At 70.8% G+C, this 54612-nt stretch carries 58 protein-coding genes, 1 tRNA gene and 1 pseudogene; 37 read left to right on the top strand and 23 right to left on the bottom strand.

The genetic code is table 11. The features are described from left to right. Positions 1 to 93 precede the first annotated feature (93 nt). Positions 94 to 786 (bottom strand): hypothetical protein, encoded by a 693-nt coding sequence (locus ACFYOB_RS20570; RefSeq protein ID WP_388561366.1) that lies wholly within the window; start codon positions 784 to 786, stop codon positions 94 to 96. Between the two features lie 129 nt (positions 787 to 915). Here ACFYOB_RS20570 and ACFYOB_RS20565 point away from each other — a divergent pair, with 129 nt between their 5' ends. The 4 genes from ACFYOB_RS20565 to ACFYOB_RS20550 all read left to right on the top strand — a co-directional run bounded on the left by ACFYOB_RS20565 (position 916) and on the right by ACFYOB_RS20550 (position 2800). After that, positions 916 to 1350: an Hsp20/alpha crystallin family protein gene (locus ACFYOB_RS20565; protein ID WP_388561364.1), complete on the top strand. Its 435-nt coding sequence runs from the start codon at positions 916 to 918 to the stop codon at positions 1348 to 1350. Between the two features lie 135 nt (positions 1351 to 1485). Beyond that, positions 1486 to 1881 (top strand): DUF2267 domain-containing protein, encoded by a 396-nt coding sequence (locus ACFYOB_RS20560; RefSeq protein ID WP_388561362.1) that lies wholly within the window; start codon positions 1486 to 1488, stop codon positions 1879 to 1881. 90 nt (positions 1882 to 1971) lie between these two features. Beyond that, positions 1972 to 2376 carry a DUF2267 domain-containing protein gene (locus ACFYOB_RS20555; RefSeq protein ID WP_388561360.1) on the top strand — a complete coding sequence of 135 codons (405 nt, stop codon included), beginning with the start codon at positions 1972 to 1974 and terminating at the stop codon, positions 2374 to 2376. Positions 2377 to 2434: 58 nt separating this feature from the next. Beyond that, positions 2435 to 2800, top strand: a complete 366-nt coding sequence (locus ACFYOB_RS20550; protein ID WP_388561358.1) for a hypothetical protein — start codon at positions 2435 to 2437, stop codon at positions 2798 to 2800. A gap of 57 nt (positions 2801 to 2857) precedes the next feature. On the opposite strand, the gene ACFYOB_RS20545 is transcribed toward ACFYOB_RS20550, so the two are convergent. Further along, positions 2858 to 3598: a hypothetical protein gene (locus ACFYOB_RS20545; RefSeq protein WP_388561356.1), complete on the bottom strand. Its 741-nt coding sequence runs from the start codon at positions 3596 to 3598 to the stop codon at positions 2858 to 2860. Positions 3599 to 3766: 168 nt separating this feature from the next. Then, positions 3767 to 4462 (bottom strand): SDR family NAD(P)-dependent oxidoreductase, encoded by a 696-nt coding sequence (locus ACFYOB_RS20540; RefSeq protein WP_388561354.1) that lies wholly within the window; start codon positions 4460 to 4462, stop codon positions 3767 to 3769. Positions 4463 to 4564: 102 nt separating this feature from the next. Here ACFYOB_RS20540 and ACFYOB_RS20535 point away from each other — a divergent pair, with 102 nt between their 5' ends. Further along, positions 4565 to 5443 (top strand): helix-turn-helix transcriptional regulator, encoded by an 879-nt coding sequence (locus ACFYOB_RS20535; protein WP_388561352.1) that lies wholly within the window; start codon positions 4565 to 4567, stop codon positions 5441 to 5443. Between the two features lie 385 nt (positions 5444 to 5828). Continuing rightward, positions 5829 to 6449 carry a hypothetical protein gene (locus tag ACFYOB_RS20530; RefSeq protein WP_388561350.1) on the top strand — a complete coding sequence of 207 codons (621 nt, stop codon included), beginning with the start codon at positions 5829 to 5831 and terminating at the stop codon, positions 6447 to 6449. A 164-nt stretch (positions 6450 to 6613) separates the two neighbouring features. Here ACFYOB_RS20530 and ACFYOB_RS20525 read toward each other — a convergent pair whose 3' ends face one another. Continuing rightward, positions 6614 to 7210 carry a hypothetical protein gene (locus ACFYOB_RS20525; protein ID WP_388561348.1) on the bottom strand — a complete coding sequence of 199 codons (597 nt, stop codon included), beginning with the start codon at positions 7208 to 7210 and terminating at the stop codon, positions 6614 to 6616. Between the two features lie 211 nt (positions 7211 to 7421). After that, positions 7422 to 7757: an STAS domain-containing protein gene (locus ACFYOB_RS20520; RefSeq protein WP_388561346.1), complete on the bottom strand. Its 336-nt coding sequence runs from the start codon at positions 7755 to 7757 to the stop codon at positions 7422 to 7424. A gap of 546 nt (positions 7758 to 8303) precedes the next feature. On the opposite strand from ACFYOB_RS20520, the pseudogene ACFYOB_RS20515 reads away from it, so the two are divergent. Then, positions 8304 to 8612: pseudogene (locus ACFYOB_RS20515) on the top strand (SDR family oxidoreductase); the annotation flags it as partial. A 29-nt stretch (positions 8613 to 8641) separates the two neighbouring features. Continuing rightward, positions 8642 to 9079: an NUDIX domain-containing protein gene (locus tag ACFYOB_RS20510; RefSeq protein ID WP_388561344.1), complete on the top strand. Its 438-nt coding sequence runs from the start codon at positions 8642 to 8644 to the stop codon at positions 9077 to 9079. A gap of 1681 nt (positions 9080 to 10760) precedes the next feature. Here ACFYOB_RS20510 and ACFYOB_RS20505 read toward each other — a convergent pair. Together ACFYOB_RS20505 and ACFYOB_RS20500 are read right to left on the bottom strand one after the other, a co-directional pair. Beyond that, positions 10761 to 11165 carry an Hsp20/alpha crystallin family protein gene (locus ACFYOB_RS20505; RefSeq protein WP_388561342.1) on the bottom strand — a complete coding sequence of 135 codons (405 nt, stop codon included), beginning with the start codon at positions 11163 to 11165 and terminating at the stop codon, positions 10761 to 10763. A gap of 283 nt (positions 11166 to 11448) precedes the next feature. Then, positions 11449 to 12648 carry a PP2C family protein-serine/threonine phosphatase gene (locus tag ACFYOB_RS20500; protein WP_388561340.1) on the bottom strand — a complete coding sequence of 400 codons (1200 nt, stop codon included), beginning with the start codon at positions 12646 to 12648 and terminating at the stop codon, positions 11449 to 11451. A gap of 328 nt (positions 12649 to 12976) precedes the next feature. Between ACFYOB_RS20500 and ACFYOB_RS20495 the strand changes: the two genes are divergently transcribed. Then, entirely contained in the window at positions 12977 to 14245 is a 1269-nt protein-coding gene (locus tag ACFYOB_RS20495) for an ATP-binding protein (protein ID WP_388561338.1), read from the top strand. Here ACFYOB_RS20495 and ACFYOB_RS20490 read toward each other — a convergent pair. From ACFYOB_RS20490 to ACFYOB_RS20475, 4 genes are all read right to left on the bottom strand, one after another. Further along, positions 14242 to 14514 (bottom strand): hypothetical protein, encoded by a 273-nt coding sequence (locus tag ACFYOB_RS20490; protein WP_388561336.1) that lies wholly within the window; start codon positions 14512 to 14514, stop codon positions 14242 to 14244. The two genes, ACFYOB_RS20495 and ACFYOB_RS20490, sit on opposite strands and share 4 nt — an antisense overlap. A 45-nt stretch (positions 14515 to 14559) precedes the next feature. Continuing rightward, the gene (locus tag ACFYOB_RS20485; protein ID WP_388561334.1) at positions 14560 to 14826 is read right to left on the bottom strand and encodes a hypothetical protein; all 267 of its coding nucleotides are present in this window, start codon (positions 14824 to 14826) and stop codon (positions 14560 to 14562) included. Between the two features lie 94 nt (positions 14827 to 14920). Further along, positions 14921 to 15109 carry a hypothetical protein gene (locus ACFYOB_RS20480; protein WP_388561332.1) on the bottom strand — a complete coding sequence of 63 codons (189 nt, stop codon included), beginning with the start codon at positions 15107 to 15109 and terminating at the stop codon, positions 14921 to 14923. Positions 15110 to 15114: 5 nt separating this feature from the next. Then, positions 15115 to 15690, bottom strand: coding sequence for a DUF5994 family protein (locus ACFYOB_RS20475; protein ID WP_388561330.1), 576 nt, complete (start codon positions 15688 to 15690; stop codon positions 15115 to 15117). Between the two features lie 304 nt (positions 15691 to 15994). Here ACFYOB_RS20475 and ACFYOB_RS20470 point away from each other — a divergent pair, with 304 nt between their 5' ends. Next, entirely contained in the window at positions 15995 to 16480 is a 486-nt protein-coding gene (locus tag ACFYOB_RS20470) for a DUF5994 family protein (RefSeq protein WP_388561328.1), read from the top strand. A gap of 413 nt (positions 16481 to 16893) precedes the next feature. Here ACFYOB_RS20470 and ACFYOB_RS20465 read toward each other — a convergent pair whose 3' ends face one another. After that, positions 16894 to 17094, bottom strand: a complete 201-nt coding sequence (locus ACFYOB_RS20465) for a hypothetical protein (RefSeq protein ID WP_388561326.1) — start codon at positions 17092 to 17094, stop codon at positions 16894 to 16896. A gap of 693 nt (positions 17095 to 17787) precedes the next feature. Between ACFYOB_RS20465 and ACFYOB_RS20460 the strand changes: the two genes are divergently transcribed. Next, positions 17788 to 18105 (top strand): restriction endonuclease fold toxin-2 domain-containing protein, encoded by a 318-nt coding sequence (locus tag ACFYOB_RS20460; protein ID WP_388561324.1) that lies wholly within the window; start codon positions 17788 to 17790, stop codon positions 18103 to 18105. Positions 18106 to 18134: 29 nt separating this feature from the next. Next, entirely contained in the window at positions 18135 to 18572 is a 438-nt protein-coding gene (locus tag ACFYOB_RS20455) for a hypothetical protein (protein WP_388561322.1), read from the top strand. Between the two features lie 361 nt (positions 18573 to 18933). Here ACFYOB_RS20455 and ACFYOB_RS20450 read toward each other — a convergent pair. Continuing rightward, positions 18934 to 19004: transfer RNA gene (locus ACFYOB_RS20450), tRNA-Gly, on the bottom strand. A gap of 177 nt (positions 19005 to 19181) precedes the next feature. Here ACFYOB_RS20450 and ACFYOB_RS20445 point away from each other — a divergent pair. The 3 genes from ACFYOB_RS20445 (at position 19182) to ACFYOB_RS20435 (ending at position 20545) form a co-directional block, all read left to right on the top strand. Continuing rightward, positions 19182 to 19394, top strand: coding sequence for a hypothetical protein (locus ACFYOB_RS20445; protein WP_388561320.1), 213 nt, complete (start codon positions 19182 to 19184; stop codon positions 19392 to 19394). A gap of 66 nt (positions 19395 to 19460) precedes the next feature. Beyond that, positions 19461 to 20048 carry a dCTP deaminase gene (dcd, locus tag ACFYOB_RS20440; protein WP_362389302.1) on the top strand — a complete coding sequence of 196 codons (588 nt, stop codon included), beginning with the start codon at positions 19461 to 19463 and terminating at the stop codon, positions 20046 to 20048. After that, positions 20045 to 20545: a phosphoribosyltransferase gene (locus tag ACFYOB_RS20435; RefSeq protein WP_388561318.1), complete on the top strand. Its 501-nt coding sequence runs from the start codon at positions 20045 to 20047 to the stop codon at positions 20543 to 20545. The genes dcd and ACFYOB_RS20435 overlap by 4 nt, the downstream gene beginning before the upstream one ends. 63 nt (positions 20546 to 20608) lie before the next feature. Here ACFYOB_RS20435 and ACFYOB_RS20430 read toward each other — a convergent pair whose 3' ends face one another. After that, entirely contained in the window at positions 20609 to 20989 is a 381-nt protein-coding gene (locus tag ACFYOB_RS20430) for a sensor histidine kinase (protein ID WP_388561316.1), read from the bottom strand. Between the two features lie 32 nt (positions 20990 to 21021). Between ACFYOB_RS20430 and ACFYOB_RS20425 the strand changes: the two genes are divergently transcribed. After that, the gene (locus tag ACFYOB_RS20425; RefSeq protein WP_388561314.1) at positions 21022 to 21441 is read left to right on the top strand and encodes a glycoside hydrolase family 9 protein; all 420 of its coding nucleotides are present in this window, start codon (positions 21022 to 21024) and stop codon (positions 21439 to 21441) included. A gap of 61 nt (positions 21442 to 21502) precedes the next feature. Here the strand turns inward: ACFYOB_RS20425 and ACFYOB_RS20420 are convergent, their stop codons facing one another. The 3 genes from ACFYOB_RS20420 to ACFYOB_RS20410 all read right to left on the bottom strand — a co-directional run bounded on the left by ACFYOB_RS20420 (position 21503) and on the right by ACFYOB_RS20410 (position 25843). Continuing rightward, positions 21503 to 22417 (bottom strand): Yip1 family protein, encoded by a 915-nt coding sequence (locus ACFYOB_RS20420; protein ID WP_388561312.1) that lies wholly within the window; start codon positions 22415 to 22417, stop codon positions 21503 to 21505. A 253-nt stretch (positions 22418 to 22670) separates the two neighbouring features. Then, a complete protein-coding gene (locus ACFYOB_RS20415) occupies positions 22671 to 25196 on the bottom strand; it encodes a (Fe-S)-binding protein (protein ID WP_388561310.1) in 2526 nt (841 codons plus the stop codon). A gap of 110 nt (positions 25197 to 25306) precedes the next feature. After that, positions 25307 to 25843 (bottom strand): sugar transferase, encoded by a 537-nt coding sequence (locus tag ACFYOB_RS20410; RefSeq protein WP_388561309.1) that lies wholly within the window; start codon positions 25841 to 25843, stop codon positions 25307 to 25309. Between the two features lie 241 nt (positions 25844 to 26084). Between ACFYOB_RS20410 and dnaK the strand changes: the two genes are divergently transcribed. The 4 genes from dnaK to ACFYOB_RS20390 are packed head-to-tail and all read left to right on the top strand — an operon-like array spanning position 26085 to position 30278. Continuing rightward, on the top strand, positions 26085 to 27935 hold the full coding sequence (gene dnaK / locus ACFYOB_RS20405; protein ID WP_388561307.1) for a molecular chaperone DnaK: 1851 nt from the start codon (positions 26085 to 26087) through the stop codon (positions 27933 to 27935). Continuing rightward, a complete protein-coding gene (gene grpE, locus ACFYOB_RS20400; RefSeq protein ID WP_388561305.1) occupies positions 27935 to 28585 on the top strand; it encodes a nucleotide exchange factor GrpE in 651 nt (216 codons plus the stop codon). The genes dnaK and grpE overlap by 1 nt, the downstream gene beginning before the upstream one ends. Before the next feature lie 39 nt (positions 28586 to 28624). Next, positions 28625 to 29812, top strand: coding sequence for a molecular chaperone DnaJ (gene dnaJ / locus ACFYOB_RS20395; RefSeq protein ID WP_388561303.1), 1188 nt, complete (start codon positions 28625 to 28627; stop codon positions 29810 to 29812). Position 29813: 1 nt separating this feature from the next. Continuing rightward, positions 29814 to 30278 (top strand): heat shock protein transcriptional repressor HspR, encoded by a 465-nt coding sequence (locus tag ACFYOB_RS20390; RefSeq protein ID WP_376678948.1) that lies wholly within the window; start codon positions 29814 to 29816, stop codon positions 30276 to 30278. Positions 30279 to 30347: 69 nt separating this feature from the next. Here the strand turns inward: ACFYOB_RS20390 and ACFYOB_RS20385 are convergent, their stop codons facing one another. After that, positions 30348 to 31340 (bottom strand): helix-turn-helix transcriptional regulator, encoded by a 993-nt coding sequence (locus tag ACFYOB_RS20385; protein WP_388561301.1) that lies wholly within the window; start codon positions 31338 to 31340, stop codon positions 30348 to 30350. Positions 31341 to 31711: 371 nt separating this feature from the next. Here ACFYOB_RS20385 and ACFYOB_RS20380 point away from each other — a divergent pair, with 371 nt between their 5' ends. Further along, positions 31712 to 32026: a (2Fe-2S)-binding protein gene (locus ACFYOB_RS20380; protein WP_073917230.1), complete on the top strand. Its 315-nt coding sequence runs from the start codon at positions 31712 to 31714 to the stop codon at positions 32024 to 32026. Positions 32027 to 32165: 139 nt separating this feature from the next. Here ACFYOB_RS20380 and ACFYOB_RS20375 read toward each other — a convergent pair whose 3' ends face one another. After that, positions 32166 to 32579: a pyridoxamine 5'-phosphate oxidase family protein gene (locus ACFYOB_RS20375; protein WP_388561299.1), complete on the bottom strand. Its 414-nt coding sequence runs from the start codon at positions 32577 to 32579 to the stop codon at positions 32166 to 32168. A 125-nt stretch (positions 32580 to 32704) separates the two neighbouring features. On the opposite strand from ACFYOB_RS20375, the gene clpB reads away from it, so the two are divergent. After that, positions 32705 to 35296 carry an ATP-dependent chaperone ClpB gene (gene clpB / locus ACFYOB_RS20370; RefSeq protein WP_388561297.1) on the top strand — a complete coding sequence of 864 codons (2592 nt, stop codon included), beginning with the start codon at positions 32705 to 32707 and terminating at the stop codon, positions 35294 to 35296. Positions 35297 to 35338: 42 nt separating this feature from the next. On the opposite strand, the gene ACFYOB_RS20365 is transcribed toward clpB, so the two are convergent. After that, positions 35339 to 35851 carry a hypothetical protein gene (locus ACFYOB_RS20365; protein ID WP_388561295.1) on the bottom strand — a complete coding sequence of 171 codons (513 nt, stop codon included), beginning with the start codon at positions 35849 to 35851 and terminating at the stop codon, positions 35339 to 35341. Positions 35852 to 35988: 137 nt separating this feature from the next. On the opposite strand from ACFYOB_RS20365, the gene ACFYOB_RS20360 reads away from it, so the two are divergent. Beyond that, positions 35989 to 36534, top strand: coding sequence for a YbjN domain-containing protein (locus ACFYOB_RS20360; RefSeq protein ID WP_328930358.1), 546 nt, complete (start codon positions 35989 to 35991; stop codon positions 36532 to 36534). A 13-nt stretch (positions 36535 to 36547) separates the two neighbouring features. Here the strand turns inward: ACFYOB_RS20360 and ACFYOB_RS20355 are convergent, their stop codons facing one another. After that, positions 36548 to 37726: a hypothetical protein gene (locus ACFYOB_RS20355; RefSeq protein ID WP_388561293.1), complete on the bottom strand. Its 1179-nt coding sequence runs from the start codon at positions 37724 to 37726 to the stop codon at positions 36548 to 36550. Positions 37727 to 37769: 43 nt separating this feature from the next. On the opposite strand from ACFYOB_RS20355, the gene ACFYOB_RS20350 reads away from it, so the two are divergent. Then, positions 37770 to 38189, top strand: coding sequence for a DUF3224 domain-containing protein (locus ACFYOB_RS20350; protein ID WP_388561444.1), 420 nt, complete (start codon positions 37770 to 37772; stop codon positions 38187 to 38189). A gap of 18 nt (positions 38190 to 38207) precedes the next feature. Here ACFYOB_RS20350 and ACFYOB_RS20345 read toward each other — a convergent pair whose 3' ends face one another. Continuing rightward, positions 38208 to 39398 carry a pyridoxal phosphate-dependent aminotransferase gene (locus ACFYOB_RS20345; protein ID WP_388561291.1) on the bottom strand — a complete coding sequence of 397 codons (1191 nt, stop codon included), beginning with the start codon at positions 39396 to 39398 and terminating at the stop codon, positions 38208 to 38210. Between the two features lie 252 nt (positions 39399 to 39650). On the opposite strand from ACFYOB_RS20345, the gene ACFYOB_RS20340 reads away from it, so the two are divergent. The 13 genes from ACFYOB_RS20340 to ACFYOB_RS20280 all read left to right on the top strand — a co-directional run bounded on the left by ACFYOB_RS20340 (position 39651) and on the right by ACFYOB_RS20280 (position 53714). After that, the gene (locus ACFYOB_RS20340; RefSeq protein ID WP_388561289.1) at positions 39651 to 39815 is read left to right on the top strand and encodes a hypothetical protein; all 165 of its coding nucleotides are present in this window, start codon (positions 39651 to 39653) and stop codon (positions 39813 to 39815) included. 363 nt (positions 39816 to 40178) lie between these two features. Next, positions 40179 to 40727, top strand: coding sequence for a DUF2617 family protein (locus tag ACFYOB_RS20335; RefSeq protein ID WP_388561287.1), 549 nt, complete (start codon positions 40179 to 40181; stop codon positions 40725 to 40727). 144 nt (positions 40728 to 40871) lie between these two features. Next, positions 40872 to 42515 (top strand): polyamine aminopropyltransferase, encoded by a 1644-nt coding sequence (locus ACFYOB_RS20330; protein ID WP_388561285.1) that lies wholly within the window; start codon positions 40872 to 40874, stop codon positions 42513 to 42515. A gap of 33 nt (positions 42516 to 42548) precedes the next feature. Further along, complete coding sequence (locus ACFYOB_RS20325) at positions 42549 to 43451, top strand: SRPBCC domain-containing protein (RefSeq protein WP_388561283.1); 903 nt, start codon at positions 42549 to 42551, stop codon at positions 43449 to 43451. A 34-nt stretch (positions 43452 to 43485) separates the two neighbouring features. Further along, positions 43486 to 44274 carry an aldose 1-epimerase gene (locus ACFYOB_RS20320; RefSeq protein WP_388561281.1) on the top strand — a complete coding sequence of 263 codons (789 nt, stop codon included), beginning with the start codon at positions 43486 to 43488 and terminating at the stop codon, positions 44272 to 44274. Positions 44275 to 44295: 21 nt separating this feature from the next. Continuing rightward, the gene (gene pyrE, locus ACFYOB_RS20315) at positions 44296 to 44835 is read left to right on the top strand and encodes an orotate phosphoribosyltransferase (RefSeq protein WP_388561279.1); all 540 of its coding nucleotides are present in this window, start codon (positions 44296 to 44298) and stop codon (positions 44833 to 44835) included. A gap of 301 nt (positions 44836 to 45136) precedes the next feature. Further along, the gene (gene fbaA / locus ACFYOB_RS20310) at positions 45137 to 46159 is read left to right on the top strand and encodes a class II fructose-bisphosphate aldolase (protein ID WP_328926796.1); all 1023 of its coding nucleotides are present in this window, start codon (positions 45137 to 45139) and stop codon (positions 46157 to 46159) included. Between the two features lie 219 nt (positions 46160 to 46378). Further along, positions 46379 to 46792: a DUF3151 domain-containing protein gene (locus ACFYOB_RS20305; protein ID WP_328926797.1), complete on the top strand. Its 414-nt coding sequence runs from the start codon at positions 46379 to 46381 to the stop codon at positions 46790 to 46792. 217 nt (positions 46793 to 47009) lie between these two features. Further along, positions 47010 to 47855 carry a tryptophan 2,3-dioxygenase family protein gene (locus tag ACFYOB_RS20300; protein WP_388561277.1) on the top strand — a complete coding sequence of 282 codons (846 nt, stop codon included), beginning with the start codon at positions 47010 to 47012 and terminating at the stop codon, positions 47853 to 47855. After that, positions 47848 to 49074, top strand: a complete 1227-nt coding sequence (gene kynU, locus ACFYOB_RS20295; protein WP_388561275.1) for a kynureninase — start codon at positions 47848 to 47850, stop codon at positions 49072 to 49074. The genes ACFYOB_RS20300 and kynU overlap by 8 nt, the downstream gene beginning before the upstream one ends. A gap of 171 nt (positions 49075 to 49245) precedes the next feature. Beyond that, entirely contained in the window at positions 49246 to 50124 is an 879-nt protein-coding gene (locus ACFYOB_RS20290; RefSeq protein ID WP_388561273.1) for an alpha/beta hydrolase, read from the top strand. Positions 50125 to 50343: 219 nt separating this feature from the next. Then, positions 50344 to 51951 (top strand): PKD domain-containing protein, encoded by a 1608-nt coding sequence (locus tag ACFYOB_RS20285; RefSeq protein ID WP_388561271.1) that lies wholly within the window; start codon positions 50344 to 50346, stop codon positions 51949 to 51951. 98 nt (positions 51952 to 52049) lie between these two features. After that, on the top strand, positions 52050 to 53714 hold the full coding sequence (locus tag ACFYOB_RS20280) for a PKD domain-containing protein (RefSeq protein WP_388561269.1): 1665 nt from the start codon (positions 52050 to 52052) through the stop codon (positions 53712 to 53714). Positions 53715 to 53775: 61 nt separating this feature from the next. Here the strand turns inward: ACFYOB_RS20280 and ACFYOB_RS20275 are convergent, their stop codons facing one another. Further along, positions 53776 to 54273, bottom strand: coding sequence for a DUF4232 domain-containing protein (locus tag ACFYOB_RS20275; protein WP_388561267.1), 498 nt, complete (start codon positions 54271 to 54273; stop codon positions 53776 to 53778). Positions 54274 to 54612 lie beyond the last annotated feature (339 nt).

Here is a 54612-nt window from a genome sequence, read left to right as displayed (position 1 = left end):
TCGGACCCTGCGCTGGCCGTTTCAGACGCAGTGCGTTGCTCGCCACCGCCCGCCCGGAGCCCGTATGGCTGCAACGGGCAGGCCCTGGGCGGGTCAGGCTCCGCGTTGTTTGTCGCTGTCGCTGCGCAGGCGGCGGGTGTGTTCCTTCAGGGCGTCGACGCGCTGGGCGAGGTCCTCGTGGCGTGCGTGGAGGTCTGCGTGGGTGGCTGAGAGGGGTTCCACGAGGCGGGCGGCGTCCTGGTGGCCCAGGGCCGCACTGAGGTCTCCGATCCTGTCGCCGGAGGCGGACGGCAGGTCGGTGAGGCCGATGATCTGCCCGGCCAGCTGGCGGAGCTCGGCGGCGTTTTCCCTGGCCCATGTGGTGACCGTGCGGTCGGCCGCCCGCCGGTCACGCACGGCTTGCACGCGCTGCTCGCCTGTCGTTTCAGCGGCTCCGGGACGCAGGCGCAGGTAGCGGCGCTCTGCGGCCTGCCGGCTGGCCACGCCGAGGGGGCCGGCGAGGTCGGCCCAGCTGGCGCCCGCCGCGCGGGCCATCTCGATCAGACCGCTCTCCCACCCGGCGAGCTCCTCGCGCATTTCACGCAGGAGCTGCAGGGAGTCAAGGGCGCTCGCCGGGCCGTCGACGGGATCCAGGGGCCCGGTGGCGGCTTGTGTATCCGTGTTCTGCACGTCGTGCACCGCGGCGCGGATGGCTTCCAGGGCGGCCGCGGCCGCGAGAAACGAGGCCGGCCGGGGGCCGCTCGGTGCGGATTTTCTAGCGGGTGAGGGCTTTTCCGCTGCGTTCATGAACCCTCCAGGGTGGATGTCATCCATCAGGTGACGTCAGTGTTGTCATCGCTTCGATGACATGTTACAACGGGAGTGCAATGAAGCGCATTGGCAGTACTGCCCTGAACAAACTGGAGGTGTTTCGCGATGTTGATGCGCACTGACCCGTTCCGCGAGCTCGACCGGATCACCCAGCAGCTGATGGGAACGACCGGCACCTGGTCGAAGCCGTCCGTGATGCCGATGGACGCCTACCGCGAAGGCGAGGAGTACGTGATCGCCTTCGACCTGCCAGGCGTCAGCTCGGACGCGATCGACATCGACGTCGAGCGGAACATGCTCACCGTCAAGGCCGAACGCCGCCCCTCTCCCAGGGAGGGCGATGTGCAGATGGAGCTCTCCGAGCGGCCGCTCGGCGTCTTCTCCCGGCAGATCGTGCTGGCCGACACCCTCGACACCGAGAACATCGCCGCCGACTACGACGCGGGTGTCCTGACCCTGCGCATCCCGATCTCCGAGCGCGCTAAGCCCCGCAAGATCAGCATCAAGGCCGGCGGGGACCGCAAGCAGATCACCGGCTGACACGGCACCCCGGCGTGTCCGGCGAGGACCGCACGCCGACCCGCAGGACCGGCGAAGGGCGGGGAGCGCCCTCCCTCCCGCACCTGCCCTTCGCCGCCCCCTCTCACTTCGGCCCCGACCGTGGAGGTGCAGGCGATGACGCTGCGATGGGAGGCGTTCCTCGACCACGTTCAGGAACGCGGCGAATACAACACACGCGACGAGGCGGACCGCGCGGCGCGCGTCGTCCTGGGCCTGCTCGGCGCCCACGTGCTCGGCGCCGAACGGGCCGAACTCGCCGCCCGCCTGCCGGAGTCCTACGCCCTGATCCTGCTCAATCCGCTCCAGGCGGCCGAGCCGCTCAGTCCCGAGCGCTTCGTGCGGGCGACGGCGGCGTGGATCGAGGGCGCCTCCCACGCGACCGCGGCGTGGGACGTCAGCGCTGTCCTCAGTGTCGTCGCCGACGCCGCCGGGGAGGAGCTCACCCGCAGGCTTCTCCTCCAACTCCCGCCCGGCTACGACCTGCTCTTCGGCCGCCCCCAGCCCACCTGAGACGCAGCCCCCGAAACCCCAGAACCGCGATACGAGAAAGGCGCGGCACCCGTGCCCCACCAGTCAGTACTCCACACACAGACCCCCGTCATGACCTACGAGCAGATGCTGGAAAACGTCCGCTACCACGGCGCCTACCCCACCACCGGACGGGCCGCGGATGCCATTCACAAGGTCATGAGTGCTCTCGGCCGCCAGGTCACCGGCGACGAGCGCGTCGACCTCGCGCGCTGCCTGCCCGTCGAGGCGGCGCTTGTCTTCAGCGCGCAGATCCCCGACACACAGCCCCTCACCGGCTGGGGATTCGTCAAGGACCTCGCGACCCGAGCCGGCGGCACACCCGCAACCGCCCGCTGGGAAACCGGCGCCGTCCTGGCCGTCGTAGCCCACCTCGCCGGCCCGTCCCTCATCACCCGTCTCATCGACCGCCTGCCAGAAGGCTGGGCCCTCCTCTTCGGACAGGCCGAACTCCGACCACGCCAACCTGCCGCCTGAGGCATGGCAAACCATCAGCGCCGGTCTCTTCTCGGCCCGTGGGCCTACTGCTCGGGGTGTGTCCGAGGCCCTTGAAGCGGCCTACTGGGACGCCGACCGGACCGAAGTCCGCAGTTTCCAGCTCGCCAAGATGCGGGCGAGCGTCCTCAAGGGGGAACTGCTGGGACTCCTCCTCGACCGGCGCGCGCATGAGCACCGCGGCCTGACCGTCGGGGACTACGCCGAGTCGCTCGGGGTCAAGCGGCAGTATGTGTACGACCTCGGGCTGCTGCCTCCCGCGCTGAACCCTGCCCCGAAGTCAGAGCCCCCGCTGCCCCGGGCCGCCGAGGTGATGGGTCGACTGGTCCTCGAAGACGTCTACTTGGCGCTCTCACCGAAGCGGCTGGAGCCGGGGGACCGGGCCGCGGTAGCGCATCTGGAGTGAGATGGTCATGCCCGGTGCACGGCGCCCAAGCCGAGCAGGCCGCGCAGCTCGCGACGCTCATCGTCGCGGCCTCGAGGGCACGGGGGCCATGTGCCGCGCCCAGCGCAGCACCCAGCCCCTCGACCGCACCGCCGAACAGCTCGAGGCCCTCATCGCCGGCGCCACCGGGAGCTGACCGGCCGCGACGCAACCATCCGGTCTCACGCCGGGGCGGCCCGCTGCGGCAGCAGCGCTGCCACGCGCGGGAGTCCTTCTGAATGGCGGCCCGAAGGGCAGTGACCGTGCGCGGCCCTTGCCCTTTCCGGTACTGCGGCCCGCCGTGGCCGAGCACGCCGGTGGAGACCTGGACGCGGTGGCGGTGGGCACCGCTTTAGCGGCGACCGGCTGACCGTCGCACAGGCCGACGCACGCAGGTCGGCGCGACCGAGCGGCTCGCGCCCCCATCAGGCCCGCGCGTCCACCCATCCCGATGAGAGGACGGATCGCCTTGGCCTTCTCCTCGGTGAACTCGCCGCCGTCGAGGAGCGAGAGGATGGACAGCACGCCGCCGCTGGAGCCCCAGCTACCCTCGTCGATGACGCGGAAGTTGACCCACCAGGTCGGCGACGGCTGCGGCAGGCCGCAGGCGTCGGCCATCGCGGCGAGGACGCGCTCGATGACGACGGCCCTGACCTCCTGCCGCCAGTCTCCGTCCATCACCGCCACGTCGATCACCATGACGTCGGCGTCCGGACCGATGTCCGCAAGGAGCCGGCCGCCGATGGCCATCATGTCGGGCTCGCGCTCGACGAAGTGCACTGGAATCCGACCCGCGCGGGCGGGGCGAACTGCCCCACCTCGGGTACGAGGACCGCGTCCGTCAGCGTTTCGGCCAGCTTGCGGCGCTGCTCCTGCCGGCGAGATGACGGGCGGCATGAGTTCGCCGCTCTGGAACCCTCGTCCGTGCCGGGCACGTTCAGGGGTGCATCACCAGGGCATCTCGCCGTGACGGTCGCGGAAGGATCCGGTCGGTCCGTCCGCCCCGATGGTGGCGAGTTCCACGATCGCGTCGGTCCCCTCGGTCACTGTCTGCGGGCCGCTGTGCCCGTTGAAGTCGGTCGCGGTGTAGCCCGGGTCGGCCGCGTTCACCTTCACATCCGGCCAGGACTTCGCGTATTGCGTGGTCAGCATGGTCACGGCAGCCTTCGACGCGGTGTAGAGCGGCGCGGTGTACCGGCCCTCGACGCGCCCGGGGTCGTGGGTGGCCGCGAACGACCCCATGCCGCTGGAGACATTGACGATGACCGGGTTCGTGGACGTGCGCAGCAGGGGGAGGAACGCGTGCGTCACCCGGACGATCCCCACGACGTTGACGTCGAACACCTCGCTGGCGTCAGCGGCCGTGATCTGGTCGGCGGGGTTGTGTGTCCCGAGGACGCCGGCGTTGTTGATCAGGACGTCGATGTCGCCCTCGTGGGCCCGGACGTCGGCGGCGGCCGCAGCCACCGACGCGTCATCCGTCACGTCGATCTGCACGAAACGGGCACCGAGCGCGTCGGCGGCCGCCTGGCCGCGCTCTGGATCACGAGCACCGATGAGGACGGTGTGGCCGACCCCGATCAAGCGGCGGGCGGTCTCATACCCGAGGGACTTGTTGGCTCCGGTGATGAATGTTGTTGTCATGCGTTCACTCTCGGCTCGTGACGAGAGCACAACCAGTGCTCTGGGCGACGGTGGGACGGCCAGTACCAGGCACAACGGCTCTCCGGCGGACACAATGGTCAGGTGGACGAGACCCTTGGTACGGCATTGCGCCGCTGGCGCGACCGGCTTTCTCCTGTCGACGTCGGGCGGACTTCGCGGCCCGGACGCCGTGCGGTGGGATTGCGGCGCGAGGAACTGGCCGAGCTCGCAGGGCTGTCGGTCGACTATGTGATGCGGCTGGAGCAGGGGCGCGCGACGAGCCCTTCGGCGCAGGTCGTCGCGAGCCTGGCCAGGGCCCTGCAGCTGCAGCCCATGGAGCGGGATTACGCCTACCGGCTGGCCGGCCTCCTCCCTCCCCAGGAGGGAATGATCTCCACGCACGTACCGGCGGGGGTCCAACGGATGCTGGCTCGTCTCGGTGAGCTCCCCGTCGGTGTGTTCAGCGCCGACTGGACCTTGCTGTCCTGGACTCCGGCATGGGCAGTGCTGCTGGGCGACCCCAGCGCACGGACGCACGTCGAGCGGAACCTGGTGCGGGCGGTCTTCGTCGCAGGGCCCTCAGGGCTCGCGGCCTGGCCCGTGCTCCAGGACGGCGACGCCCTTGGCCCCGCCCTCGTCGCCGATCTGCGCTCGGCTCTCGTCAACTACCCCCGTGACCGTGGCCTGATCGGCCTTGTCGCGGAACTGCGGTCCACCAGTGCGGAGTTCACCCGGCTGTGGAACGAGGGCGCGGTCGGTCCGCACGTCTCGGCTCGCAAGACCATCGTGCACCCCCAGGTCGGCGAGGTGACATGCGACTGCGACGTGCTCACCGTCCCGGGCTGCGACGTCCGCCTCGTCGTTTACACAGTGGCGGCAGGTTCCGCCGATGCGGAAAAGCTGGAGTTCCTGCGGGTCACGAACGGCGTCCGCGCCGACGGCTCCTCGCCTCAGGGGCCCGGTCTGTTCTCCACGCCGTAACGATCGGGCCAGCCGGATCTCGTCCATCCACAGCCCATTTCCCCAGGTAGATGGGGTGAGCTGTGAGGGACTTATGGGCGAGCACGACCAGGACGCGGGACGTCGTCGCCGGACCGCCACAACCGCCGCTGAGCGCGGCGCAGGCCCGGGAGGTAACGGCGGGGCTGCGCGAGGCGATGGACGGAGTCCGGCGCTCCGTCGCGGTGCTCGCCGCACGGGTCCGCGAGGCGCACGCGTCCGGGTGCCGCTCGGCCACCCCTCGTGGGAGGCGTACTGCGGTGCAGAGTTCGGCACCAGTCGTGCACGGGCGTACCGGCTCCTCGAAGTTGCCCGTGCCCTGGCCACGATCCACGACGCGGTCACCGCCGGTACCGAGGTGTCTCGCGTGCGAGACACCGGCCCGGCCGCTGCGGCCACGCTCGACTACGGCCTGTCCCAACGGGCCCTGATCGCCATCTCCAGCCGCAGCGGCGACGTCGCGGAGCTGAACCCGCCGACTCGCCGCGCTCGCCCACAGCGGCCTCCAGGGCTTGATGAACCTGCGGTGCGTGCCGTGGTCCGCCAGGCCGTCCGCGACGTCCGCTCCGCCCCGCCTCCACGGCCCGCCGAGCCGCCGGCGGACCCGATCGTCGCCGAGATGCGCTCCGTCGTCGACGGCCTCGTCACCAGCACGTACGCGATCGGTGAGCTGATGCTCGATGTCGCCCCGGCCTACCTCTCCGACGAGCAGGCCGCCAACGTCCTCGCCTTGTTGTGCGACCAGATCGGCGAGCCCCCGAGCACGGCTTGGCCGCCCGGCGCTACGCGATGTCCGGCGACCGCCGCGCGCTGCACGGCAACCTCCTGTAACCGCCGTCGGTGTCAGGCAGGCATGCGTCGCTCCCGGACGGCAAGCCGGCTGAACGGGACCCGGCTGTCACCCGTTCGGATGTGGCCGGGTGCTGCCGGGGCAGGCACGGCGGAGGCTGTGCGCAGCCGCCAAGATGATCGTCTATCCGCCGGATGAACAGGGCTGGCGCCGGGTCCGCTACGACGGCGTCGCCATCGGAGTCGCCCACCGCCCGGCCGACATCCGCGTCTTCGCGGGCCGCTCGACCTGATCCGTAAGACAGGCTTTAGCCGCCCCCGCCCCCGCCCCCGCCCCCGCCCCCCGTGGCAGGGCGCACGCGTTCAGGGCCGACAGCGGCGGACGTAGTACTGCCAGGTCAGGGCGGTCAGCAACGGGCCCCACAGGACGAACAGGCCGCTGGTCACGGCGGCCAGCAGCGCCCATCCTGCGTTGGCGAACTCCGGTGCGGGCACGCCCGCGAGGCCGAACGTGCCGAGGATCCAGTCGGCGAGCAGGGCGAGAGCGCCCAGCGATGCGAGTGCCGCCGGGACGAGCACCACGGCCGGACGGATCGGTCGGCCGCCCACCAGCGGGACCTGGTCCGGCACCACTTCGCCCCAGCCGCGCACTAGGGCGAAGCAGCACAGCGCGGCGAGCTCCGACAGGATGCTGAGCCCGAAGACGTACGGAACGCTGAGCCAGAGGGAGTCCGGGAAGGGCCCCTCGTCCCGCAGCCCCATCGGGAAGTGGAAGGCGAACGGCATCCGCCACAGACACACGGGCAGCATCAGCAGCGGGATCGCACGGGCGGTCCTCTCGGCCCAGCGGGGCACCGGGCGGGCGGTGGCACGCCCGGTCGCGGCGGCCCTGGCGCCGGCCGCGCTCCTCGTGGCCGCGTCGGCCCCCCGCTCCGTCTTCGTCTTGGTCGTCTCGGTCATGGGACCAGCTTCCGCACCGAAGCGTCCCGGATCGTCGGTCCGGAGGATGCACCGGTCTCCCCCGTGTGGGGGAGGCGGGTTCCACCCACGAGGGGGGCAGGACCGGCGACCGGTCACACCGGCACGCGGGCACCGGGGGGTGTCTAGACGCTGGACAGCCATCCGGCCTCGAAATCCGAGAGGTCGCGTGTGCGCTGCGCCCGCTGCTCGATCAGCCGCCGGAAGCCCGCCGCGGCGTACCGCTCGCCGGTGGCCGAGTGGCGCCCGCGGATGCCCGCGACATCGGCCTGAGCTGCTGGGGCTGGGGCTGCCAGCCGACGACCAGGACGCGCAGACCCAGGCTCTCTGCCCGCCGGTGCAGGGCCAGGAGATGGAGCAGGCCGTCCACGTCCATGAACTCTGCGCGGTGCAGAGCAACCATGAGGTCCCGCTGGCCGACGGTGACGTCGGCCAGCGCCCGCTGGAGCCCCGGGCCCGCGCTCTCGTCCAGTGGCCCGGTGACGCTGACCAGGACGGCGTCGTGGCGCTGGACGTTCGTGGTGATCAATGCGCTCTCCTCCCGCCCAAGGGCGTCGGGGCCTCGGGGCTCCCCATCCTGGCGTGGCGCTCCCCCCGATGAGGGCGAGGCAGCGCTCGGCCGCCGAAGCACTCGCGGCCACGGTCCTTCAGAGCTGGCTGGACACGCTGCCGGGGACCGCCCCGTGAGCGCGGGCGACGGGCTTCCCCCGGCCCCGGGGCCACTTTCCACAAGGCGGCGGCAAGCCGTGAGCAGGGAGCCACCGAGGCGAAGGGCTGGGCCCAGCTCGCTCCCCGCATCGCGGTTCCGCCCTTCACGGGCAGATCCTTCTGCCGGACAGGCAGATCCTCGCCTACGAGGACTTCTCCGCCACCGGCCGGTGCGAGCTGCTGATGGGCGGCGTCATCACCCTGGCCGACCGGGACCGGGCCGTGCTGCCCCGCCTGAACCGCCTGGTGGACGGCGTCTGCGTCGACCTGCGGGCGGCGGCCTAGGAGACCGGGAAGCGTATGCCGCTGGCCGACTGCGTTCCGGACCTCTACCTCTACCGGATCCGCCCCGGCGGCCGGCCGGACCAACCTCGTCGCCTACAGCACCGCCAAGGCGGGCCTACCGGGCCTGACCCGTTCCCTGCCCCGCGAGCTCGGGCCGTACGGCATCTGCGTCAACACCGTCCTGCCCGGCGCCATCGAGGTGGAAGCGGAAACCGCCATTCCCGCTTGTCACCGCGCCCGCCCGGAAGACCAGATCAACCGCCAGTGCGTGCCACGACGCGGACGCCCCGAGGACGTGGCAGCCGTGGTGGTGGCGTTCCTCGTCGGCCCGTCCGCGTCGTTCATCACTGGGCGATGCGTCCACGTCGACGGTGGCTGGCTGCTGTACTGAGACGTCAACGACCAAGGAGACAAAGCGAAATGATAGAACGAGTCCGAGCCGTCCTCGTCACCGCGGACGACACGATGCTGGTCATCCGCCGCACCAAGCCCGGAATCCCCGTGTACTGGGTGCTGCCCGGTGGCGGGGTGGAGGAGAGCGACGAGTCCCGGGAGGCCGCTCTCCACCGGGAGATCCAGGAGGAGATCGCGGGGAAGGCCGACATCGTCCGTCTCCTGCACACGATGGAGTCCGACGACGAGCGTCAGCTCTTCTACCTCGCCCGCATCGCGACGTGGTCCTTCGAGGACCGCACAGGCCCCGAGTTCCGTGCCGAGGGCCGCGGCGAATACGCGCTGGAGGAGATCCCGCTGACCGTGGCGGGGCTCGACGGGATCGACCTCAAGCCCGAGGAGATCGCCCACGTGCTGCATGGCGCCATCAGTGACGGCACCCTCGTGGAGGGAGACGCACCCTGACCCAACGACGGAGGGGACAGCCCCCGATCGCGACGCTACGTGCGCCTACCCGGATTGGGCCGTCCCGCTCAGAGACTGAACGGGACGCACCTGTTCCTTCAGGGAACGAGCCGGGCGTTCCTTCAGGGAACACGTCCAGTGTTCCCTGAAGGAACAGGGTGATCGCCACTGATCAGTCTTCGGCCTACCGGCCGTGTCGGCTGGGCGGTTGCTGCCGTGAGGGTCCTTGGACAGCTGTGCTCGGACCCGGGCGGGTGATGTTCGCGGCGTCGGGACGAGCAGGCCTTTCACGTGCCGTGCCGATCAGCCGGTGCAGCCGCCACGTCAGGACGTCACTGATCGAGGTAGCGGTGTCGAGTTCGCGGTGCCGGGCTGCTTCGGTGAGGGCCGCCGTTGGGTAGAGGCCGGCGCTCTCCGCGTCCGTGAGCGTGGCGGCCAAGGCAGGCCAGCTGGGCTCGGCAAGGATCTGGCCGGCCAGGTCCGGGAGTGCGCGTCGGACGATGCCGCCCTGCTGCTGAACCACCGCGACGGCGAGGCGGAGACCGGGCTCGTGGACGACCGTCAGGGGTTGGACGGTGCATGCCTGGTAGGCGGCGCGCAGGTGCTCGGCTGCCTTGCGGGCGGCCCTGGGCCTGCTGGTGGTGGTGGCGGGTGTGGTGCCACTGTTGTGCTGCGACGACGGCCAGGAGGATGGCGTCGAGGAGGGGGGGGCGCGAGGAGGGCTCCGTCCTTGGGGGCGGGTTCGCGGACGATCGCCTTGACCGCTCGCCGTGTGACCTGGGCCGGCTGGTGGGGGCGCGGATGCGGGAGCGGCTGGCCCCCTCGAAGGCAGCAGATGCCTGGCCCGGCTGGTGCTTGTAGTGGGCGGGAGCGATCGGGGGGAGTGCGTCGAGGGATTCGGCGAGCACGGTGATGTGGGCCTGGGCCTCCGCGTCGTCGGCCTGGACGAGGGTGTCGGGGGTGCGGGTGGCCGCGTCGGTGATCTGCTTCCAGGCCGTGCGCCGACCGCCGGAGGGCTGATCGGCGGGGGCGCGGCCGGTGGGTGCGAGGCGTTCGCTGATCTTGGGGTAGGACAGGTCGGGGGGCGAGGTTGGACCCGGCGAACCAGATCGGCTCGCCCTTGGCGGTCGTGTCGTCGGGAAGGGCGACTCTGTAGCCGCGGATGTCGCCGGACGGGAAGTGCTGGACGTTCACCAGGACGCCCGTGCCACGGAGGATGGTGAAGAACTCCTCGGTGTCGGTGGCAGCCGCCACGGCCGTGCGGACGGTGGTGCGCAGCCTCTCCGCCGACGTGCTCGCGCGGCCGGTGCGGCGGGCCTTCTCCTGCTGCGCGCGGGTGGGACGCCGGGCTGCGGTGCGGTCACCGTGTGGGACCTGCCGCAGGCAGCACTCCTTCTCGATGGCGACGAGTTCCTTGTCGGCGCGCGGGTAGTCGTTTCCAGTGACGGGGCGAGGTGAGGTCGCCGCGGACCTTGGTGGCGACGATGTGGACGTGGCCGTCGGCGTGTGCGGTATCCGCCGCGTTCCTGGACGTGTTCCAGGAACGCCCCCCGGTGCATCGGCATCTCATCACCTCCGGGGGAGGGGAGGGGAGGGGAAGGGAAGGGCGGGCGGGCGGCGGAGGAGCGGGTGCCGGAGGGGGATCGGAGTCGCCGTCCTCCGCCGCTGGGGGCCCTGCTGGTCAGCCGGAGATCTGCTTGCGGCCGGACTCTTCGCCGATGGTGATCTTCCGGGGCTTGGCGCGTTCGGCGATCGGGATGCGCAGGGTGAGGACACCTGCTTCGTAGTCGGCTTCGATGTGCTCGGTGTCGAGGGTGTCGGCCAGCATGACCTGGCGGGAGAAGACACCCAGGGGCCGTTCGGAGAGCTCCATCTGCACGCCGTCGGACCGCTCCGCAGGCCGGCGCTCGGCCTTCACGGTGAGCATGTTCCGTTCGACGTCGATGTCGATCGCCTCGGTGCTCACGCCGGGGAGGTCGAAGGCGATCACGTACGCGTCGCCCTGGCGGTACGCGTCCATCGGCATCACGGACGGCTTCGACCACGTGCCCGACGCACCCGAGAGCTGCTGAACGATCCGGTCCATCTCGCGGAACGGGTCAGTGCGACGTCGACTCCCTCGCGGCGGGTCTTTCGCTCGAGGAGGGTCGCCATGACCACTCCCCTCCTACAGGGTCGGGGCCCGCGGCCGTCAGATCTCGTCGGCGTGGGTGCCGGTGCGACCGCGATGGTCTCCATGCCGCTCCCCTCAGGGGGCCAGGCACGGGGAAGGAGCGGCTGGCGGGAGTCCAACCCGCGCTGTTGGCTCGGGAATCACCCGGCGACCGTTGTTCACCGTCCCTGCCGGCACGTCGGGTCACGGCCTTCCGTCATCCGCGCCATTCGAACAGGACGAGCGTCGCGTCGTCCGAGGTGGTTTCGCCACGTGCCCGCATGAGGGTGTGGGACAGGTCCCGGGCCACCGCGCGGATCCCCTGGTCAGCCTGCTCCAGCTGGTTCACCCAGTCGGTCAGCTGCTCCTCGCCGAACTGTTCCTGGCCGGTTTGGTGTTCTTCGATCAAGCCGTCGGTGAAGCAGAGGACGCGGTCACCCGGCTCCAGTGCCACCGCGCTGACCTGTGGCTGGGCCCCTCCGAAGCCGACGGGGAGGGTCGTGGGGCTGTCCAGACGGCGTACGACGCGGTGCGCGCGGATCAGCATCGGCGCGGGATGCCCCGCGTTGACCCACTGGAGGCGTCCCGTGTCCGTGTCCAGGCGCATCATCTGCGCGGTCACGAAATGGTCCGGGTCGAACTGCTCGGCGACGGCCCGGTCCATGAAGAGGTAGATCTCGGACAGTTCGATGCTGATCCGGCGGGCGTGGCGGTACGCGCCGATGGCCACCGTGGCCATCGTGGCCGCGTCCAGGCCGTGCCCCATGGCGTCGACCATGGCGAGGTGCAGGACGTCGCCGTTCAGGGCGTAGTCGAAGCTGTCCCCCGCCACGGCGTAGGCGGGCTCCAGTACTCCGGCGACCGCGACGCGCGGCATCACCATCGACAGCGGGGGCAGCAGGGACCACTGGATCTCTGCGGCGACGCTCATCGGTTCGCTGCGGCGGGTCCGGAAGAAGAGGTCGGTGTAGCCGTTCTTGGTCTGCAGCAGGTCGGCCGCCAGGCCCGCGATCCTGCGCAGGAGGCGGCGGGCGTCGTCGTCGATCCCGTCCAGTGTGACGGCGAGGACCCCCACCTGGTCGCCGCCGTCCAGCAGGGGCAGGTGGACCCGTACGCCGTCGGGCGTCAGGACTTCGACGGGGCGTGACTCCAGGAAGCACCGGCCGGCTTCGGACCGGTCGATGGGCTGCGGATCACCTGCGGCCACCCCGTCGGCGGGCAGGGGGACCAGCTGTTGCTGTCCGTAGTCCTGGAGCAGGATCTGTGGTTCGCGGCCCCCCATCCGGGCCACCGTCTCGGCGACGAGCGGGCCGACCATGTGCGGCGCCAGCTCGTGCGCCCGGTCCAGGAGCACCCCGAGCAGTTCCTCCCCGAAGCTCTCCGAGCGGTCCGGGTCCCCGCGCCTTCCGACGGTCATCCTGTTGCCTCCAACCGGGCGGCGGGCCGGCGTCCGGCTGCACGGGCGGCGTGGCTCCAGGATGCTCCCCCGCCACCGGGCACGCCACACGGCTTCCGTGCCCGACGGCCTCCACCACCCGGATGCCCGGTGGGCCGGTTCGCAGGGCTTCCACGGTCGAGCCCCGGCGCGCGCCGACGGGGCCTGACCGGGTGCTACCAAGCATTTTCCGGCCCGCGGCACCGGCGTTGCCGTGGAGGTCCTGGACCACACCGTTCGCCCGGCCGATGTGCGCGTCCCGCGCACGTCGGCCGATGATGGGAGTACGGCCGAACACGCGGAGCTGGCGATGACGGGTTGGCGTGTCAGGGACTACGTCCAGGACGATCTCGAAGCGGTGATCCGCGTCGATGCGGAGAGCGGCACGGCCGAGGAGTCACCTCTCTTTCCGCTCTCGGACGCCGTGGCGGCCCTCCAGGCTCTCCACCCGGCGGTGGTGGCCACGGCGGACGAGGTGGTGGTCGGTGCCGCGGTGAGCAGGGTGGAGGGTGACAGGGCGTGGATCCTGCGCATCTGCATGGTGCCCGCCTGGCGGCACCAGGAGCTGGGCAGCGACCTGATCACGGCCCTGGAGCACCGGCTGTTCGCCGGTGGCGTCCGAACGGTGCACGCGGTCCTGCCCGAGGGCGAGCCCGGTGCCGCCGCCCTGCACAACTGCGGCTTCGGCGCCCGTCCGGGTCTGGTCTTCTTCGAGAAGCGCGGGCGAGTGACTCCTCAGGCGGTCAGCATGCTCTCCTCAATCGGGGCGGAGCTGCCGCCCGGGGGACTGTGGCAGAAGGTCGCGGGCATGCAGAGGGAGAAGCTGCTCATCGAGCGACGCCTGGTCCTGCCACTGGCCCATCCCGAAATGGCCGCCCAGCACGGGGTGGAGCCGCCGCGGGCGGTGATGCTGTTCGGGCCGCCCGGGACGGGGAAGAGCACGTTCGCGCACGCGATCGCCAGCCGCCTGGGATGGCCCTTCCTCGAACTGTTCCCCGCCCGTCTGGCCGCCGAGTACGGGCTGGCGAGCGGGCTGAACCGGCGCTTCGACGACATCGCCCGGCTCGACCACGTCCTGGTCTTCATCGACGAGGTCGAGGAGATCGCCGGGACCCGGAGCGGCGCGGACGCGACCGCGGTCGGTGTCGTCAACGAACTGCTCAAGGCGATCGTCCGGTTCCGAAGCCAGGACGGCCGGCTGCTCGTCTGCGCCACGAACAACGTGACCACGCTCGACTCCGCCTTCCTGCGGCACGGCCGTTTCGACTACGTGTTGCCGATCGGCCCGCCCGACGACCGCGCCAGAACGGCGCTGTGGGAGAGCTACCTGGCCCGAGCGGGCGCGGAGGCCGACAGCGCGGCGTTGGCGTCCGCCAGCGAGGGGTTCACTCCCGCCGACATCGCCCATGTGGCGCGTACGGTCTCCCAAGGCCAGTTCGAGCGCACCTTCGACACCGGAACCCGGACCCGCCCCACCACCGACGACTACCTGGACACCATCAGCGACACCAAACCCACGGTCAGCGCCGCCATGGCCCAGGATTTCGCCCACCAGACCGAGAAGTTCGCCCGCATCTAGGCCGTCTCTTCCTCCTCGGCCTCCATGCGCCGGATGCCTTCGTGGGTGAGGGTGACCATCGCCGGGGTGTTGCCCGGCTCCCAGTCGACGGTGATCAGTCCTTCGCCCGCCAGGTAGGTGCAGGCGGCGGCCAGATCCTGGTCCGGAATGGCGAGGTCACGGTGCAGCGTCGCTCCGGTGATGCCGAGGAGGCGATTGCCTTCGACGGCTTCGTACAGGACCCGGAGTACCTGCTCGCGGTAGGTCTTGCGTTCGCGCAGTGTGGCCATGACCGCGTCCTTTCGCGTGCGGGGGCCCGGGGCCCGTGGGGGCTATCAGGTCTCGTCGGAGTGGGCGCCGATGCCGACGGGGCTGCGACTGGCGGCCAGCCAGGAGCGGGCGGGGCCGGCGGGTGTTGCCGTGTCCACGGTGAGGTGGAGGCGGGTATCGCCGTCGAGGCCGGGATAGCTGCGTTGTTCCGCTCCGGCGAAGCAGTGGCGAAGCGCCTCCGCGACCGCTCGGGCGGCTTCGGGCGTGTGCGCGATGATCCGTACCTCGGCGTGCCCGAGCGATGGCAGTGTCTGGGTCTCGATGAACTTCACGTGGGCGTGTTCCCTTCGGGGTGGGCGACAAGCCGGCGGGTGGGGACGCCGTGGCGCCCCGCCCGCTGCTCCCGGTCGGAGGAAGGCCTGTTCCTCACCGGTCGGCATCCGTGCGGTGGGCTCGACGACTGGTGCCGTCCGGCAGGCCGGGAGGTCTCGGCAGGGGGTCGCTGAAGTGGTAGGCCGCGATCCGTGCGTCGTGTCGGGCGTTGAGCAGGTGGATCCAGCGCATTCCGATGGCGATCCCGAGGATGATCACCGCGATGAGGACGATGGTCTCCACGGAGCTCACCTCCAGCCGTTCCCGGGCATCGGGAGGGCGCGTCGGTCCAACCGGTTCCCGAAGGGAGACATGCAGGCCCCGCCTTCGTCCTCCCAGCCGGCTTCCTGGCGCTGGGCGTCGCGGATGCTGCGCCCGATGGCGGCTTCGTTGGCCATGAGGACGCCCGCAGTGAGGGCGCTGCCCGGGATCGCGGCGGCGGCCATCAGGCGGGCCGCGGCTGCGGGTGCGGTCTCGGGCGGGATGACGAGGAGGTCCCAGCGGCCGACCGTGTAGGAGAGCAGAATCAGCTTGTCGGGGTCCTGTTCGGTGAACCAGCCCACGTGCAGCTTGCGCCCGTCCACGGTCACTGTGTGCGGTACGACCGGCCAGCGGATGGGGTTCACGGTGACGCGGGTGACGTGCCCCCAGGGTTCCGCCAGGGCGGCGGCGAGCGGTGGAAGCTCGGCTCCGAGGTCGCGGGAGTAGGGCCACCAGGCCCCGTCCAGCTGGCCGGCGAGGGTGGTCTTCGGGGTGAGGGACACGCGTGCCGGGAGCTCTGCGCCGAGGTTGCGGGGCGCGGTCCGGTCAAGGGTGGTGGTCATGATGTGGACCTGCCCCCGGACTGCCCGTCGGCAGCCCGGTTTTTAGGCGATCGCCGGAAATGACACCCGCATGAAAGCCGGTGTGCGAAGTACTCCCGGTGCCTTCACTGTACGCCTGTTCGGCGGACTCTGACCGGCGTGACCAGGCATTTTCCGGCGGGCGGTGGAGTGGGCGGTCCAGTGGGCGGCGGGGGTATCGTGAAACGACGGCGGGCTCGTGCACGTCGCCGACTGGGCGTCGGCGTCGGTATCAGCGCCGACCTGCGGTGATGCACGGCCGCACGCCGTAGACGGGCGCATCCACATGGCTGACTCCGACATCCCCCACACACCCCCACTGCTCCTGCCGGATGCGATCCATCAGGCGGTCAAACCGGGTACGGCCCTGCTGCGGCTGGAGACCACGAGCTCCCGGGAGGGGCTCCTGGATGGCGCGTGGTGGCCGCGCACCCGTGACGTCGAGACCGAGCTGCCCGCGCTGATCAGCGTGTTGACGGGGCATCTCGGGCGGATCACCCGGGTGGGCGTGGACGCGTCCGCCTGGAACGGCCTCCCGACCCGCCTGGTCATCGACGATCAGGTCGTGCACGTGGACTCCGACCCGGTCGGCGACGACACCGTCCTGATCACCCGCGGCGAAAACGACCACTTCGCGCTGCTGGTGGTTCCCCCGGACACCACCACCGACGCCGCCCGCGAAATGATGGCCCGCGCCATCCGCGCCGACAACCTCACCGAGGCCGCTCAGCTCCTCATCGCTGGTGCCCCTGGTCAGGCGGGGGCGGGCTGAGGCAGCCGACATCCGGGAGTGGCGCAGGCACGACGTGGTCGATAGGGGCGGGCACAGCATCGGTGCGCCGGAGGCCATCCCCGTTGCGGCCCTGATGTACCTGGGCACGCACTGGCGGCGCTCCGGGCGCCGCCGCGTGCGCTGAGAAGGGTGCAGCCCCTCGCCCGTGTGACCTCCTGTGTCGGCGTCCACGTTCGCCGTCCTCGCACCGCAAGACGCACCTCACTGGCCTGCCAGGTCAGGCGGGCTCGGCGCGGTCTGCAGGGTGCGGCGATCAACATCTATGAGCCGTGACAGCGACAGCGTGCGCGGCTGCGGGCCTCAGGGCCGGCGCCGGGCGGGACGCGACAGAATCCGGCCGGGATGACTGTGGACCGGCCGGGCTCTGGGCGGGTGGGCGAGTGGTGCGCCGGTCAGAGCCCCTCGTCGTGCAAGTCCTCTTCGCGCAGCAGGTCGTCCTCGCGGCGGCGCGAGGTCTCCTCCTGGCCGGGCTTGCGTCCCTTCTCGCGGGACGACTTGCCCGGCTGGGGCTGCGCGGGGTCTCCGGGGCGATGGTGTTCCTGCGCCTCGCGGCCCTTGCCCGGCTGCTGACGCTTGTCCTGCCTACCGTCCATGACGGCGACTCCTCTTGATGCGTGGGGTACGGATTCCTCTCGGATCACGCTGACACGCACTGCGAGGGTCTGCATCATGTCGACTGCGAAGCGAGGCACACGGATGACGCTCCTCCCTGGTGTGGCAGCGTCTGAGGCGGCCGTCCCTTCAGTGCCGAGGAGGGACGCGGTCCCCGCCCAGCCCCGCGGACCATGGCGATGCGGGCGGGTTCTCCCCGTACCGGAGCCCGCGTCCTCCCTAAGCCCGGCGGCCGGGAAGGCCACGAACACAGACACCCCGAGGACCGGTAGGAGCGGTCCGGAAGGAACACCGAAGACCGGAAGCCCCAAGAGGACTGCGATTCCAAGGTGCAGGCTCACCAGCATGATCAGGACGGGGAATTTGAGCCTGCCGAACGGGACGAACGGGAATGCGACCTGCAGCAGCACCGTCAGGTAGCCGGCGATGGCGACCGCGACCGGGTGTTCGTCCAACAGGAGGGACATCGCGGGCCATGGCCGGAAGAGGTCGAGGTTCAGCACGCAGTGGAGGGCGGTCCCGTTCCCCCAGGAGCCGCCCCGCACCTTGTACAGGCCCGCGGATCGGTAGAGGAAGCAGCCTGCCGCAGTTGTGCAGCACGGTGCTCGCGGTGTCGCGGAACTCGCGGAACCGGCACCGGTGCCGGCTGCCGTCCCCGCCGGACTCGCCTTCCTGTGTGCGTCCAGCGGATGGTGGACGGCTTCCGCGACAGCGACGGGATGGCCGTCGAGGCCAAGTACGTCAACAACCCCGGCAAGAAGTGCAACCGGTCGCTCGAAGAGCTCCGTACCAACCACCGGACGGGCAAGAAGGAGTTCCTCTTCGACCCCGACCGGAACGAGCTGCAGAAGTACGCCGCCGCACTGAACGACCCGCGCAACACAGAGATGCGCGGAGTGGAAACGGTCACCAACAATCCCGACTCCGTCGCCTACTGGCGCGTGATGATGGCGGCATACGGCGTCAAGGGCCATGCCCGCTACGTTCCCTGACCCACCCTGCACCGCCGAGGAGTACACCCGTGGACGCGTCCCAGCTCGCCGAACTGCGCACCATGTACGTCTTCACCCCCATAGAGGGGCAGACCTGGGGGCTGACGTACGACAGCCTGAAGGCCAGGCTCCTGGAGCGTGATCCGGACGGGTTCATCCGGATCCAGGAAGGCGGGCAGATCCGAGGCTCGGCCATGCACTACGGCATCACCCTCGAAGGCGAAGAGCTCGAAGGGTACGCACGGGTCCAGCCCGAGGGCATCTCGATCCTCGACTCCACCGCCCGGGCGGCGGCGAACTTCGTCGGCTGGCTCCGCGAGCACGTCGTCCCGGAGGGTGTGGCGATGACGTTCAACACCGCATGGGGGCTGGAAGAGGATCTGCCCGACGCCCCCGTCCCCGAAGTGACGCGGCCCCGGCTCGTCGCGGCCTTCCTCGCGCACCTCGAAGCCACCGGCCTGGAGTGAAGGGCTCGCGCGGCAGATTTCGCCCCGATGGGGCCAGGCACATCGTGTCTGGCCCCATCGCCGTATCCACGAGCCCCGGCTTGTCGAGGCGGTCGCACTGTCTCTCCTCCCGAGCCAGGAGATAGACGTGGGCTCGCGGGGTGGTGGGACGGCGCGGAGGAGCTCCCACTTGGGTGGGATCCGTCGGCCCACTGGCTGAGGAGGTGGCGGTCGGGACCGCGCTCAGGTGGCGCAAGTGGTGCGCGAAAGGCCCTCTGGGCGGCGTGTTCCTGCGAGTTGGCGCACGCGGAGGGCACGGAAGGGCCCTTGAGATCTAGGCAACGAAGAAGGCCCAGGTCGCTGACCTGGGCCTTCTTGCAAGAGCGGATGACGGGAATCGAACCCGCGCTATAAGCTTGGGAAGCTCATGTTCTACCATTAAACTACATCCGCATACGTTTCCAGTTGCCTGGATCTGTATCGTTGCCCACTCTACCCCATGATCGACCCCCGGTGAATCGACCGCGGGGTCGTTGTCATGTGTGGCGTGCACGGAGGCGTGTGGGTGCGGGAGTTGGGGCGTACCGTGTGTGCGGAGCGGCGGCTGGAGCAGGTCTCGATCATCCCCTAATGTGGCGATTCATCGCAGTATGGCTCGTTGGGGAAAGGGACTCGATGGAGCACACCGTCGTCCGCTGTGCCGAAGGGCACGTTTTCAGTACCGCCTCCTTCCCGCTGCAGCACCTCGGTGCCGGCCGGATCGGGCCCGGACGGTTGCTGCGGTGTCCGCGCTGCGCGCGGCTGAGGCAGGCCGTGCCCGTGGGGCCGGCGGTCAAGCGATAGGGGACGGGCACGCGGGCCGCCGCTCTCGATTGGGGGTGGCCCGCGCGCACTGCGTATCCTCGGGACGTGCTTCTCTCTGACAAAGACATCCGGGCCGAGATCGACAGCGGACGGGTTCGCATCGACCCGTTCGAGGAATCGATGGTGCAGCCCTCCAGCATCGATGTACGTCTCGACCGGTTCTTCCGGGTGTTCGAGAATCACCGCTACGCGCACATCGACCCCGCCGTCGAGCAGACCGACCTGACCAGGATGGTCGAGCCGGAGGGCGACGAGGCGTTCATTCTGCATCCGGGCGAGTTCGTGCTCGCCTCGACGTACGAGGTCATCTCGCTGCCGGACGACATCGCCTCCAGACTGGAGGGGAAGTCCAGCCTGGGCCGCCTCGGCCTGGTGACGCATTCGACCGCCGGGTTCATCGACCCCGGGTTCTCGGGTCACGTGACCCTGGAGCTGTCGAACCTCGCCACCCTGCCGATCAAGCTCTGGCCGGGCATGAAGATCGGGCAGCTGTGCATGTTCCGGCTCAGCTCGCCCGCCGAGTTCCCGTACGGCAGTGAGCGCTACGGATCCCGGTACCAGGGGCAGCGCGGGCCGACAGCCTCGCGCTCCTTCCAGAATTTCCACCGCACCCAGGTGAGGCACGAGGCATGAGTGACGTGGTACGCGAAAACCTCGACTACGAGGGATTCGGGCGGGCTGTGCGGGAGCTCGCGCAGACCATCGCAGACGACGGCTACGAGCCAGACATCATCCTGAGCATCGCCCGGGGCGGTGTGTTCGTCGCCGGCGGCCTGGCGTACGCGCTCGACTGCAAGAACATCCACCTGGTGAACGTCGAGTTCTACACCGGTGTCGGGACAACGCTGGAGATGCCGGTCATGCTGGCTCCCGTGCCCGAGGCGATCGACTTCACCAACAAGAAGGTCCTCATCGCCGATGACGTGGCCGACACCGGCAAGACGCTCAAGCTCGTGCACGACTTCTGCCTCGGGCACGTCGCCGAGGTACGGTCCGCGGTCATCTACGAGAAGTCGCACTCCCTCGTGAAGTGCGAGTACGTGTGGAAGAAGACCGACGAGTGGATCAACTTCCCCTGGTCGGTCGAGCCGCCCGTCGTGAAGCGTGAGGGCCAGGTCCTCGACGCGTAGTCCTGCGCGCGGCCTGTTCTCGACGATCTTCCGGTGCGGGTGAGAGACGCCAGCTGCCCCGTGTCAGCTGCTTGCGTGCTGGGGCAGTAGCAGCTCCGCCAGCAGGCCGCCGCCGTGTGCGGGGGAGAGCTGGGCGGTGCCGCCGTGGAGTTCGGCGACCCAGCGGACGATGGCGAGGCCCGCGCCGGTTCCAGTACTCGCGGCTCCGGTGACGTGGCGTGCGAACACCCGTGCGCGGTCTTCGGCCGGTACGTCGGCGCCGTGGTCCCGCACCGTTGCCCGGTCGGTGGTGACGTTCACCTCGACCGGGGTGCCGCCGCCGTGTCGCAGTGCGTTCTCCACGAGGTTGCGGACTGCTTGGGCGAGGAGCTCGGGGTCGCCGTTGACGATGGCGGTCTCGGTGGTGACCGTGACGCCGGTGCGGTCGGGCGACGGGTCCCGCACCCTCTACGTCCAGGCCGGCCTCGGCAAGGGCGATGCGGAGGACGGCAGCGGCAGATCCGCTCCGACCCAGCAGCGCAACTGGGCGCTGGGCGCCAACGCATGGGGGGTCATCCTTCGTCGTCGGCGCCGGGACCACCTTCCCGCACTGCCCCGAACACCAGCCGGCCAACCTCGCCGGTGACCTGGGCGGCGAATGCGACATCCTGCGGGGCGGCGTCGTCAATGGCCCCAACGCGGCAGACAAGCTCAAGGACCTCAACTCCTTCCCCACCATGCGCAAGTGCCCGACCGGCCAGGGCGACCCCTTCGCCCTCGACGGCCACGGCGGCGGCTTCATGGACCACGTGGGCGCCTGGCAGACGGTCGAATCCGCCGACGACTTCACCGCCACAGCCCTCCTCTCCTTCACCCTCTCCGCCGCACATCGGAGCGCCGAGACCGGCCCCATCTGAGGGCACACGTGAAGGGGCCCGCCGCGCAGACACTGCGCGGCGGGCCCCTTCACGTGCGGTGCTAGATCGTGCCCAGCTTGATGATCGACAGCAGGGCGATGAGCTGGATCGCGGAAGCGCCCAGCGCCTTCGGCCACGGCAGGTCGTGCGACTTGGCGACGAGGGACGTGAACAGGAAGCCCGCGGCCACCCAGGTGGCCCAGCCCAGTACCTGGACCATGCCGTTGTCGCCGCCCAGGAACACGGCGAAGAGCAGGCGAGGGGCGTCCGTCAGCGACATGACCAGCATCGACAGGCCCACGGTGGGCTGCCAGGAGCCGTCGCCGCCCATCTGGCGGGCCAGGGTGTGCGTGACCGCGCCCAGGAGCAGCCCGCAGATGACGAAGGCCACGCCGGTGGAGAGGACGATCGGGACGGCCTTGGCGAGGGTCGCGTTGATCACGTCCTTGCGGGCGTCGTCGAGGCCGAAGACCGCGAGGAGCCCGTAGAGGAAGGTCACGGTCAGCGCCGGCCCCCAGACGGCGTAGTCGCGCATCTGCAGGAAGGTCTGCCCCGGCCGCATCACGATGCCGCGGAGCAGTTCCTTCCACGGCAGCCGCGGGCCGGCCGGAGCGGCCGCGCCCACGCCCGCCTGGTACGTCCCGCCCTGGCTGTACGGGTCCTCGCCGACGGCGAAGACCTGGGTGTGCCCGGGGTTGTCGTTGGTGTAGCCCCCGTGGCCGCCGTGCCCTCCGTGGCCGTACGGGGGCTGCTGCGCCTGCGGCGGCTGCTGCTGTCCGTACGGGTCGAAGTACTCGGGCTCGCCGTGTCCCCCCGGACCCGGCTGCGGCCACTGCTGCTGCGGCGGCGGGCCTGCCTGAGGGTAGGGCTGCTGGCCGTACGGCGGCGGTTGCTGCTGTCCGTACGGCTGCTGCCGCGGGGGTTGTTGCGGGGTGCGGTTGTTGTCCCGGCCGCGTCCGATCCTGAATCCAGCCACGTGATCGAAAGTACCCGGTCCCGCGGGCCGCCGTGGACGGGCTGCCGGAACCCGTGGCCTTTGCGGCTGACCTGTGACATCCCCTAGGGGAACCCCGGGGGGTTTTCCTCACCCGGGCGTTGGCCCCGGTTTACCTGGCCGCGGTGGTTTCCGAGGGTCCGCGACCGGGCGGGGGGACGAGGGCTGACATGCGGGAACGGCCGGCCCCCCGGGTAGGGGACCGGCCGTTCCGTGGTGCCGGTGTCGCCAGGGACTACTTGGCGTCCTCGGGCTTGGCCTCGGGCTCGGGCTTCGCCTCGGCGGCGGGCTCGGCCTTGGCTTCGGGCTTCGCCTCGGCGGCGGGCTCCGCCTTGGTCTCGGCCTTGGCCTCGGCGGCGGGTTCGGTCTTGGCTTCGGCCTTGGCCTCGGCGGCGGGTTCGGCCTTGGCTTCGGGCTTCGCCTCGGCGGCGGGCTCGGCCTTGGCTTCGGCCTTGGCCTCGGCGGCGGGCTCCGCCTTGGCTTCGGCCTTCGCCTCAACGACGGGCTCCGGCTCCGGCTCCGGCTCGGGCTCCGGCTCGACCACCGGCGGTTCCGGGGTCTTGACCGAGTCCAGCAGCAGCTGGGCCACGTCCACGACCTGCACGGACTCCTTGGCCTTGCCGTCGTTCTTCTTGCCGTTCACCGAGTCGGTCAGCATCACCAGGCAGAACGGGCACGCCGTCGACACGATGTCCGGGTTCAGGGACAGCGCCTCGTCGACACGCTCGTTGTTGATGCGCTTGCCGATCCGCTCCTCCATCCACATCCGCGCGCCACCGGCGCCACAGCAGAAGCCCCGCTCCTTGTGGCGGTGCATCTCCTGCTGCCGCAGGCCCGGCACGGCCGACATGATCTCGCGCGGCGGCGTGTAGACCTTGTTGTGCCGGCCCAGGTAGCACGGGTCGTGGTACGTGATCAGACCCTCGACCGGCGTCACCGGCGTCAGCCGGCCCTCGTCGATCAGGTGCTGGAGCAGCTGCGTGTGGTGGATGACCTCGTACTCGCCGCCCAGCTGCGGGTACTCGTTCGCGATGGTGTTGAAGCAGTGCGGGCAGGTCGAGACGATCCGCTTCGCCGACTTCGGCTTCTTCGTCGCCGGGTCCTCGTCGTCCTCGCCGAAGGCCATGTTCAGCATGGCCACGTTCTCCTGGCCCAGCTGCTGGAACAGCGGCTCGTTGCCCAGGCGGCGCGGGGAGTCACCGGTGCACTTCTCGTCGCCGCCCATGATCGCGAACTTGACGCCCGCGATGTTCAGCAGCTCCGCGAAGGCCTTCGTCGTCTTCTTGGCCCGGTCCTCCAGGGCGCCCGCGCAGCCGACCCAGTACAGGTAGTCGAACTCCGAGAGGTCCTCCGCGTCCTTCCCGATGATCGGGACCTCGAAGTCGACCTCCTTCGTCCACTCGACGCGCTGCTTCTTGGCCAGGCCCCAGGGGTTGCCCTTCTTCTCCAGGTTCTTGAGCATCGTGCCCGCCTCCGACGGGAACGCGCTCTCGATCATCACCTGGTAGCGGCGCATGTCGACGATGTGGTCGATGTGCTCGATGTCGACCGGGCACTGCTCGACGCACGCACCGCAGGTCGTGCAGGACCACAGCACGTCCGGGTCGATGACACCGTTCTCCTCGGCCGTCCCGATCAGCGGGCGCTCGGCCTCCGCCAGAGCGGCCGCCGGGACGTCCGCCAGCTGCTCCGCCGTCGCCTTCTCGTTGCCCTCCATGTCCTTGCCGCCACCGGCGAGCAGGTACGGGGCCTTGGCGTGCGCGTGGTCGCGCAGCGACATGATCAGGAGCTTCGGGGACAGCGGCTTGCCGGTGTTCCAGGCCGGGCACTGCGACTGGCAGCGACCGCACTCGGTGCACGTGGAGAAGTCGAGGATGCCCTTCCAGGAGAACTGCTCGACCTGGGAGACGCCGAAGACGTCGTCCTCGCCCGGCTCCTCGAAGTCGATCTCCTTGCCGCCGCTGGTCATCGGCTGGAGGGCGCCGAGCGCCGTCGAACCGTCCGCGTTCCGCTTGAACCAGATGTTCGGGAAGCCGAGGAAGCGGTGCCAGGCGACACCCATGTTGGTGTTGAGCGAGACCGTGATCATCCAGGTGAAGGAGGTGACGATCTTGAGAGCGGCGAAGAAGTACGTCAGGTACTGGATCGTGCTCAGGTCGAGCCCGTCGAACGCGGCGATCAGCGGGTACGAGGCGAAGAAGCCCGGCTCCCAGCCCTCGACGCCGTGCTGGGCCCCTTCCAGCGCGCGCAGCGTCATGATGCAGACGCCGACGATCAGGATGACGGCCTCGACGAAGTACGCCTGGCCCGTCTTGGAGCCCGTGAAGCGGGACTTGCGGCCCGCCCTGCCCGGCCGGCTCAGCTGCCGGATCACGATCAGGGTGACGATGCCGAGCACGGTCATCAGGCCGAGGAACTCGGTGAAGATCTCGTAGGGCAGCCAGTCACCGATGATCGGGATCAGCCAGTCGGCCTGGAAGAGCTGGCCGAAGGCGTTGACGATCGTCAGCAGCAGCGAGAAGAAGCCCACCGCCACGAACCAGTGCGCGAACCCGACGATGCCCCAGCGGTTCATGCGGGTGTGGCCGAGGAATTCCTTGACCAGCGTGATGGTGCGCTGTGTGGGGTCGCCGGTGCGCGTGCCCGCGGGCACTGGCTGGCCGAGGCGCACGAAGCGGTAGATCTGCGCGATGGCACGGCCGAACAGCGCGACGGCTACCACCGTGATGACCAGCGACACGATGATCGCGGCGAGTTGCATGGGAGGGCTCCTCGGGCGGTACTTACTAAGCGGTAACTTATTGAGTCAAGGCATGAGGTTACCCACTCCCGACGCCGCAATGTAGCTGAGCGCGCGGTGATCTGTGTCGCTCAGGCATGCCTTTGCCGATAGGCCGCCCGCGGCGTCTGCGCGAGGATCGCCAGGTCCATCCCCAGCCAATGGTTCTCCACGTAGTGCCGGTCGAGCAGCGCCATTTCCTCCCAGGGTAGGTCGGAGCGCGCGCTGACCTGCCACAACCCGGTCATCCCGGGCCGTACGAAGAGCCGCTCGGGCCGGTCTGTACGGGAATCCGGGCGCGGCCCGACCAGGGACATCTCGCCGCGGAGCACGTTGATCAGCTGGGGCGCCGAGTCCAGTGCGCAGCGCTCCAGGGCCGCGCCGAGGCGGCCGGCGTCGCCGGTGCGCAGCCGCCAGGTGCGGAACGGCCGTCCGGCCAGACCGGCCGCCGGTACCCGTACGAACGCGCGGCCGCCCCGGGTCGCGAAGAGCAGCCCTGCCGCTGCCGCGAGGGGGGCGGCGAGCACGACGAGCAGGATCGCCGCACCGATGAGGTCGAGCACCCGCTTGGCCGAGGGCCTGACCGGCCGGCGCCCTGGCCGGGCGGGGAGGGGCAGCAGCAGAGGCATGTCAGCACCGTGCCGCATGCCTCCGGCGGTCCCGGGGTGGCGCGCGGCCGGATGCCCCGTTCGGGTGCCGCGCCCGCGGCCTGGCCCGGCGCCCCGGACCCCGCGCCGTCAGGGCCGATGCCACGGGTTGCGCGTAAGGGCGACCTAAAGGTTGAGTCGCATCGACTCAGCTCTGTTGACGTCCACGCGGCGATGCGGCATGGTTGAGTCTGTTCCACTCAAGTCAGCTGGAGGAATCAAAATGGCACGTGCGGTCGGCATCGACCTGGGCACCACTAACTCCGTCGTCAGCGTTCTGGAAGGCGGCGAGCCCACCGTCATCACCAACGCCGAGGGCGCCAGGACCACGCCGTCCGTCGTCGCCTTCGCCAAGAACGGCGAGGTCCTCGTCGGCGAGGTGGCCAAGCGCCAGGCGGTCACGAACGTGGACCGGACCATCCGCTCCGTCAAGCGCCACATGGGCACTGACTGGAAGATCAACCTGGATGGCAAGGACTTCAACCCGCAGCAGATGAGCGCCTTCATCCTGCAGAAGCTGAAGCGTGACGCCGAGGCGTACCTGGGTGAGAAGGTCACGGACGCGGTCATCACCGTCCCGGCCTACTTCAACGACTCCGAGCGTCAGGCGACGAAGGAGGCCGGTGAGATCGCGGGCCTGAACGTCCTGCGCATCGTCAACGAGCCGACCGCCGCCGCTCTGGCCTACGGTCTCGACAAGGACGACCAGACCATCCTCGTCTTCGACCTCGGTGGCGGCACCTTCGACGTGTCGCTCCTGGAGATCGGCGACGGTGTCGTCGAGGTCAAGGCCACCAACGGTGACAACCACCTCGGTGGCGACGACTGGGACCAGCGCGTCGTCGACTACCTGGTGAAGCAGTTCGCCAACGGCCACGGCGTCGACCTGTCCAAGGACAAGATGGCGCTCCAGCGTCTGCGCGAGGCCGCCGAGAAGGCGAAGATCGAGCTGTCCTCCTCCACGGAGACCTCGATCAACCTGCCGTACATCACGGCGTCCGCCGAGGGCCCGCTGCACCTGGACGAGAAGCTCACGCGCTCGCAGTTCCAGCAGCTGACCGCGGACCTGCTCGACCGCTGCAAGACCCCGTTCCACAACGTCATCAAGGACGCGGGCATCAACCTGTCCGAGATCGACCACGTGGTCCTGGTCGGCGGCTCCACCCGTATGCCGGCCGTCGCCGAGCTCGTCAAGGAGCTCACCGGCGGTCAGGACGCCAACAAGGGCGTCAACCCGGACGAGGTCGTGGCCATCGGCGCCACCCTCCAGGCCGGTGTGCTCAAGGGTGAGGTCAAGGACGTCCTGCTCCTCGACGTGACCCCGCTGTCCCTGGGTATCGAGACCAAGGGCGGCATCATGACCAAGCTGATCGAGCGCAACACCACGATCCCGACCAAGCGCTCCGAGATCTTCACGACGGCCGAGGACAACCAGCCGTCCGTGCAGATCCAGGTCTACCAGGGCGAGCGCGAGATCGCGGCGTACAACAAGAAGCTCGGCATGTTCGAGCTGACCGGCCTGCCGCCGGCCCCGCGTGGCGTCCCGCAGATCGAGGTCTCCTTCGACATCGACGCGAACGGCATCATGCACGTCACGGCCAAGGACCTCGGCACGGGCAAGGAGCAGAAGATGACCGTCACCGGCGGCTCCTCGCTCGGCAAGGACGAGGTCGACCGCATGCGCCAGGAGGCGGAGCAGTACGCGGACGAGGACCTGCGTCGCAAGGAGGCGGCCGAGTCCCGCAACCAGGGCGAGCAGCTCGTCTACCAGACGGAGAAGTTCGTCAAGGACAACGAGGACAAGGTTCCGGCCGAGGTCAAGACCGAGGTCGAGGCGGCCGTCGCCGAGCTGAAGGAGAAGCTCAAGGGCGAGGACACCGCCGAGATCCGTACCGCGACCGAGAAGCTCGCCGCGGTCAGCCAGAAGCTCGGCCAGGCGATCTACGCCGACGCCCAGGCCGCGCAGGGCGCCGCCGGCGCCGCTGCCGGTGATGCGGGCCAGGCGAAGGCCGACGATGATGTCGTCGACGCCGAGATCGTCGACGACGAGAAGCCGAAGGGCGGCGCTGCCTGATGTCGGAGGAGACCCCGGGCTTCGAGGAGAAGCCCGACGTCCCCGTCGACGGCACGCCCGACGAGCCGAAGGCCGCCGACTCCGCCAAGGAGGAGGCGGCGGCCCCGGCCGGGGATTCTGGAGCGGATGTGGCCCTGCTGGCGCAGCTGGACCAGGCCCGTACGGCGCTCGGTGAGCGCACCACGGACCTCCAGCGGCTCCAGGCGGAGTACCAGAACTACCGCCGCCGGGTGGAGCGGGACCGGATCACCGTCAAGGAGATCGCGGTCGCGTCCCTCCTGACGGAACTCCTCCCGACCCTGGACGACATCGGCCGGGCGCGGGAGCATGGCGAGCTGGTCGGCGGTTTCAAGTCCGTGGCCGAATCGCTGGAGACGGTCGCCGCCAAGATGGGCCTGCAGCAGTTCGGCAAGGAGGGCGAGCCCTTCGACCCGACGATCCACGAGGCCCTGATGCACTCGTATGCGCCGGACGTCACCGAGACGACCTGCGTGGCGATCCTGCAGCCGGGGTACCGGATCGGCGAGCGTACGATCCGTCCCGCGCGGGTCGCGGTGGCCGAGCCCCAGCCGGGCGCGGCCCCCAAGTCCGAGTCGGCCGAGGCCGACACGCCGTCGGACAAGGACACGGATGCCCCCGACAAGGGCTGATGTTGAACCAGTAGGAGCACGAGAGGAGGGACACCGGGGATGAGCACGAAGGACTTCGTCGAGAAGGACTACTACAAGGTCCTCGGTGTCCCGAAGGACGCCACCGAGGCCGAGATCAAGAAGGCGTACCGGAAGCTCGCACGCGAGTTCCACCCGGACGCCAACAAGGGCGACGCCTCCGCCGAGGAGCGCTTCAAGGAGATCTCCGAGGCGAACGACATCCTCGGCGACGCCAAGAAGCGCAAGGAGTACGACGAGGCACGTGCCCTGTTCGGCAACGGTGGCTTCCGCCCCGGGCCGGGCGGGGCCGGCGGTTCGTTCAACTTCGACCTCGGCGACCTGTTCGGCGGCACCCAGCCGGGTGCCGGCGGCGCGGGCGGCGGCTTCGGCGGCGGTCTGGGCGATGTCTTCGGCGGCCTGTTCAACCGCGGCGCCGGGCCCGGTGCGGGAACCCGTACCCAGCCCCGCCGCGGCCAGGACATCGAGTCGGAGGTCACCCTCTCCTTCACCGAGGCGGTGGACGGGGCCACGGTCCCGCTCCGGATGTCCTCCCAGGCCCCCTGCAAGGCCTGTTCGGGCACCGGCGACAAGAACGGCACCCCCCGGGTGTGCCCGACCTGTGTCGGCACCGGCCAGGTCTCGCGGGGCAGCGGCGGCGGCTTCTCGCTGACCGACCCCTGCGCGGACTGCAAGGGCCGCGGCCTGATCGCCGAAACCCCCTGTGACGTCTGCAAGGGCAGCGGGCGCGCCCGCAGCTCGCGCACCATGCAGGTCCGGATCCCGGCGGGCGTCTCCGACGGCCAGCGCATCCGGCTGCGCGGCAAGGGTGCGCCCGGCGAGCGCGGCGGTCCGGGCGGAGACCTCTACGTCGTCGTGCACGTCGACTCCCACCCGGTGTTCGGCCGCAAGGACGACAACCTGACGGTGACCGTCCCGGTGACGTTCGCGGAGGCGGCGCTGGGCGCCGACATCAAGGTCCCGACCCTGAACGGCCCCTCGGTGACGCTGAAGCTGCCGCCGGGCACCCCGGGCGGCCGCACGATGCGGGCCCGCGGCAAGGGAGCGGTCCGCAAGGACGGCACCCGCGGCGACCTGCTGGTGACGGTGGAGATCGCGGTCCCGGTCGAGCTGTCGGACAAGGCCCGCGAGGCGCTGGAGATGTACCGCGAGGCGACGGAGTCGCAGGACCCGCGCTCCGCGCTGTTCGAGTCCGCGAAGGGAGCATGACATGGACGGCCGCCGACGACAGTCCTCCCGCTTGGGTGGGGGGTACCAGCTCACCGACGAGACCCCGGTCTACGTGATCTCGGTGGCCGCCCAGCTCTCGGGTCTGCATCCGCAGACCCTGCGCCAGTACGACCGTCTCGGCCTGGTCTCCCCGGACCGTACGGCCGGGCGCGGCCGGCGCTACTCGGCCCGTGACATCGAGCTGCTCCGCACGGTGCAGGCGCTGTCCCAGGACGAGGGCATCAACCTGGCGGGCATCAAGCGGATCATCGAGCTGGAGAACCAGGTCGCGGCGCTCCAGCAGCGCGTGGCCGAGCTCTCCGCAGCGGTGGACGGCGCGGCGGCCACGCTCCAGGCCCGTGAGGCCCAGGTGCACGCCTCCTACCGGCGCGACCTGGTCCCGTACCAGCCGCCGGTGCCGGGCAGCGCCCTGGTCGTCTGGCGGCCCAAGCGGCCGACGGACTGACAACGCGTGCGAAGGCCCCTCCCGGTGTCCGGGCGGGGCCTTCGGCGTACCCGGCGCCGCCGGCGCCGGTCAGAGCTGTGGATCCCGCGTGGGCCCCGAGACCTGGCCCAGGATCCCCGACTGGGCGATGAGGAAGCCGAGCTGGGCCCGGCTGCCGCTGCCCAGGGCGGAGGCCAGCTTGGCGATGTGCGCGCGGCAGGTCCGTACGTTCATGCCGAGGCGGCGCGCGATGGCCTCGTCCACGTGCCCCTCGACGAGGAGTTGGGCGATGGAGCGCTGCACGCCTGAGATCCCCGAGGGCGTCGGATCGTAGGGGATCTGCTCGTTGAGCGGCGTGGCCCGGCGCCACAGCTGCTCGAAGACCCGGGCCAGGTAGCGGACGAGCGCCGGGTGCCGCAGTTCCAGGGCGATCTGCTGGTCGTCGCTCGCGGGGATGAAGGCGACCGACTCGTCGCAGATGATGAGCCTCTCGACCAGCTCCTCCAACGTCCGGATCTCGACCTTGCCGCTGGCCATCCGGTCGACGTACGCCATTGTTCCGCGGCTGTGGCGCACGGTGTGCTGGTAGAGGGTGCGCATGCTGACACCACGCCGGATGAGCGGCTGGTCCCGCTCTATCGCCTGGTTCAGAATGTTCTCGGAACGCCCGCCGCCCGGCTGGATGGTGAGCATTTCCGCCTGGCATTCGGCGGTGGCGACGTTGAGGGCCGCGTTGATCCTGTTGAATCCCTCCAGCACGGTGATCGCGTGGGTGGGGGCGGGAGTCAGCGCGCTGATGGCCATGAATGGCTCAAACGCTTCGGTGAGCTCGATGGAAGAGCGCCGGCGCTGCAGGATCTCCCGTTCCAGCGGGTGCAGCCGCTGCGCGAGGGCCACCGAAGGTGGAACCGGACGGAGCCAGTTGTCGTCGTCCGGGTCAGGGTGCAGCAGCGCGAATTCCAGCAGGCAGGGCGTCTGCTCGACCTCTTCGCGGGCTATGCGGCCGGAGCTGAGCGCGCTCGCGTACAACTCGGCCCCGAGGTCGCACAGGTCCGTCACCGCGTGGGGATGTGTCTGGTTCATCCGCATAATCGGCAAATCTCCCACCCCCAGGGTCCTGCATGTACAGGAACATGATGCATCGCCACGGTGGCAATGGCGTGGCTCGATAAGTCATCGTCTGAGATGCGGGGGAGAGGAATCCATCAAGTGAGGACAACGTCGACCATGTACAAGAAATTGCTTCGCTCGGTGGCTGCCATTGCTCTCTCTACGGCCGCTGCTGTCGGTGGAATCTCGCTCGCGCAGACCAGCTGGGGCGGCACGCCCGCCGACAGCGGTTGGGGGGCCGGTGCCACCACCGGTGAGAGCGACAGTGGTTGGGGCAAGGTCTTGGCCGACAGTGGCTGGGGCCCCGCACCCAAGCCGGTTATGGGTGGGAAGTCTTCGGACGCATGACCCCCGACGACCGCGGCTTCCGCCGCGAAATGGCCTCCGCTTACCGGTCGGGATGGCAGTTCATCGACCTGGCCACGGCGATCCCGTACCCCGGGGACTCGCTGATGGTCACCCTGTTCGGTCAACCGATCGTCGTCGTGCGCGAGGAGGACGAGGACGTACGTGCCTACCGGTGCCTGCGCCGCCCGCGGGGCGCGCCGCAGCCCGTCCGCTGCGAGGTGCGCTACGGAATGGTCTTCGTCAATCTTGATCAGCGCGATCACCAGCTCTTCGAACCCGATATCACCACCGCCACCCCCCGCAGTGCCTGAAGCGATTCCCCCGTCGTTGCAGATCGCTCAGGCGCTACCCCCACACAACGGCGCCATCGTGGACCTGACCACGATGGCGCCGTTGTGATGTCCGCGTCCAGTCGCTGACCGGACAAGATGCGGGTGAGAATTCAACTTTTTACGCGCGGCCCATGGCCCGGTCCAGCGTGATCTCCATGACGACCCGGTCGGGATTGGGCGAGGGTATGCGCCCGTAGCGCTCCGCGTAGCGCGCCACCGCGTCGGCGACCGCCGCCTCGTCCGTACGGATCACCGCGCGGCCCTCCAGGGTGGCCCAGCGGCGCCCTTCCATCTGGCACACCGCGACCCGCGCCCCGCCCGGCTCCCCGGCCTGGGCCGCCAGGATGTTGCGGACCTTCTTGCTGTGCTTGTTGCTGATCACCCGGGCCAGGCCGGCCTCCGGGTCGTAGGTCACGCCCACCGGCACCACGTGGGGCGTGCCGTCGGGACGCGGTGTGGTCAGCGTGCAGACGTGCCGTTCCCGCCAGAAGGCGAGGTATTCGGGCGTCGGGTTGAGTGGGTCATGGGACATGGCCCGAAGAGTACGACTCCTTGCCTTGAGTGGAATAGACTCAACTTTGCATAGGTTGTTCATGTCAGAGTTAGACAGAGTCGGTCAGGGTGCCGTCACCCCTTCCGGAGAGGAGAAGCCGCCCCGTGGACGCCGAGCTCACCAACAAGAGCCGAGCCGCGCTGAACGCGGCCACCAGCAGGGCCGTCAAGGACGGCCATGCCGATCTGACCCCCGCGCACCTCCTGCTGGCGCTCCTCGCCGGCGAGGACAACGAGAACATCACCGACCTGCTCGCGGCCTCGGACGCCGACCAGGCCGCCGTGCGCGGCGGCGCGGAGCGGCTGCTGGCGGCCCTGCCCAGCGTCACCGGCTCCACGGTCGCGCCCCCGCAGCCCACCCGCGAGCTGCTCGCCGTACTCGCCGAGGCCGACACCAGGGCGGGCGAGCTGGGTGACGACTACCTGTCCACCGAGCACCTGCTCATCGCCATCGCCGCCAAGGGCGGCGCGGCCGGCGAGGTCCTGTCCAAGCAGGGGGCGAGCGCGAAGAAGCTGCTGGACGCCTTCGAGAACGCGAGAGGAGGGCGGCGGGTGACCACCCCCGACCCCGAGGGCCAGTACAAGGCGCTGGAGAAGTTCGGCACCGACTTCACGGCGGCCGCCCGTCACGGCAAGCTCGACCCGGTCATCGGCCGCGACCACGAGATCCGCCGCGTCGTCCAGGTGCTCTCGCGCCGTACGAAGAACAACCCGGTGCTCATCGGTGAGCCCGGCGTCGGCAAGACGGCCGTCGTCGAGGGCCTGGCCCAGCGCATCGTCAAGGGCGACGTCCCCGAGTCCCTGAAGGACAAGCGGCTCGTCGCCCTGGACCTCGGAGCCATGGTCGCGGGCGCCAAGTACCGCGGCGAGTTCGAGGAACGGCTCAAGACCGTCCTCGCCGAGATCAAGTCCAGCGACGGCCAGATCATCACCTTCATCGACGAGCTGCACACGGTCGTCGGCGCGGGCGCCGGCGGCGACTCCGCAATGGACGCGGGCAACATGCTCAAGCCCATGCTGGCCCGCGGCGAGCTGCGCATGGTCGGCGCGACCACCCTCGACGAATACCGCGAGCGCATCGAGAAGGACCCGGCGCTGGAGCGGCGCTTCCAGCAGGTGCTGGTCGCCGAACCGTCCGTCGAGGACACCATCGCGATCCTGCGCGGGCTCAAGGGCCGCTACGAGGCCCACCACAAGGTCGTCATCAACGACAGTGCGCTCGTCGCGGCCGCGACCCTCTCCGACCGGTACATCACCTCCCGCTTCCTGCCCGACAAGGCCATCGACCTCGTCGACGAGGCCGCGTCCCGGCTGCGCATGGAGATCGACTCCTCGCCCCTGGAGATCGATGAGCTCCAGCGCTCGGTGGACCGGCTGCGGATGGAGGAGCTGGCGCTGAAGAACGAGTCCGACCCGGCCTCGCTGGAACGCCTCGACAAGATCCGCAAGGACCTCGCGGACAAGGAGGAGGAGCTGCGCGGCCTGACTGCCCGCTGGGAGAAGGAGAAGCAGTCCCTCAACCGCGTCGGTGAGCTCAAGGAGCGCCTGGACGACCTGCGCGGCCAGGCCGAGCGCGCCCAGCGGGACGGGGACTTCGACACCGCCTCCAAGCTGCTCTACGGGGAGATCCCGGCCCTGGAGCGCGAGCTGGCGGAGGCCACCGAGGCCGAGGCCGAGGCGGAGGCCTCCCGGGACACCATGGTCAAGGACGAGGTCGGCCCGGACGACATCGCGGACGTGGTCGGCGCCTGGACCGGCATCCCGGCGGGCCGGCTGCTGGAGGGCGAGACCCAGAAGCTGCTCCGCATGGAGGACGAGCTGGGCCGCCGCCTGATCGGCCAGAAGGAGGCCGTCCGGGCCGTGTCCGACGCCGTACGCCGCACCCGCGCCGGAATCGCCGACCCCGACCGCCCGACCGGCTCGTTCCTCTTCCTGGGCCCGACGGGCGTCGGCAAGACCGAGCTGGCCAAGGCGCTCGCGGACTTCCTGTTCGACGACGAGCGGGCCATGGTCCGCATCGACATGTCCGAATACGGCGAGAAGCACAGCGTGGCCCGCCTCGTCGGCGCCCCGCCCGGCTACGTCGGCTACGAGGAGGGCGGCCAGCTCACCGAGGCCGTGCGCCGCCGCCCGTACAGCGTGGTGCTCCTGGACGAGGTCGAGAAGGCCCACCCCGAGGTCTTCGACATCCTGCTCCAGGTCCTGGACGACGGCCGCCTCACGGACGGCCAGGGCCGCACCGTGGACTTCCGCAACACGATCCTGATCCTCACGTCGAACCTGGGCAGCCAGTTCTTGATGAATCCGTCCACACCTGCGGACGAGAAGAAGAAGCAGGTCCTGGACGTGGTCAGGGCGAGCTTCAAGCCGGAGTTCCTGAACCGGCTGGACGACACCGTGGTCTTCTCCGCACTGGGCGAGGACGAGCTGGCGCACATCGCGCAGCTCCAGATCGGCCGTCTGGCGGCGCGCCTGGCCGACCGGCGCCTGGCCCTGGAGGTCACGCCCGAGGCCTTGGCCTGGCTGGCGGACAAGGGCAACGACCCCGCGTACGGTGCCCGGCCGCTGCGCCGCCTGATCCAGACGGCGATCGGCGACCGTCTCGCGAAGGAGATCCTCTCCGGCGAGGTCAGGGACGGCGACACCGTACGGGTCGACGTGGCGGGCGAGGACCTGCTGGTCGGCAAAGCCCTGTAGCGGGCGGCGGGCCGCGGCACCACGCCGCCGCGGCCCGGGCTCTCACACGTCGTACGCGACGAACCGGATCACGACGTCGTACCCCACCTGCTGCTCGACGCTGATCTCCACCCTCGACGCGCGGCCGGGCACGGCGTCGGGATGGTCGACGCCCAGGCACCGGTCCCCGCCTTCCGGGTCGTACCCCGGGCCCGGCTTCGGGCAGACGGTCGGACGCTGCTCGCGCCCGTGCTCCTGCGCCTGCGGGAAGGCGGCGGCCAGCCACGGGTCCAGCCCGGTCCGGGCCATCCGGAACGACCCGGTCATGGTGGTGTCCAGCCAGTCGGTCCGCTCGCACCGTTCCTCCCGGGCCCCCTCCGGCAGGCTCGCCCGGGCGAACGCCATGGCCTGCGCGCAGCTGACCTTCGTATGGCTCTCGGGGCCGTCCGAGGCGTCGGCCCAGTTGTCCGGGGCCAGCCACAGCCACACCGCGCCGCCGATGCCGATGGCCAGCGGCGCAGCCAGCACCGCGAGCGCGAGCCCGCGCGTTGCGCCCATCCCGCCGCGCACTGCCACACGTGTCCCCGTACAAGCCTCATCGCCTTGTCGGCGGCCTGCTCCTGTCCGCCCGGAGCGGATCGTAGCTGTCGGGCTGGACATGGGGTGGGCGGGATGGGGGAGGATGCATGTATCCGCACGAAGGGAAGTACACGGTGAGCATCGACCCGGCCTCGATTCCGAACTTCGGAGGGCAGCAGCCCGATCCGCAGGCCACAGGACCGGCGGGCCCCGTCGTCCCCGACCAGGATCTGGTCAAGCAGCTGCTGGAGCAGATGGAGCTCAAGTACGTCGTCGACGACGAGGGTGACCTCGCGGCGCCGTGGGAGGAGTTCCGCACCTACTTCATGTTCCGCGGCGAGGACGAGCAGCAGGTTTTCTCGGTGCGGACCTTCTACGACCGTCCGCACAAGATCGAGGAGAAGCCCCAGCTTCTCGAATCGATCGATGACTGGAACCGTCGCACCCTGTGGCCGAAGGTCTACAGCCACACCCACGACGACGGCTCGGTCCGCCTGATCGGCGAGGCGCAGATGCTGATCGGCACCGGCGTCAACCTGGAGCACTTCGTGTCCTCCACGGTCAGCTGGGTCCGCGCCTCCATCGAATTCGACAAGTGGCTCGTCGAGCAGTTCGGCCTGGAGAAGGAGATCGACTCCGCCGACGGCGACGACGAGAAGAACGGCGACGACAGCCAGTAATCGGCGGTCTCGCTCACAGAGGTACGCGCGCCACGAGCAGCAGGTACAGCCCGTAGCCGTAGCCGAGCCCGGCCAGCACCGCGGTCACCACGACCGCGGTGCGGGGCCGGGCTCTGGCCATGACGGCCGCCACGGGCAGCAGCAGCGGGAAGGCCGGGAGCAGGAACCGCGGCTTCGATTCGAAGAAACCGGCCCCGCCGTAGGCGATCACCAGTAGCACCCCGGTGTACACGAGCAGCGGCAGCGGGGTCCGGTCCAGCAGCAGCAGGACCGCCAGCAGCCCGGCCGCGGCCAGCAGCACCACGGTGACGGTGGTGGCGAGCGGCACGTGCCCGCCGGTCAGCACCCGCTCCGCGGAGCGCAGCGCGCCCTGCCCGAAGTCGAAGCGGGAGCCCCAGCGCCGCTGCACGGTGAAGTAGCCCCCGACGGGATCGCCCGTCCGCACACCGACGGCCAGCACGTACGCCGCCCAGCCCGCGGGGGCCAGCAGCCCGGCCACCCACACCCCGGGCGCGCGGGATCCCCGTACGAGGACGGCGTACAGGGCCATGGCCGAGACGGCGGCGGCGACGGCGAGCCCGGTGGGCCGGGTCAGCCCGGCGAGCACGGCCAGGCCGGCCGCCCACAGCCAGCGGTCCCGCAGCAGGGCGTAGAGCGTCCAGGCGGCGAGTGCGGCCAGCAGCGCCTCGGTGTAGGCGAGGGTCAGCACCACGGAGTGCGGCAGCGCCGCCCACAGCCCCACGAGCAGCAGCCCGGCGCGCGGGCCGATCACCCGCTCTCCGACCCGGTAGACCCCGACGGCGGCCACGGCCGCGCAGACCCAGGCGACGAGGAGCCCGGCGGGGACGAGCCCGCCGGGCAGGACGGCGGAGACGAGCCGTATCAGCGCCGGGTAGAGCGGGAAGAAGGCGTAGTCGCTCTGGATGGAGCCGGTCTCGGGCCACATCAGGGTCCGGCCGTAGCCGTGGGCGGCGATCCCCAGGTACCAGGCGGAGTCCCAGGACAGGCCGAGAACCCGCAGGGGATCCCGTCCGGCCCACCAGGATCCGAGGGTGAGGACCAGTACCCCGGCGCCGCGTACGGCGGCGAACACTCCGAGCGCGAGGACCGTCGTCGGCGCGGCCGACCGGACCGCCTTGACCGCGCGGATCTCCAGGGGTGACGCGGACACGGAGGCTCTGCCCGTTGCCATGTATCCCGACTTTCCCGCTCTTCGTGAGTACGCTCATCTGATGATGAGAGCTTCGGGCACCTTCAAGGTCGTCAGCTTCACACCGGCTTCACTCACCCCGCAACCACCCGTGGAAACCGGTCTCCCGGTGGGCGTCGCCACGATGGAGAAGCGTTACGCGGGCGACACCCTGACGGGCCACTCGTCCACGCTCTTCACCGCCGCGTTCGACCAGGAGGCGGGCGTCGGCAGCTACGTCGCGATGGAGTCCTTCGAGGGCGCCCTCGACGGCAGGCAGGGCGCCTTCAACTTCGTCCACTCGGCCGCCACCGACGGCGGACCGTCCCGTGCCGCGGAACACTTCGCGATCGTCCCGGGCAGCGGCACGGCCGCGCTGACCGGCATCACCGGCGCGGGAGGTCTGCGCGTGGACGAGGACGGCACGCACCGCATCTGGTTCGACTACGAGCTCCCGCCCGCCTAGAACCGCCCAGAGGGCGGCTCAGCCGCCTGCCCGCAGGCGGCTCAGGCGGGCCGCGGCCTCACGGAGGACCTCGGTCTTCTTGCAGAAGGCCCAGCGGACCTGGGTGGCTCCCGCGGACTTGTCGTCGTAGAAGACCTGGTTCGGGATGGCGACCACGCCGCAGCGCTCGGGCAGGGCGCGGCAGAAGGCGAGACCGTCCTTCTCGCCGAGCGGGGTGATGTCCGTGGTGATGAAGTACGTCCCCTGCGGGCGGAAGACCTCGAAGCCGGCGGCCGTGAGGCCGTCGGCGAGGATGTCGCGCTTGGCGGCCAGGTCGGCGCGGAAGGCCTCGTAGTACGTGTCGGGGAGGGCGAGGGCCTCGGCGATCGCGTACTGGAAGGGGCCCGAGGAGACGTAGGTCAGGAACTGCTTCGCCGAGCGGACCGCCGTGACCAGTTCCGGGGGCGCCGTGACCCAGCCGACCTTCCAGCCCGTGAACGAGAAGCTCTTCCCCGCGGACGAGATGGTGACAGTGCGCTCGCGCATGCCCGGGAAGCCCGCCAGCGGGGTGTGGGCGCCCTCGAAGACCAGGTGCTCGTACACCTCGTCCGTGATCACGAGGAGGTCGTGCTCCACGGCGAGGGCGGCGACGGCGGACAGCTCCTCGCGGGTCAGGACCGTGCCCGTCGGATTGTGCGGGGTGTTCAGCAGGAGCAGCCGGGTGCGGGGGGTGACCGCGGCGCGCAGTTCGTCCAGATCGAGGGCGAAGGCCCCGGCGTGCGGGCGCAGCGTCACCGGGACGCGTACCGCCCCGGCCATCGCGATGCAGGCCGCGTACGAGTCGTAGTACGGCTCCAGGGCGATGACCTCGTCGCCCGGTTCGAGGAGGGCGAGCAGGGCGGCGGCGATGGCCTCCGTGGCGCCCGCCGTGGCCAGGACCTCGGTGTCGGGGTCGAAGGCGAGGCCGTAGAAGCGCTGCTGGTGCGCGGCGATCGCGGCGCGCAGTTCCGGGATGCCGGGGCCCGGCGGGTACTGGTTGCCGAGGCCCGTGAGGACCGCGCGGGAGGCCGCCTCGGCGATCTCGGCGGGGCCGTCCGTGTCGGGGAAGCCCTGGCCCAGGTTGATCGACCCGGTGCGGGCGGCCAGCGCCGACATCTCCGCGAAGATCGTGGTGCCGAAGGCCGCCAGACGGCGGTTCAGGAAGGGACGGTCGCTGCTCATGGGCGCCATCCTGAGGGGAACCTCTGGACTTGCTCAAGTGTGCTTTGGGCCGCGTGGCCTGCGGGCATCCCACCCTCACGCGGGACGCGGGGATCCCGCCCCCCGGGAAGACCGGGGTGTGAGAGAGGGGGCGGGCATCGTGTTCGTCTTCATTTTGATCGGGCTTCTGGTCGTCGTGGTCGTCGTGACCGTGGCGGTGCGTTCGGCCAAGAGCGGTTTTTCGTCCGGCGGCTCCAGCGGCTCGGGCAGCAACAGCAGCTGGTGGGCGGGGGGCGGCTCCTCGTCGAGTTCGTGTTCGAGCGGATCGTCCTCCTGCGGATCCTCCTCGTCCTGCGGCGGATCGTCGTCCTGCGGCGGCGGGGGGTGCGGTTCCAGCTGACACGGGGCAGCCGGTACCGCGCGGACGAGGGTGCCCGACGGGTCTGATTTCCGCCGGGCGCCCTTCTCCTGCCGTTTCCTGCCCGGCTCCTGCCCGTCTTCGGCGCGTCTTCCTCGCGTCCGTTCCGGGTCCGCTCCGGGTCCGCTTCGCGTCTGCCGCGCCCATGCATCCCGACGCGCGGGACGCCACTTGTTGAACACGTGAACTGCGAAGCCCCCGGGGGGATGTAAACCCCGTCAACTTGGGTAAAACGGCTGTGAGTGCCGTGCCTTTCATGATTCCCTCGGTCGAGTAGACCAGTCCCCGGACCTCCCGGGACTTCCTGTGGACCCGTGCCGGTGTCCCCCCACCCGTTGACTACCGCTGGCGGGCTCCGGCCCATCTCCCTCGCGCGTTTGCGGAGCCGACTCATGCTCACGACCCTCCAGACCACCTATACCGACACGCGTGCCGCCGATCTCGCCTGGGCCCTGGGTCGGGACCGGCTGCCCGCCCTGGCCGTACTGAACCTCGAACTGTCAGGCGCAAAGGTTGAGTTGCGCCTGCTCGGGGCCTCTCATCAGGTGCTCCTGGAGGAGGGGAAGGTGCTCTGCTCGGAGACGGTCGCCTGCATGCCCGGCAGCAGTACGCCGCTGCCGCTCGGCGTGGCCAAGCGGGTGGGCGACTGGGAGTACGAGTTCGCCGCGCGGGTCGAGACGCTGTCCCGCGGGTCCTTCGCGGGTCGGGCCCAGGAACTGCTCGCGCTGGTCGCCGACCACCCGAACGGGCTAGCGGGCACCTTTCCGGGCAGTCCGCACGCCTTCACCGCCCTGCTCGCGCAGCGCTACGAGGGCCAGGTGCGCTGGCGGACCTGGCACGCGTACCCGCAGGAGGGTCAGCTGGTGGCCACCAGGACCCGGGTCGCCGTACGGATCGGGGCCCCGGACACGGCCCCCGCACAAACGCGCGCGCTGACCTAGGGGGCGGCTTGGAGCGTGTCGGCGCCAGGCGGCGGTCGAGGGCGCGGTGTTGCGCCGTGGTTACTCCAACTGGCTGGATCGGTAAGGCACTTGCACCCATGTGGGTGACCGGGTGCGAGTGGGCGGTGACGTACGGTTCGGGTCATGATCGACCGTTCCGTCCCGCGTCGGGTCCTCCCGGCTCCGGAGCCACGGGGCGTGGCGACCGTCCCGGCCGCCCTGCCCGTACGGCCCCGGACCGGCCGACTCCTCGTCCTGGCCACCGTGTTCGTCTGCGCCGCCTGCGGCCTCGTATACGAACTGGAGCTGCTCGCCCTCGGCTCCTACCTCATCGGCGATTCCGTCACCCAGGCGTCGGTCGTGCTGTCCGTCATGGTCTTCGCCATGGGTGTCGGATCCCTGCTCGCCAAACGGCTGCGGCACCGGCCCGCATTCGGCTTCGCCGCCATCGAGGCCGGACTGGCCCTGCTCGGCGGCCTCTCGGCCATGGCGCTGTACGCGAGCTTCGCCTGGCTGGGGGAGTCCAGGCCCGCGCTCGTCGCGTTCTCGTTCGCCATCGGCGTCCTCATCGGCGCCGAGATCCCGCTGCTGATGGTCCTCATCCAGCGCATCCGCCGGCAGGACGCGGGCGGGGCCGTCGCCGACCTGTTCGCCGCCGACTACGTGGGCGCCCTCGTCGGGGGCCTCGCCTTCCCGTTCCTGCTGCTGCCCGTGCTCGGCCAGCTCACCGGCGCCATGCTCACCGGCACCGTCAACGCGCTCGTCGGCGGCGGGCTGGTGCTGTGGCTGTTCCGCCGCGACCTGAGCCGGCGCTGCCGGTGGACGCTGATCGTCGCGAACGTGACCGTGCTCGCCGTGCTCGCCTGCGCGACCGTCCTCGCCGACGACTTCGAGCGGGTGGCCCGCCGCGCCGTCTACGGCGGGGAGGTGCGGGTCGCCGTCCAGACCGGCGTGCAGGAGCTGGTCCTCACCGGGCCGCGGACCGGCTCCCCGCGCTCCCTCGACCTGTACCTCGACGGGCGGCTGCGGGTCAGCGGCTACGACGAGTACCGCTACCACGAGGCCCTCGTCCACCCCGCCATGACCGGCCCGCACGCCCGGGTCCTGGTCCTCGGCGGCGGCGACGGCCTCGCCGCCCGCGAGGTGCTGCGCTACCGGGACGTCGCCTCGGTCACCGTCGTCGAGCTCGACCCCGGGGTGGTCCGGCTCGCCCGCACCGACCCGATGCTCTCCGCGCTCAACGCCGGTGCGTACGGGGATCCGCGCGTCGGGGTCGTCACGCAGGACGCGTTCCGCTGGCTGCGCGGGCCGGCCGCCCGGGACCGGTACGACGTCATCGTCTCCGACCTCCCCGACCCGGGCATCACCCCGAGCACGAAGCTCTACTCGCAGGAGTTCTACGGGCTGGCCGCGCGGGCGCTGCGGCCCGGGGGCCGGATCGCCGTACACGCCGGGCCATTGGCCTCGCGCCCGCGTACGTACTGGACCGTCGAGTCCACCCTGCGCGCGGCGGGCCTGTGGACCTCGCCCTACAGCGCGGGCGGACGCCTCTCGGGTTTCGCCGCCGGACCCGACCGCACGCCGCTGGGCGTCAGCGACGCGCCACCGCAGGACTGGGGCTTCGTACTGGCCTCCCGCGAGCAGGCGCCGCCGCTGCGCGTGGACCGCGACACGCCGGGGCTGCGCTCGCTGTCGACCGGCTCGCTGCAGGATGCCGCGCGCGACGCGGAGCGCAACCGGGTGGACGGGCTCCCGCCGTCCACCCTGCCGCACCCGCGGTATTCGTGACCGGGTGCGGGTCTCGTCGGTAGGCTCGACCGCATGGAGCATCAGGTGTTCGTTCCGGTACCGGCAGACAGCCTCCGCGCCGTGCTGCGCGACCCCGTCCGGGTGGCCCGCTGCGTGCCGGGACTCCAGCAGGACGCCGACGCCGAGTCCGGACCGCTGTCGGGCAGGCTGAAGGTCCGGGTCGGCGGACACACCGTGACCTACCGGGGTGCCCTGTCCGTCACCGAGCGTGACCAGAGCCACTTCGCCGTCGACGGCGAGGGTACGGAGGTCCGGGGCAGCGGGACCGTGAAGCTGACCCTCGCGCTGCGGCTGACCCCGCTGGGGGACGGGACCCGGCTGGACTTCACCGCGGGAGGCACCGCCGACGGGCGCGCCGCGGGTTTCACCGCCGAGGCCACGGCGGCCGCCGTGCAGCGGCTGCTGGAGCGGACCGCCGAACAGCTGGCGGCGGTGGCGGAGCCCGGAGCCGCCGGAGCCGGCCTGATGGCCGGAGCCGCCGGCGATGCGGGCGACGTCGACGTCGACGCCGATGAGACCGACGCCGACGAGACCGACCCCGTGGCCGAGGCCGAGGACATCGAGGGCGCCGGGGCCGACGGGGACGGGGCGGACGGCGACGACGTCACCGAGGTCACCGCCTCCGTGTTCGAGACCGAAGTGCCGCCGCCGTCCCTCGATCCCTTCCTGGCCGGCGGCTTCGACGAACACGGTGATGGGGCGCGGCCGCCGGCCGAGGCCGCCCACGCCCGCCGCACGATGATCGGCCGCAGCGCCGAGGAGGTGGACCACGCGCCCCCGCGCGGCCGGTACGCCCCCGTGCCCCCGCCCGCCGCCACCACGACCAAGGACAACCTGCGCTGGCTCGCTCCGGCCGCCGCTCTCGCCCTGGCCTCGGCGGTCGTCGTCGGCCGGGCCCTGCGCCGCCGCCGCTGAGCCCGTGCGGGCGGACCCCACTAGGGTCGACCGCATGAGTACGCAACTGAGCGCCGGCGGCGCCGAGGTGACTGTCGACCAGGAGAACGGCTGCCGGATCAGCAGTCTGCGCATCGACGGGACGGAGCTGCTGCGCCAGGGCCCGCACTACGGGTCCTTCCCGATGGTGCCGTGGTGCGGCCGGACCGCGCACGGCCGGTTCCGGGACGGGGCGAACGTCCACCAGCTCCCGCTCAACCACCCGCCGCACGCCCTGCACGGCTTCGGCCGGGACGCGGCCTGGCGCCGGGCCCGTGCCACCGGCACCGACGCGGTGTTCACGTACGACCTCGTCGACCCGTGGCCCTACCCCGGCCGCGTCACCCAGATCTTCGAGCTGTCGCCGGACGCGCTCACCCTCACCATGGGCATCGAGACGTACGGGGACTCCTTCCCGGCCCAGGCCGGCTGGCACCCCTGGTTCCGGCGCGACCTCGGGCTCGGCGGCGGGGACGTGAACATCGGCTTCGACCCCGCGTGGCAGGAGGAGCGCGGCGAGGACCACCTCCCCACCGGCAACCGCATCGACCCGAAGCCAGGCCCCTGGGACGATTGCTTCGGCATGCCCGACGGGGTGGACGTCACCCTGACCTGGCCCGGCGCGCTGGAGCTGAGGCTCACGAGCCGGGCCGAATGGGTGGTCGTGTACGACGAGCAGCCCGAAGCCGTCTGCGTCGAACCGCAGTCGGGCCCGCCGAACGGGCTGAACACCCTGCCGCGCCTGGTCACCCCGGTGGACCCGCTGGAGATCTCCACGACCTGGACGTGGCGGCGGCTCGCTTAGCACCCAATTAAGCTCGGGGTCATGAGTGACGTACGCGATGCGCTTCTGCAGCAGATCAAGGACAAGGCCGTCGTGCACGGCAAGGTGATCCTCTCCTCCGGCCGGGAAGCCGACTACTACATCGACCTCCGCCGGATCACCCTCGACGGCGAGGCGGCCCCGCTGGTCGGTCAGGTCATGCTCGACCTCACCGCCGAACTCGACTTCGACTGCGTCGGCGGTCTGACCCTGGGTGCCGACCCGGTCGCGACCTCGATGCTGCACGCCTCCGCGGCGCGCGGCGGCCGCCTGGACGCCTTCGTCGTCCGCAAGGCGCAGAAGGCCCACGGCATGCAGCGCCGCATCGAGGGCACCGACGTCAAGGGCAAGCGCTGCCTGGTGGTCGAGGACACCTCGACCACCGGCGGGTCCCCGCTGACCGCCGTCGAGGCGGTCCGCGAGGCCGGCGGCGAGGTCGTCGCCGTCGCCACGATCGTGGACCGCGGCGCGGCCGACGCCATCGCCGAGGCGGGGCTCCCGTACCTCACCGGTTACCGCCTGGAGGACCTCGGCCTCTCCTAGGTCTCAGGGCAGGCCTCACCGACAGGTCTCAGGGGCAGGTCTCAGGGTCCGGACGCCCTGGTTCCGGCCTCGGCGGAACTGGTGACGATGGTCTTTGGAGGGCTCTGAGTAGGTCCTGACCTGCTCTTATTCGGCGGGCCGGGATGTTTCACGTGAAACATCCCGGCCCGTTCGGCTCGCACCTGGCGACCGGCGGGGTGGAGTGTCGCGCGGAGTCTGGAAAGATGGGCGCGACGATGACGTCGCCCCCAGGTCAGGGCCCGCAATAAGCACACTCCCCGCACATCCAAGGAGCGGACAGATGCCCATCGCAACCCCCGAGGTCTACAACGAGATGCTCGACCGGGCGAAGGCAGGCAAGTTCGCCTACCCGGCCATCAACGTGACCTCTTCCCAGACCCTGCACGCTGCGCTGCGCGGCTTCGCGGAGGCCGAGAGCGACGGCATCATCCAGATCTCCACCGGTGGTGCGGAGTTCCTGGGTGGCCAGTACAGCAAGGACATGGTCACCGGCGCCGTCGCCCTGGCCGAGTTCGCGCACATCGTCGCGGCGAAGTACGGCATCACGGTCGCGCTGCACACGGACCACTGCCCCAAGGACAAGCTGGACGGCTACGTACGTCCGCTTCTGGAGGTCTCGGCCGAGCGCGTGGCCCGCGGTCTGAACCCGCTCTTCCAGTCGCACATGTGGGACGGCTCCGCCGAGACCCTGGCCGACAACCTGGCCATCGGCCAGGAGCTGCTCGCCAAGGCCGCCGCCGCGAAGATCATCCTTGAGGTCGAGATCACCCCGACCGGCGGCGAGGAGGACGGCGTCAGCCACGAGATCAACGACGAGCTGTACACCACCGTCGAGGACGCGATCCGCACCGCCGAGGCCCTGGGTCTGGGCGAGAAGGGCCGCTACCTGCTGGCCGCCTCCTTCGGCAACGTCCACGGCGTCTACAAGCCGGGCAACGTGGTCCTGCGTCCCGAGCTCCTCAAGGACCTCCAGGCGGGCGTCGCCGAGAAGTACGGCAAGGCTTCGCCGTTCGACTTCGTCTTCCACGGCGGCTCGGGCTCCACGGCCGAGGAGATCGCCACCGCGCTGGAGAACGGCGTCGTGAAGATGAACCTCGACACCGACACCCAGTACGCCTTCACCCGCCCGGTCGTGGACCACATGTTCACCAACTACGCCGGCGTTCTGAAGGTCGACGGCGAGGTCGGCACGAAGTCCAAGTACGACCCCCGCACCTGGGGCAAGGCCGCCGAGGCCGGCATGGCCGCGCGTGTCACCGAGGCGTGTGCGAACCTGCGCTCCACGGGCACGAAGCTGAAGTAGTCCCGGGGCGCGAAGCGGTCCCGAGGCACGACGTACCGAAGGGCCCGGCCCCGTCCCACGACGGCGGCCGGGCCCTTCGGCGTACTCCCACGGTCCCGGCCGGGCCCTTCGGCGTACCCCACGGTCCGCCCCCGGAACCCGCCCCGGTGAGGTGCGCCGGGCACACGCCCGGGCCGCCGGGTGGTGGGGCCCCACCACCGGGCCCGGCAGACTGGGGGCATGTCCATTCACCAGAACCTCCTCGGGGGCCCCGCCCCCACCCACCTCCCCGACGAGCCGGGCCGTGAGGCCCTGGCCGCAGGCACCCCCGCCGTTGAGGTGGCCGCCGCGCACCCCACCTCGTCCCTCGCCTGGGCGACCCTCGCCGACGAGGCCTTCGCGGCTGGCAACACGATCGAGTCGTACGCGTACGCCCGTACGGGCTACCACCGCGGCCTGGACGCCCTGCGCCGCGCCGGCTGGAAGGGCCACGGCCCGGTCCCGTGGGAGCACGAGCCGAACCGCGGCTTCCTCCGCGCCCTGAACGCCCTGGCCCGCGCCGCCGAGGCGATCGGCGAGAAGGAGGAGTACGAGCGCTGCTCGACCTTCCTGCGCGACTCGTCCGAGACGGCGGCGGACGTCCTCGGCGCCTGAGCCGTACGAACGCGCGGACGTACGCACGTACCTGGCCGGGGCCTCGCACCAAGGGCCCCGGCAGGCCATAGTGTCCTAAAAGTGATCGTGACCCCGGTCACACCTCGCTGGAGAGGGCCCGGCAACCGGTCCTATGATGCGGGCAGGGGACCGGGGCTCCACTCACCCATCGGAAGGAGCGGACCGCTACCCGGAAGCACGTGTCGAGGAGACAGCGATGTCGAACAACCTTGATGCCTCCGGAGCCGGTTCGGACACCCCGAACCTCGACTTCGACGGCACTACCCCCTACGAGGACTACGTCCAGGCGGACGTCCTCACCCACCTCCAGCACCTCCGCTCGGACGACCCGGGCGAGATGGTCTTCCTGGTCACGACCCAGGTCATGGAGCTGTGGTTCACGGTCATCGTCCACGAGTGGGAGACCGCGGCGAAGGCCCTGCGCGAGGACCGCATCCCGGTCGCGATGGATGCGCTGAAACGATCCCTCCGCGAGCTGGAGGCCCTCAACTCCTCCTGGCGCCCGCTCGCCCAGCTCACCCCGGGGCAGTTCAACGCCTACCGCGCCGCCCTCGGCGAGGGTTCCGGATTCCAGTCGGCGATGTACCGCCGGATGGAGTTCCTGCTCGGCGAGAAGTCCGCCTCCATGCTGGTACCGCACCGCGGCGCCCCGCGCGTCCACGCGGAGCTGGAGAAGGCCCTCCACGAGCCCAGCCTCTACGACGAGGTCCTGCGCCTCCTGGCCCGCCGCGGCCTCCCGGTCCCGGACGCGGTCCTGGACCGCGACCTGTCGCAGCGCTACGAGCCCTCGGCCGAGGTCGAGGCCGTCTGGACGGGCCTGTACGCCGCCCCGGACGAGCACGTGGACCTCCACCGTCTGGGCGAGGTCCTCACGGACGTCGCCGAGCTCGTCTGGCGCTGGCGCAACGACCACCTGGTGGCCACCCGCCGCGCGATGGGCGCGAAGACCGGCACGGGCGGCTCGGCCGGCGTGACCTGGCTGGAGAAGCGCGCCACGAAGAACGTCTTCCCGGAGCTCTGGACGGCTCGCAGCCATGTCTGAGCCCACGCCCGCACAGATGCTGCAGACGCAGATACCGGACCTGGCGACCCGCGCCGCGGCCCTGGACGCCGCCGACGAGCTCGGCAAGCTCCGTGACCGCTTCACGCTCCCCGACGGAGTCGTCTACCTGGACGGCAACTCGCTGGGCGCCCTCCCGGCCACCGTCGCGCAGACCACCGCCGACGTTGTCACGCGCCAGTGGGGCGAGCTCCTCATCCGGTCCTGGGACGAGAGCGACTGGTGGACCGCCCCCGAGCGGATCGGCGACAAGCTCGCCCCCCTCGTCGGCGCGGCCCCCGGCCAGGTGGTCGTCGGCGACTCCACCAGCGTCAACCTCTTCAAGGCCCTGGTCGGCGCCGCCCGCCTGGCCGCTCCCGGCCGGACGAAGATGCTGGTCGACGCCGCCACCTTCCCCACCGACGGCTACATCGCCGCCTCGGCGGCCCGGATGACCGGCCTGACCGCCACCCCGGTGGATCCCGCGCACGCGATGGAGGCGATGGACGCGGACACCGCCGTCGTCCTCCTCAACCACGTCGACTACCGCAGCGGCCGGCTCCACGACCTGCCCGCCCTCACCGAGGCCGCGCACGCCGCCGGGGCGATCATGGTCTGGGACCTGTGCCACTCGGCGGGCGCACTGCCGGTCGGCCTCGACGCGCACGCCGTCGACCTCGCGGTCGGCTGCACGTACAAGTACCTCAACGGCGGCCCCGGCGCCCCCGCGTACCTCTACATCGCCGACCGCCACCAGGCCGCCTTCGATTCCCCGCTGCCCGGCTGGAACGGCCACGCCGATCCCTTCGCCATGACCCCGGAGTTCATCCCGGCCGACGGGGCGCGCCGCGGCCGCGTCGGGACCCCGGACATCCTGTCCATGCTGGCCCTGGAGGCGTCGCTCGACGCCTGGGACGGGGTGTCCGTCGAAGCCGTACGGGCCAAGTCCCTCGCCCTGACCGACTTCTTCCTCGAATGCGTGGCCGCTTACGTCCCCGAGGGCCGGGTCGAGTCGGTCACCCCGGCCGAGCACGACCGGCGCGGCAGCCAGGTCTCGCTGCGCACCGAGAACGCCCGTGAGGTCATGCGGGAACTCATCGGCCGGGGCGTCGTCGGCGACTTCCGCGCCCCGGACGTCCTGCGCTTCGGTTTCACCCCGCTCTACGTCGGTTTCGCCGATGCCGAGCGCGCGGCGCGCACGCTGGGTCGCATTTTCGGGTGACCCCTTAGCGAAACGTCACATCACCGGGCGGGCGGGGCTACGGCTCCGCCCGCTCCGGCACATCCCGGGCCCCGCACGGAACGCGTCGGTCCAGACTGATACGGTCCCGCTCTGCCGGACCACCGGAACATCTGTCCCCGCTGTCCCACGCGTTACCGAGAGGTTGAGCCGATGACGGACCCCGCCGCAGTGGAACGGGACGCCGCCGAGGCCGCCTCGGCCTTCTCCCATCCGGCCGTCGCGCCGGACGCGAGCGCCGCGTACGGGGAACACCCCGACCAGGTCGTCGACTTCTACGCCCCGCGCGGCGGGACCCAGGGCCCGGTCCCCCTCGTCGTCGTGCTGCACGGCGGCGCGTGGCGGGCGCCGTACGACCGGCAGCACGTCACCCCGTTCGCAGACTTCCTGGCCCGGAAGGGTTTCGCGGTCGCCAACGTCGAGTACCGGCGCGGCCGTTCCCTTCCGCAGCAAGGCGCCGAGGGACCGGTCGCCGGGCGCTGGCCCGAGACCTTCGACGACGTCGCCGCGGCGCTCGACGCCCTGCCGGGGCTCGCCGCCGCCGCGCTGCCGCAGGCCGACCTCCGCCGCGTCGTCGTCACCGGCCACTCGGCCGGCGGCCAGCTCGCGCTGTGGGCCGCGGCCCGGCACGTGCTCCCGTACGGGTCCCCGTGGCGGCTGCCCGCCCCGCCGCCGCTGCGCGGTGTGGTGGCGCTCGCCCCGATCGCGCACTTCGCGGTGGCCGAGGAGCTGGGCGTCTGCGGTGGCGCGAGCGCGCAGCTGCTCGGCGGTCATGAGCACTTCGCCTCCCGCCTCCCCTTCGCCGACCCGGCGGCCCTGCTCCCGACGGGCATCGCCACCGCGGTGGTCCAGGGCCGCGACGACATCGTGGTCCCGCAGCAGGTGGCGGAGGCGTACGTGGCCGCCGCCGCTCGGGCGGGGGAGATGGTCGGGCTGACGCTGCTGGACGGGGTCGGTCACTTCCCGCTCATCGACCCGGCGGCGGACGCGTGCGCGGTGGTCGCCGAGGAGATCTCGCAACTGGCCTGGTAGGGCCCGGCCGCCCGGAACGGGTCAGTACCGGGCAGATACGGGCCAACTGCCCCTGCTCCGGTCGAGTACCCGCATGAGAACTGCCGAAAGGCTATGTACTCTGATCGGGAATCACCCTGAGCGCGTTCAAAAACGAAAATGGGGGGGCCGGTGCGTAGTCGCCGTCTCGTAATTTCCGCTGCCGCCATCGTCGCGGCCAGCGTTGGTCTCATCCCGGGCATGGCCCACGCGGCCGACCCGGTCAAGCCGGGCGCGCACGGCGTGTCCGCGCCCGCCGGAGACCTGAGGAAGGCCACGGCGTCCAAGGCCACGACCTTCACGAGCCCTGCCGACCGTACGGTCCGGCAGACCATTCCTGCGGCCGGCAGCAAGGCCGCCGCCGCCCCGACGGTGGCCACCGCGGGCAACCCGACCCTCGCGGTCGGTCTCAAGGCCACGGGTCCGACCGCGCACGCGGTGCGCCTGACGTCCACCGTCACGAGCGCGGCCGCCTCGCTCGCCGTCACCATCGCGTGGGGCGACGGCAAGACCGACACGACCACCGCGCAGGGCGCCGGTGACCTCGTCAACGAGCACACCTACGCCGAGGTCGGCTCGTACAAGGTCACCGTCACCGTGGTCGACGCCGCGAACAACACGCAGGCCGTCAACCAGCTCGACGTCGTCACCGAGGGGTCCGACTTCACCCCGTACGGGCCGACCCGCCTCCTGGACACCCGGTCGGGCATCGGCGCGCCGAAGGGCAAGGTGCCCGCGTACGGCAAGGCCCGCGTGAAGGTCGGCGGCAACGGCGGCATCCCCGCCGGGGTCACCGCGGTCGTCCTCAACGTCACCGTCACCAACGCCACCAGCGCCGGGCACGTCACCGCGTACCCGTCGGGCGGCGTGCAGCCGATCAGCTCGAACGTCAACTTCGTCGCCGGTCAGACCGTGCCGAACCTGGTGATCGTGCCGGTCGGCCAGGACGGCTACGTGGAGCTGTACAACGGCGGCTGGGAGTCGCTCGACCTGCTCGCGGACGTCACCGGCTACTTCAGCCACACGGCGGCCAGCGGCTACAACCCGCTGGCACCGGTCCGCGCCGTGGACACCCGCAACGGCACCGGAACGGCCCAGGGCCAGCTCGCCGGCCAGGGCACGTTCAGCGTGCAGATGGCCGGCCGCAACGGTGTCTGGAAGGGCATCAGCGCGGTGGCACTGAACGTGACGGTCACCAACCCGAAGGAGGCCGGTCACCTGACCGTCTTCCCGAGCGGGCAGGCGGCTCCGTCCACGTCCAGCGTGAACTTCACGGCCGGTCAGACGGTCGCCAACTCGGTGATCGTGCCCGTCGGCCCCGACGGCCAGATCAGCGTCCGCAACGGCGCCTGGGCCGGGACCGACGTGATCGTCGACGTCGTCGGCTTCTACACCAACGAGAGCTCGGGCGCCTTCGTGCCGATGGACCCGGCCCGCATGCTCGACACCCGGGACGCGGCGAACTGGGGCGACGGCCCGCTGGCGGCCCGTGGCTACATCTACATGCGGCCGTTCCGCAACCCGGCCGGTGTCACCGGCTTCGTGTTCAACACCACGGTCACCAATACCCGCGGCGACGGCTTCCTGTCGGTCACCCCGGACCCGAACACGTGGGACGCCTACGGCAACGGCACTGCGGAATGGCCGGAGTTGCCCACCGCCTCCGCCCTGAACTGGACGGCCGGCAAGACGGTCCCGAACCTGGTCCAGGCGAGCGCCGGCGCCAACGGCATCGTCGACTTCTGGAACATGGGCTGGGACGACGCCGACCTGATCGTCGACATCTTCGGCTTCTACGACACCATCTGAGTCAGCCTCTCAGCGCCCCGGGCCCGGCCGCCAAGGCCGGCCCCGGGGCGCTGTTCCGTATGCACACGCACGCACGAGATCCAGAAAATGGGGGGCCGGTGCGCAATCGCCGACTCGTGGTTTCCGCTGCCCTCGTGGCGGCGGGCATCGGCCTGATACCGGGCATGGCCCGGGCGGCGGGTCCGGTGGAACCCTCGGGCCCCGGGGTGGCCGCCTCCGCGGGGGCGCCGGGCAAGGCCAAGGCGTCGACCGCCGAGACCTTCCGCAGCCCTGCGGACCGCACGGTCGTCACGTCCTCGCCCACGGCCCCGCGGGCGACGGCCGCGGCGGGCAACCCGGGCCTCGCGATCGGGCTGGAAACGACCGCCTACTCGGCGCACACGGTCAACCTGCAGACCACCGTCACGAGTGCGGACGCCGTGCTCGACGTCGTCATCGACTGGGGGGACGGGGCGACGGACAAGCTCGCCCCGTCCGGTTCCGCCGTGCTGAACCGGACCCACACGTACGCCGAGGTTGGCACGTACACCGTCACGGTCACGGTCAAGGACTGGACGAACAACGTCACGGCCGCGAACGTGGTCAAGGCCGTTACGGCGGGTACCGAGTTCACCGCGCACGCGCCCACCCGGCTGCTGGACACCCGCGCGGGGACCGGTGCGGCGAAGGCCAAGGTCGGTGCGAGGGGCGTGGTCGCCCTGAAGGTCGGCGGCAACGCCCAGATCCCCGCCGACGTCGCCGCCGTCGCGCTCAACGTCACGGTCACGAACGCCACCGACGCGGGCCACATCGCGGTCCAGCCCGGCAAGGACTTCATCCAGCCCACGACGTCGAACCTCAACTACGCCGCGGGGCAGACCGTTCCGAACCTGGTGATCGTGCCGGTCGTAGACGGGTACGTGCATCTGGTCAACGGCGGCTGGGCGTCGGTCGATCTGATCGCGGACGTCACCGGCTACTTCACCCACTCGGCGGCCGCCGGCTACAGCCCGCTGACCCCGGTCCGCGCCGTCGACACCCGTGAGGGCCTGGGCGCGGCCAAGGGCCAGGTCCCCGGATACGGCACGTTCGGCGTCGAGATCGCCGACCGCCGGGGCGTCCCGAAGGGCGCGACCGCCGTGTCGCTCAACCTGACGGTCACCAACCCTCAGGAGGCCGGTCACCTGACCGCCTATCCCAGCGGGCAGACGGCTCCGTCCACGTCCAGTGTGAACTTCTCCGCCGGTCAGACGGTCGCCAACTCGGTGATCGTGCCGGTCGGCCCCGACGGCAGGATCAGCATCCGCAACGGCAGCTGGAAGCCGGCCGACGTGGTGATCGACGTCGTCGGCTACTACAGCCCCGACAGCCGGGCCGCCCTCCGGCCGGTCTCCGAGCCGTTCCGGCTCATCGACACCCGCGAGGAGGCCTGGTACCGGACCGCCGGGCCCGTGCCGGCCCGTGAGTACCTTCTCCTGCCGCTCCTGGGCGACTCGCCCGGCCCCGTCACGGGCTGGGTGCTGAACACCACGGTCACCAACACGCGCGGGGCGGGCTTCCTGTCGGTGGCCCCCGACCCGAACACGTGGACCGACTACCAAAAGGGCCTCCAGGTCAGGCCGGAGCGGCCCGTCTCCTCGTCCCTGAACTGGACGAGGGGCGCGACCGTCCCGAACCTGGTCCAGACGTCCGGAGGCAAGGGAGACGTCATCGACTTCTGGAACCAGGGCTGGGAGCCCGTCGACGTGATCGTCGACTGCCTCGGCTTCTACCAGACGGACTGATCGCCCGGCGGGGTGCGCCGAAGGGGCGGTGCGCCGTGTGGCGCGCCGCCCCGTGCGGCCCTCAACCCGCAGCTTCCACCGGGCTGATCTCGAACATCCCGCACACCCTCAGGTTGTAGCGGATCTCCTCGGCCGTAGGGCTGTTCGGCGGGTAGACCTTGACGTAGGTCGACACCGGGCGGCAGCTCCGTGAAGCGGACCGGCTGTTGGTGCGCATGATGGCGGTCACGGTGTCGTCGGGGAAGACGGACACCGTGCTGATCGCCTCGCCGGTGCGGATCGCGGAGGTACCGATCTGGTGATGCCGGGCATCGGTGACGCTGACGCCCGGGTATCCGCGCAACGCGCAGGTGCGGCCAGTGGTGTTGGTGAACAGGATGGGGTAGTTGATCGACCCCCCGGCGCTTTCCGGATCTCCGACGGCCAGGTCGAGGTCGGCCACACGGCAGGTCGGGGCCATCGGCAGGGTTGACGCCTGGGTGGCACCGACCGAGGCGCCGGTCGTTGCCAGGAGGGCTGCGGCAGCGGTGACCGCCGCCCGGGTCAGGACGTTGCTCATGGCAAACTCCTGTGCCAGCTAAGGGAATTGCCCGCATAGGGGCGACGACACCCACGTGAGTGGTTCGACGCGTGCGTATACGCATGTCGTCTGCGGGAGAGGTGCTCGCGCCTTCGCGGAGGCCCGACCGGGCGGTGCACTCCCGCGGCTGAACAGCGCGGGCCTGATGTCACCATTCTACCGGCCAGGTGTCTTCGCGACCTTTCGGCGGCGGGAACGACGGAGGGGCGGGGGGGGGGCGGGGGGCCCCCCCCCCCCCCCCAGCCGCCCGGGGGCATTTTTTTGGGGTGGGCGGAAAACCCACCCCCCCCACCGCCACCAAAAGGGTAAAAAACTGGA

Origin of the sequence: Streptomyces sp. NPDC006463, from assembly GCF_042870715.1 — a bacterium.
Classification (GTDB): Bacteria; Actinomycetota; Actinomycetes; order Streptomycetales; family Streptomycetaceae; genus Streptomyces.
Note: the sequence above shows the minus strand (reverse complement) of the source record. Positions and strands in the feature narration are given on the sequence as shown.

Bases quoted from the DNA above. Each gene is read 5' to 3' on its own strand.
- ACFYOB_RS20525 (WP_388561348.1), bottom strand. From the start codon at position 7,210: ATGACCGAGACGACCAAGACGAAGACGGAGCGGGGGGCCGACGCGGCC.
- ACFYOB_RS20300 (WP_388561277.1), top strand. From the start codon at position 47,010: ATGTCGAACAACCTTGATGCCTCCGGAGCCGGTTCGGACACCCCGAAC.
- ACFYOB_RS20495 (WP_388561338.1), top strand. From the start codon at position 12,977: ATGACGGGTTGGCGTGTCAGGGACTACGTCCAGGACGATCTCGAAGCG.
- ACFYOB_RS20330 (WP_388561285.1), top strand. From the start codon at position 40,872: ATGATCGACCGTTCCGTCCCGCGTCGGGTCCTCCCGGCTCCGGAGCCA.
- ACFYOB_RS20385 (WP_388561301.1), bottom strand. From the start codon at position 31,340: ATGAACCAGACACATCCCCACGCGGTGACGGACCTGTGCGACCTCGGG.
- ACFYOB_RS20570 (WP_388561366.1), bottom strand. From the start codon at position 786: ATGAACGCAGCGGAAAAGCCCTCACCCGCTAGAAAATCCGCACCGAGC.
- ACFYOB_RS20510 (WP_388561344.1), top strand. From the start codon at position 8,642: ATGATAGAACGAGTCCGAGCCGTCCTCGTCACCGCGGACGACACGATG.
- pyrE (WP_388561279.1), top strand. From the start codon at position 44,296: ATGAGTGACGTACGCGATGCGCTTCTGCAGCAGATCAAGGACAAGGCC.
- ACFYOB_RS20465 (WP_388561326.1), bottom strand. From the start codon at position 17,094: ATGGACGGTAGGCAGGACAAGCGTCAGCAGCCGGGCAAGGGCCGCGAG.
- ACFYOB_RS20335 (WP_388561287.1), top strand. From the start codon at position 40,179: ATGCTCACGACCCTCCAGACCACCTATACCGACACGCGTGCCGCCGAT.
- ACFYOB_RS20490 (WP_388561336.1), bottom strand. From the start codon at position 14,514: ATGGCCACACTGCGCGAACGCAAGACCTACCGCGAGCAGGTACTCCGG.
- ACFYOB_RS20445 (WP_388561320.1), top strand. From the start codon at position 19,182: ATGTGGCGATTCATCGCAGTATGGCTCGTTGGGGAAAGGGACTCGATG.
- ACFYOB_RS20285 (WP_388561271.1), top strand. From the start codon at position 50,344: ATGGCCCACGCGGCCGACCCGGTCAAGCCGGGCGCGCACGGCGTGTCC.
- ACFYOB_RS20410 (WP_388561309.1), bottom strand. From the start codon at position 25,843: ATGCCTCTGCTGCTGCCCCTCCCCGCCCGGCCAGGGCGCCGGCCGGTC.
- ACFYOB_RS20560 (WP_388561362.1), top strand. From the start codon at position 1,486: ATGACGCTGCGATGGGAGGCGTTCCTCGACCACGTTCAGGAACGCGGC.
- ACFYOB_RS20350 (WP_388561444.1), top strand. From the start codon at position 37,770: ATGAGAGCTTCGGGCACCTTCAAGGTCGTCAGCTTCACACCGGCTTCA.
- ACFYOB_RS20320 (WP_388561281.1), top strand. From the start codon at position 43,486: ATGAGTACGCAACTGAGCGCCGGCGGCGCCGAGGTGACTGTCGACCAG.
- ACFYOB_RS20275 (WP_388561267.1), bottom strand. From the start codon at position 54,273: ATGAGCAACGTCCTGACCCGGGCGGCGGTCACCGCTGCCGCAGCCCTC.
- ACFYOB_RS20505 (WP_388561342.1), bottom strand. From the start codon at position 11,165: ATGGACCGGATCGTTCAGCAGCTCTCGGGTGCGTCGGGCACGTGGTCG.
- fbaA (WP_328926796.1), top strand. From the start codon at position 45,137: ATGCCCATCGCAACCCCCGAGGTCTACAACGAGATGCTCGACCGGGCG.
- dnaJ (WP_388561303.1), top strand. From the start codon at position 28,625: ATGAGCACGAAGGACTTCGTCGAGAAGGACTACTACAAGGTCCTCGGT.
- ACFYOB_RS20325 (WP_388561283.1), top strand. From the start codon at position 42,549: ATGGAGCATCAGGTGTTCGTTCCGGTACCGGCAGACAGCCTCCGCGCC.
- ACFYOB_RS20540 (WP_388561354.1), bottom strand. From the start codon at position 4,462: ATGACAACAACATTCATCACCGGAGCCAACAAGTCCCTCGGGTATGAG.
- ACFYOB_RS20380 (WP_073917230.1), top strand. From the start codon at position 31,712: ATGACCCCCGACGACCGCGGCTTCCGCCGCGAAATGGCCTCCGCTTAC.
- ACFYOB_RS20425 (WP_388561314.1), top strand. From the start codon at position 21,022: ATGCGGAGGACGGCAGCGGCAGATCCGCTCCGACCCAGCAGCGCAACT.
- ACFYOB_RS20500 (WP_388561340.1), bottom strand. From the start codon at position 12,648: ATGACCGTCGGAAGGCGCGGGGACCCGGACCGCTCGGAGAGCTTCGGG.
- ACFYOB_RS20555 (WP_388561360.1), top strand. From the start codon at position 1,972: ATGACCTACGAGCAGATGCTGGAAAACGTCCGCTACCACGGCGCCTAC.
- ACFYOB_RS20475 (WP_388561330.1), bottom strand. From the start codon at position 15,690: ATGACCACCACCCTTGACCGGACCGCGCCCCGCAACCTCGGCGCAGAG.
- ACFYOB_RS20355 (WP_388561293.1), bottom strand. From the start codon at position 37,726: ATGGCAACGGGCAGAGCCTCCGTGTCCGCGTCACCCCTGGAGATCCGC.
- grpE (WP_388561305.1), top strand. From the start codon at position 27,935: ATGTCGGAGGAGACCCCGGGCTTCGAGGAGAAGCCCGACGTCCCCGTC.
- ACFYOB_RS20565 (WP_388561364.1), top strand. From the start codon at position 916: ATGTTGATGCGCACTGACCCGTTCCGCGAGCTCGACCGGATCACCCAG.
- ACFYOB_RS20290 (WP_388561273.1), top strand. From the start codon at position 49,246: ATGACGGACCCCGCCGCAGTGGAACGGGACGCCGCCGAGGCCGCCTCG.
- ACFYOB_RS20345 (WP_388561291.1), bottom strand. From the start codon at position 39,398: ATGGCGCCCATGAGCAGCGACCGTCCCTTCCTGAACCGCCGTCTGGCG.
- ACFYOB_RS20390 (WP_376678948.1), top strand. From the start codon at position 29,814: ATGGACGGCCGCCGACGACAGTCCTCCCGCTTGGGTGGGGGGTACCAG.
- ACFYOB_RS20375 (WP_388561299.1), bottom strand. From the start codon at position 32,579: ATGTCCCATGACCCACTCAACCCGACGCCCGAATACCTCGCCTTCTGG.
- dnaK (WP_388561307.1), top strand. From the start codon at position 26,085: ATGGCACGTGCGGTCGGCATCGACCTGGGCACCACTAACTCCGTCGTC.
- ACFYOB_RS20415 (WP_388561310.1), bottom strand. From the start codon at position 25,196: ATGCAACTCGCCGCGATCATCGTGTCGCTGGTCATCACGGTGGTAGCC.
- ACFYOB_RS20470 (WP_388561328.1), top strand. From the start codon at position 15,995: ATGGCTGACTCCGACATCCCCCACACACCCCCACTGCTCCTGCCGGAT.
- kynU (WP_388561275.1), top strand. From the start codon at position 47,848: ATGTCTGAGCCCACGCCCGCACAGATGCTGCAGACGCAGATACCGGAC.
- ACFYOB_RS20435 (WP_388561318.1), top strand. From the start codon at position 20,045: ATGAGTGACGTGGTACGCGAAAACCTCGACTACGAGGGATTCGGGCGG.
- ACFYOB_RS20305 (WP_328926797.1), top strand. From the start codon at position 46,379: ATGTCCATTCACCAGAACCTCCTCGGGGGCCCCGCCCCCACCCACCTC.